The sequence below is a fragment of the Jeotgalibacillus aurantiacus genome (assembly GCF_020595125.1).
Taxonomy (GTDB): Bacteria; Bacillota; Bacilli; order Bacillales; family Jeotgalibacillaceae; genus Jeotgalibacillus; species Jeotgalibacillus aurantiacus.
In genome coordinates this window covers 1-57,335 of the sequence record NZ_JACNMS010000007.1, presented here as the reverse complement: position 1 = coordinate 57,335, position 57,335 = coordinate 1, and the positions used below count along the sequence as shown (strand labels likewise).

Here is a 57,335-nt window from a genome sequence, read left to right as displayed (position 1 = left end):
GCTTGTCCGTTCTTCGTATCATGCAGATGAGCAGGTTAATGCTGCATCGCGTGAACGCCAGGCACAGGGAGAATTACAGGATAACGAGTAAGTTTGATAAAGAGTGTAACAGAACTCTGATGGCAGAGGGATGTTTCACTCTTTTTTTGTATCTGCTATCTTTGGGACGTTTCCCCGGATTCGTGATCCGTTTCAGGTGCAGCAGGCGCAAGGTGCATGGTTTCGGTTGCTTGTGGTTTTATATTTTCTGCTGCTTCAGGTGGTTCAGGCTGGGAGCAGGCTGCAAGTATTAAAGCTGTCAGGAATAGGATGGCGGTTTTACTCATTTTAAGCACCTCTGTTTTTAATGGTTAGTATGTACAAAGCGTGAGATTTTACTTAGGAAAAGATGGTTTTGTCATGTATAATGGAGGAAGAGACAAATTCAGGAGTGGTGGATAATGATTACGATTTATAATCATCAGTATGAGATTATTGAGGAGTACCGCGAAGGCTTTAATGAGGAAGCGTTTGAGGGCAGATATAGTGAGATTCTTCATAAGTATGATTACATAGTAGGCGACTGGGGATATGGACAGCTCCGGTTGAAGGGTTTTTTTGATGATCAGAACCAGAAGTCGTCGTTTGATACGAAGATTTCGACGGTGAAGGATTATTTGTATGAGCATTGTAATTTTGGTTGTCCTTATTTTATTGTGAAAAAGGTTGCGGTTAAGAAGTAGTTTACAAACCGGGCCGGACTCATCCTTCGCTTTCCGCGGCCGCGCGGTGAGCCAGCTAGTGCTACGCACTACGCTGTCTCACCTGTCGCTTCACTGCCGCAGGAGTCTACGGATGAGTCCGGCCCTTCGTGTGATATAAAACTTCATTCCTGTTGTTTTTATAGAGAGTAAAAAACCGGGCTCGACTCACCTGTCGCTTTCAGCCACAGGAGTCTACGGATGATTCGAGCCCTCTAATCTATGATCAAAATTTACCGGTTTAAGGCTTATGAGCTCCGGGATCTAGGCGTGGTATGTGTTTGTGGAGCCCTTTGTTTTCGTAGTTGAAGGCGCTGTAGTAGCGCTGTCCGGGTAGCCATGGGCCGCTTTTATTTTTGACGATGGAATATTTGCCGCGTGGTGCGCCGTATGGGCCTTCGGGCAGTGTTTCGACGGTCAGGTATTCACGCTGGACTTCGACGTTTGAAAAGTCGCTGTATTGTTTCATATAAAAACCTCCTCTGCATCTAGTGTGGAGGAGGTTGTGTGTTTTTATTCAGCGGATGACTTCCTGGAGAAAGTCGCGCATTTCTGATGCATCTTCTTCTGAGATCTGATAGGCATGTTCGAGGTAGCCGGGTTCATCAAGGTCGTCCTGACCCAGAATGGCGAATCGACTTCCCTGAATATCAAAGACGACTGCTTTTCCGTAGTAGCGGTCTGAATACATAATGGCAAGATCAAAGCGCTGGTTTTCGCCCATAAAGCTGACAAATCGCGTTTTGGTTTCTTCTGTATCATCATAAAGGTAAAAACGTTCGTTCATAATAAAACCTCCAGTGGCAGAATTCTGTTTCCATTATACCGATTAACAGTCCGCATGCCAAAGTTCGCCGTTTTATATGGTACACTAGGAGTATAAGTTGTAAAATGGAGCGTGAGAAAAATGTATTTTGTTGACCGCGAGACGATTCATGCGACGCTTTCTTATATGGAGGAACAGATTGCTTTTTTTGAGGCACAGACATCCTGGTCGACCCGTCTTTCAGAGCTTGCGCTTGAGCGCTGTACCCACGTAATTATTGAATCCATCATTGATGTTGGGAATTCGATGATTGACGGGTTTATTATGAGAGATCCGGGCAGTTATGAGGATATTATTGAGATTTTAGAGGATGAGAAAGTCATCACACCTGACATGAAGCCTCCACTTGTAAAGGTCATTCAGCTGAGGAAGCTGCTCGTACAGGAGTTTACAACCCTGTCACACAGTCACCTTGAGGAGACCTTGAGAAATCATCTATCTGAACTTCAGGCGTTTGCACCAGCTGTACGCGATTATCTGACAAATGAGCTTGGCCCCGTTTCAGCATTTAGAAATTAAGCTAAAAAGGGCTCTATTCCGACTGGGATAGGTTCTTTTTTATGGATTGAAAGGAAGTAGACAATGAAGCAGTATAAAGGATATTTAATTGATCTTGATGGAACAATGTACAGAGGGACGGAAGCGATTCCGGAAGCTGTTGATTTTGTGAAAAAATTGAAGGATAAAGGCATTCCTTATTTATTTGTAACGAATAATTCTTCAAAAACACAGGAGCAGGTTGCAGCTCACTTAAAAGGTTTTGATGTACCCGCTGAGCCGGAGCAGGTATTTACGACATCATTAGCTACAGCCTCCGTTATTTCCCGGGAAAAGTCGGATGCATCTGTCTATGTGATTGGCGGAGACGGTATTCGCCAAGCGCTGACAGACAAGGGTTTGACGATTAAAGACGAAAATCCTGATTACGTTGTAGTCGGGCTTGACCGGGAAATTACGTATGAAAAACTGGCGCTCGGCTGCCTGGCTGTCAGAGGCGGCGCGAAATTTATTTCTACAAATGGAGATATTGCGATCCCGACTGAACGCGGTCTCCTTCCAGGTAACGGATCACTGACTTCGGTGATTGCTGTTTCTACTCAAACGGAACCGATGTTTATCGGTAAGCCTGAAGCTGTCATTATGGAACAGGCACTTCATGTACTTGGACTGCCTAAAGAAGAAGTCGTGATGGTGGGAGACAATTATGATACAGACATTCAGGCAGGCTTCAATACCGGCATGGACACATTGATGGTTCATACAGGCGTTTCACCTAAAAGCCTGCTGGAAACGAAAGAACTTCAGCCTACTTACTCAATCAACTCATTAGCAGAATGGAACATCATCTGACTTAACAGCGAGGAGTGTATGACATGAAAAAGATTTATATTACCCGTAAAATTGATGATCAGGTGATTGATCAATTAAAGGAGCGATTTGATGTACAGGTTTGGAACAAGGAAGATACGGCTGTACCGAAAGATGAATTACTTCACCAGGTAAAAGACAGTCATGCACTTCTCACGATGTTATCTGACAAAATTGATCAGGAGATTTTTGATGCGGCTCCACATTTGGAAGTAGTGGCAAACCTTGCAGTCGGATATGACAACATCGATCTCGATGCTGCAAAAAAGGCAGGCGTCATTGTTACGAATACACCTGATGTTCTGACGGATACAACAGCGGATCTGACATTTTCACTGATCATGGCTGTCGGCAGGAGAATCACGGAGGCTGCTGAGTATGTAAAGCAGGGAAAGTGGACGTCATGGTCCCCTTATCTGCTTGCGGGAACTGATATTCATCATAAGACGATCGGGATTATCGGAATGGGAAGTATTGGACAAGCCGTCGCGCAACGGGCCAAAGGATTTAATATGGATGTGCTTTATCATACGCGGTCCAGAAAATCTGAGGCGGAACAACGATTTAACGCTAAACACGTTTCTCTTGAAGAACTGCTGAAGGAATCTGATTATGTTGTGATGCTTGCTCCTTTTACAGAAGAAACAAAGCAGATGATGGGTAAGAAGGAATTTGCCTTAATGAAGAAGTCTGCGTTTTTTGTTAATGCAGGCCGTGGTACAACAGTGGACGAACAGGCGTTGATCGAAGCACTGCAAACCGGTGAAATTGCCGGAGCAGCACTTGATGTGTTTGAAAAAGAACCAATCAGTGCTGACCATCCGCTTCTCAGCATGAAAAATGTAGTCGCCATCCCGCATATCGGCAGCGCCTCCAGAGAAACACGCCTGACGATGATGAAGCTTGCATCGGATAACATTGCAGCAGTGCTTCAGGGGAAAAAGGCTTTAACTGAAGTGAAATAATAAAAGGTGGTGAACCGGGAAATTGGTTCACCACCTTTTTAAGTTTCAGTGAAAATTAAAAAGTACCCGATCAATTCCACGATTTCACTGAAAGCGCAGGAATGATCAGGCACGGTGTATTAAAATACTTGTTCTACTTCTACAACGCCAGGTACTTCTTCTAATAGAGCACGCTCAATACCAGCCTTCAGCGTGATCGTTGAACTTGGGCATGTACCACATGCGCCAAGAAGTCTCAATTTAACGATTCCATCTTCCACATCAACGAGTTCACAGTCCCCGCCATCACGAAGAAGGAATGGACGAAGTTTATCAAGTACCTCTTGAACTGAATCTTTCATTTCTACTTCTGTCATTCGAATCGACTCCCTTCCTGTCTTCTATTATAATAAGGATAACAAAAAAAATCCATTGATCTTTATCAATTGATTCTCAATGAAATGAAAGGGCTGATTTGAATGTCACAACAACCCGTTACGATCACTGTATATGGTGCTGAAACCATCTGCGCAAGCTGCGTTGGCGCACCGTCATCAAAAGAAACTTATGAGTGGCTTGAAGCCGCGATCGGGAGAAAATTCCCGGGACAAACATTTAAAATGGATTACGTCGATTTAAATACAGAGCATGAGGATCCAAAAAAAGCAGCCTTTGTCCAAAAAGTCTGGGAAGAGGATTTATTCTACCCTGTTGTACTGGTGGAGGATGAGATTGTTGGAGAAGGAAATCCAAGGTTGAAAGCGGTCTATAAAGAACTTGAGAAATATGGATTTGAAGCGGCTCCACAAGTGAAATAAAAAATCCTTACCCGCAGACCGGCGGGTAAGGATTTTTTGATTAAAGCTCTTTAAAATTCAGTCCCTTTAAAATATCCACGTCTTTCTTTTCGCATAAATAACACGTATTATGCTCATCGCGCATGACGATATGGTCATCACTCGTATTTTCATAATCCTCTGGAACCTCAACCAGGTTATATCGTTCATGGAAAGGAAGTAAAGACATATTCACCACCACCTGTAAATTAAGATGGTTTCAGTATACTGGCTTTCCAGTATTTATTAAGAAATAGTCGGCTGTGAATGTGCGATGTTCAGGAAAGGTGCTCTTTGATTGCAGATAAATGGAGACTTGCCATTTCATAATTCAAATCAATATTCGTTAATAGCTCAAAGGTAGGATCATAACTCATACTTTTTTTCAGCAGATAGAAGGTTGAAGGCCTTTCATGCTGAATTACAGACATAATTTCTGAGGTCGGGAGGGTCAGATTCTTCGTTTTTACACGCAGGAATGAGGTGATAAACTGTTTGTAAGCAAGGACATTCTCGTTTCGATCGGGACACGTTCGTAACAGTTTGTCAAAACGGATAAGCGCTTCTTTTAACTCAGGCTCAGTATAATTCATCTTTTTCACCATCCTATTTAGGGTATATAGTTTTAATTTTATTTTTATTTTAGGTCAATATACTTAATTTTAATTCCCTCAGTTTGTTAAAATAAAACTCATTTTGTATATTTATTCTCTATTAATGATAAAAACTTTTACGGGAAGTGATTTTTAAAACCGGTCCGGACTCATCCTACGCTTTCAGTGACTATTTGATGAGCTTATTAAAAATATCGTGAGCTTAGAGACAAATAAAAACACGCTCAAAAGGAGTGAGCGTGTTTTGTTATAATTAACCATTATGATATTTATACATCCACAGCACGCCTGATTTTAAGAGGCGGGCGATGCGGCCTGTGATGGTCCGGTCGGCAAGATAGGCAAAGCCTTGTTTCTTTCCGAGAGATCCCATAAAGCCTTTGAGTTTGATCTTTGGCATTTCTGCTGGCAATGTGCCGCCTTTCCAGCGTGTGAGAAGAACGTCTACAATTTGTTCAGCTTGTTCTTCCGCAAGCTGAGCACTTGGGGCAAACGGAAGGCTTGCGCAGTCTCCTACAACATAGACGTGTTCATTGTCAGGAAGGTTGTGGTATTGGGATAATACGACGCGATTCGATGAATCTTTTTCACCAGGCAGGTTACGTACTACTTCAACAGGCTGGATACCGGCTGTCCATACACACACATCAACAGGAATCGATTCTTCGTGATTGTGCAGCATGGTTGGTTCTACTTTCGTGATGTTGGATTTGCTGACAACTTCTACATTGTTGGCATCAAACCATTTTTGTACATAGTTACTCAGTCGCTGAGGGAACGCGGGCAGAATCCGTTCACCACGATCGAACAGTTTAATGGTCAGATCTGAACGGCTTTCGCGCAATTCACTTGCCAGTTCAATTCCACTCAGTCCTGCTCCAACAACACCAACCACTGATCCGGATGGAAGGTTGGAGAGCTTTTCATAGGTAGCTCTTGATTGCTGGATCGATTGAATACTGTACGTGAATTCATCTGCTCCCGGAACGTTGTGATACTTATCTTCACAGCCAAGTCCGACTATCAGATCATCGTATTCAACCTCAGATCCATCTCCAAGAATAACCTTACTGTCAACTGTGTTGATCTCAGTTACTTTTCCGTATTTTAAATGAAGGCGCTCATGCTCTGGAAAGCCAACCCGGATTTCAGTATCTGAAACGGTTCCCGCAGCAAGCGCATAATATTCTGTTTTCAGACAGTGATAAGGTGTCCGGTCGATTAATGTAATCGTTACGTCTTCTGGAAGCTTATCAGGTAACAGACGGAGTAAAACCCGCATGTTCCCATAGCCTCCACCCAATAATACTAAGTGTTTCATGAATAGCCCTCTCTTTGCAATAAACGTATAGTAAGCACTTTCAATAGGATGATTAATTCGCACATTACGTTTTATCATAACGTTTTCATTCACTAAAAAGTATAGCGGAATAGAGAACAATGTACAATCATTATAAGAGAATTCTTTCACAAACTTGTCAAAATGACAGAAGAATGGACAAGCACCAATCGTTGACGTTTTTTGAGAAAAAAGTTACATTTGACTACAGGTAGAGGTGAATATAATGAAACCAATAATAGAATTTTGTATCAGTAATCTTGCAAGTGGTTCTCAGGAGGCACTGGAGGCGCTTGAGCGGGATCCGAATCTGGATGTGATCGAGTATGGGTGTCTCGGTTATTGCGGAATTTGTGCGGCGTCGCACTTTGCACTGGTGAACGGGGATATTGTGGAGGCTGATTCGCCAAAAGAGCTGGTGGATGAGATTTATACGTATTTGGAAGAGAATCCGATGTTTTAAATGCGTTTTGATGAACGGGCCTGATGAAGGTCCGTTTTTAATTTGAAGCCGGGCTGGACTCACCCTTCGCTTTCCGCGGCCGCGCGGTGAGCCAACTTGCGCTTCGCGCTACGTTGTCTCACCTGTCGCTTCTCTGCCACAGGAGTCTTCGGGTGAGTCCAGCCCTCTAAATATGTATAACCTCTTTATATTAGGAGAGAGATAAATAAAACATCATTGGAATTATCTTCAGTTCGCAGTAGTGTATAGGTTATGGAATAAACCATTAAGTCTTTATTTTTATGTTGATAGACTCCCAAATGGTGTTGATAGCTATTATCAAGTTGTTGATACTAGCATTAAATGAGTCGATAGATGATTGGTTCCTCCTGGACATTCGTTTGCAAACATGAACTGAGAGGTTTTAACATAAAAAAATCCTCCTCCGGAATCATGAAAGAGAAGGATTGTATGCTGCTAAGATTGATATGCAGTCACTTTTAACTCGATTGCATTTGTTTTTGTTCCCGATGCGCCTGCCAGCGGTCTTTAGCCATTTTGACCATTTTCGGTTCGGTTGAGCTGTGCTGTTTTTCAATGATTTTTGAGAAGTAGCGGGTTGCCTGATCTTCTTCGCCAAGACGAAGGGATAGTTCTGCCAGAATGTACAGAATCCGCTCTGTTGACATTTGAGTGCCTGCATAGTCTTCCTTGGAGTAGGAGTCCTGGTAATTTGCATGAGCCAGTCGCTGAAAACGTTTCTCCTGCTCGACATTACCTAATTCACGATACAGCCAGGAAAGCCTCAGGTATAATCCGGCCATGGTAATGCTTTTTTCTTTTTTGAGTGTTCCTGTATACACAGCAAGCTTGTAAGCTTTGATTGCATCCGAAATCGATCGCTCTCCAGAAAAATCCTGACCGCTCCATCGCTTTGTGATTTTGGCATCAATTTCTTCACGCGCACCGGGAGGGAAGTAAGGAGCGGAATCATCTGTAAAAGCGTATCCGCAATCGGGACAGATATGGACGTGATAAAGGCTTGGATTAATTTCAGGGTTTTCGTAGACAGGCATTAAGTCGGTATCGTGTTCCTTTACTCTGACAAAGCGGCCTCTGATTTTGGTCGTTTCAAATTGAGCCGCACATAATCCACATTTTATTTTTTTTGAGTACAAAGGTGTTAATTCCATTTTTGTCACCTCAATTAGTTAAATGATCACTTAAGATTCAATTTGGTAGTTCAAGATACTTATTATTATACCCCTTTAATAGGTCTTTAGAAACCATATTTGCAATTCTTTCGCAAGTTGAAATGGTTGAGGAGAATACCCGGACACGCTATACTTAAATCAGCGATAAACGTAGGAGGTGCTGAAATGGCAAACGTGATTAAATTATCAGAAGCTGCAGCGCTTCAGGTAAAAGATATGATGGAGCAGGCTGAAGAGCAGAATGCCTTTTTAAGAGTTGCCGTTAAAGGCGGCGGTTGCAGTGGATTATCTTATGGCATGGGATTTGAGCATGAAGTAACAGATGAGGATCAGCAGGAAGCTCATCATGGAATCACTGTACTGATCAAGAAAGAAGATGCGCCGATTTTAAATGGAACGGAGATCGATTATAAGCAGTCATTAATGGGTGGAGGATTTACAATTGAGAATCCGAACGCCATTGCATCATGCGGCTGCGGATCATCTTTCAGAACCGCAACCAAGGCAGGAACGCCTGAAAACTGTTAAACAAAAACCCTATCCTTGCTGAGGATGGGTTTTTCTTTTGAATATCATTAGTCTAATGAATGATCATATCATTTGTTGGAACCTGCTTATTAATAAATGAAATTTATTATTTATGGCATTCTAAAATACTTTCAGTCCGACTTAAAATGAACTACTTATGAATTTACATAATTAGTGCCGGGTCATTCCGTAGACTCCTGCGGCAGAGAAGCGACAGGTGAGACAGCGTAATGCGGAGCATTAGCTGGCTCACCGCGCGGCCTTGGAAAAGCGGAGGCGACTCGTCCAGCCCCGACAAGCATAAGGCGAAGATGAAAAGAGGGTTGCCTTATACCCTCGTTCAGCTTTGACTTATGACCTCGAGGGGCTAGTCGCCGGAGCTAGACAAAGGAAAGCGAAGGAATGACCCGGCACGGTTAATATATAGTAAAACCCTATCCAAATCCAAAATCCGAATAGGGTTTTACTTTTAAATAGAAGAAAGTGCTTGATCAATCGGATGTTCACCATTCACCATCTCAAATGATTTATTATGAAGGTTCTCATATAAAATCGCTTCAACCAATACTGTTGCCACATCTTCACGCGTAATGTCTCCGTCGTGCGAATCGAGTTTTGCGGCCGCAGTAATCGTTCCCTTAGCGCTGTCATCCGTTAATGCGCCTGGACGTACGATTGTATAATTTAAACCGCTCGCCTTCAGATGTTCATCAGCATTGTGCTTAGCTTTTAAATAATGGTGGAAGGTTTCATTATCCGCTGCGACTGAAGGGTCGTCTGCGCCGACGGAACTGAGCATAATAAATCGTTCGATTCCTTTAGCTTTGGCATAATCCACTGCTTTTTTAGCGCCTTCTTCATCTACTGACGTTGTTTTATCCATGCCTGTATTGGGACCGGATCCCGCAGCAAAAATCACTGCGTTAACATCCTCAAGTGCATAATCAAAATCCTTTTCCAGATCCGCAATGATCGGACGTGCGCCGAGCTCTTCCATTTTTGGTGCCTGCTCGGTTTTACGCACCATTGCTTTGACAAGATGCTGGTCACTTTCAGCCAGTTTTTGAACAACCATTTGTCCTGTTGTACCATTTGCTCCAATTACTAATACATGCATCGTAATCACTCTCCCAATTATTGTAGGTCCTATGTGTAACGTACCCGGATTGGGAGGGAATAAACGGATCAGCTGAACATAGACGTACTATGCATAGGCTGGACACGTGCTTTCGGATCTATGGATGCCTTGGCATTGTTAACGGCAGTTGGCGCTTCGCCAAAGCCTGCGGCAATCAGTCTGACCTTGCCATCATACGTGCAAATATCGCCCGCAGCATAAATGCCCGGTATATTAGTTTCCATTCTTGAATTGACGACAATGGAATTTTTCTCAATATCGAGATTCCACGTTTTGATCGGACCAAGACTTGAAATGAAGCCGTAATTAACAACAAGGTGATCAAGGTCAATCGTCATAGTATCCTCTTCGCGTACCTTTTGTATTGTCAGCGACTGAAGATAATCGTTCATCGTCTGATAGCCGACCGGCACATATGGCGTGACGACATTGACCGAAGAATTTTTGAGCTGCTCAACACTGTGTTCGTGTGCACGGAACGAATCCCGACGGTGAACAAGTGTTACCGTATCTGCTACAGGTTCGAGCATCAGCGCCCAATCAACTGCGGAATCCCCGCCACCAAGTAACACCACGTTTTTCCCTTTAAATTGGTCAAGGTTATCGATATAATAATGAAGATTTTTTTCTTCAAAATCATGTAATCCATCGAGGTCGAGCTTTCTTGGCTGAAACGCACCATTTCCAGCTGTAATAATGATCGTGCGTGAATAGTGAACTTCCTCATTTGTTGTTAAAATAAAGACGCCATCCTCACGCTTTTCAACATTTACAACCTCCTGACTTAAACGGATCTCCGTATCAAACCGGCTCATCTGCTCAGTCAGATTATCAACGAGCTCCTGAGCTCTTACTTTTGGAAACCCGGCTACATCATAAATATATTTATCCGGATAGAGAGCTGTCAGCTGACCACCCAGGTGCGGAAGACTTTCGATCAGTTTTACACTTGCCTGGCGCATCCCTCCGTAAAAAGCTGTGAACAACCCGACAGGACCGCCGCCGATGACCGTAATATCGTAAACAACAGTATCTTCTTTCATCACCATAATCCCTCCAAACAATCTCTCAACTTGCCTGTAGTGTATCACACACAGGCTTTTGACATGTATTCCGGTACTCCGTTCAAACATATTTCAGACTTTTGGATGAAACAGTATTGACAAAGTTTTCTGATTTCCGTTGAATAACTTGAAAATGTGACAAAAAAAGAATATGATAGTGAAAGACAAGAATTGTTACTACACGTATGATGTTCTCTTTCGTGAAGAATTTCACAATCTTTATGTTCAGGCATGCGTTGCTGCCTTAATCGCATCGTAATCTCAAATTAAAAAGGTGGAAGTGATCCAATTGAAAAGACCAACAGTGGTTGTTTTAGGAGCAGGATATGGCGGTTTATCCGTTGTCACGAAACTTCAGAAGCTAGTTAATCCGGATGATATGGATATCATTCTTGTAAACAAGAATGACTACCATTACGAAACAACATGGTTACACGAAGCATCTGCTGGTACGATGCACCATGACAAAGTACGCTACGACATCGACGGCGTTATTAACAAAGGTAAAGTAAACTTTGTAAAAGCAACAGTTGAAAACATTGATACAAAAGCACAAAAGGTTATTACTGACCGCTCTGAAATTGCGTATGACTACCTTGTAGTCGGCTTAGGATTCGAAGGCGAAACATTCGGCATTCCTGGTCTGAAGGAGCACGCATTCTCTATTGCCAACATTAAGGCAGCCCGTCAGATCCGTGACCACATCGAATATCAATTCTCAACATACAGCCTTGAAGAAACAAAAGATCCTTCAAGACTGACGATCGTAGTCGGTGGTGCTGGATTTACAGGCATCGAGTTCCTTGGTGAGCTTGCTGACCGTGTCCCTGAGCTTTGTGAAGAATATGATATCGATCCGAAAGCCGTTCGCGTTCTTTGCGTAGAGGCTGCGCCAATGGTACTGCCAGGCTTCGATAAAGAGCTTGTTGATTACGCTGTTTCTTACCTTGAAAGCAAAGGAATTGAATTCTCAATCGGCACGCCGGTTGTAGAAGCAACTCCAGAAGGCGTTAAAATCAAAAAAGGCGAAGATACTTTCGAAGAAATTAAAGCACAAACAGTTGTTTGGGCAGCGGGTGTCCGCGGAAACCCAATCATCGAAAAAGCAGGCTTTGACAACATGCGTGCACGTATCAAGGTTGATGCAGACCTTCGTGCGCCAGGTCACAACAACGTATTCATCGTTGGAGACTGCGCACTCATGATCAATCCTGAGAACGACCGTCCATACCCACCAACAGCTCAAATCGCCATGCAGCAGGGTGCTCACACAGCACACAACCTTGTCGCATTAGCAAAAGGTGACGAGCTTGAGCCATTCTCACCAGACCTTAAAGGAACAGTATGTTCTCTTGGTGAAAAAGAAGCGATTGGTGAAGTATTCGGCCGCAAAATCACAGGTAAACAGGCTGCATTCATGAAAAAGGTCATCGATAACCGTGCCCTTTACATCATCGGCGGACCTGGACTTGTATTCAAAAAAGGTAAACTTAACGTACTATAATAGATAGATCAAAAAGGGACAGCCGATCGGCTGTCCCTTTTTTGGGGGTTGCGCAGAACTGTCGATCGGACAGAAAAATTTGTCGGAACAGGCTCAATTATTGTTGTTAGCAGGATTAAATCTGTTGATTGCATTCTTAGGTTGGATCTTAATGTCGCTATCCTGACGAGAAATGTTGATAGGAGCGATGAAAATGTGAATAGCCGCTGTGTTTCTGTCGTTAGAGGCAATCTTTCCGTCGATTTGCCACTCCACCACCAGTTAACAGAAGTTCCTCCCAAAAACATTCTGTAATCCTGATTGAAATTCAACCAAAAGCATGTAAGATTGATTGTATGACCAATTCATCTTATAAAGAGGACCGGCCACACCCGGAGACTCCTGTGGCGGAAAGGGACAGGTGAAACCGACGGCGCGAAGCGCAGGCGGGTTCACCGCCCGGCCACGGAAAGCGCAGGGTGTGGCCGGTCCGGCTTCACCCATTTAAAGAGGAGGATCCCCATGAAAAGAGGCAACGTATGGCTCGGCGCAGCCGGACTCATAGAAAACAGTAAAGGCGAATGGCTCGTTGTTAAAAAGAAATACGGCGGATTAAAAGGAAAATGGTCCATCCCGGCCGGTTTTGTGGACCAGGGGGAAACAGCTGACCAGGCTGCCGTGCGGGAAGTCAGAGAAGAAACGGGCATTATCGCAGACGTGATCAAGGTAGGTGGATTCCGCAGTGGTGTTCTGAAAGAAACCATCAGTGATAACATGATCATTTTCATCATGAAAGCCCGCGACGAAAATCAGTCTTTGCAGGTCCCGGCTGAAGAAATTGAGGAAGCCGCCTGGATCCCCAAAAAAGATCTCAGAAACCATCCGGACGTCTCTTCCATGATCCCCGTCATGATTGATCATGAAGAAGCCGCTACACTCGAAATCAATCGCAATTCAGATCCTGGCGCGCAATTCGGCTACACCACGTATCATCTATTTTTCTGATACTCACTTAAACGTGTAAAAGCTTATGAGATATATAGCGGTTGTTTCCTTATTCGTTTATGAATGATTTTTGACATTGAATGTGAACATTCCATGAAATTTATACAACCTTCTAAATTTTCTGATAATTAAAGAAAAAGGGCGTTTGGAGGTTATGTATTCGCTTACATGGGCTTTTTTCGCTGATTTTGCTGCTTTTCAGTCATGAACAGCCCGTGCTATAGTACTCTCAACACAACACAAGAGAGGGTGCTTCCCATGAAAAAACGTTCAAATAAAACGTGCGACTACTGTTCAGGTCAAGGTTATTTTCAGCTTCGTCTCGGCGGATCTGAAACTTGCCCGAGCTGTGGCGGTAACGGTAAAAAATAAAGAAAAGTGGATGCATCGCGCATCCGCTTTTTATTTTGAATATGTTTTCTAAAACATCATTGGATTTTTAATATAACCGATTAGTCAAAGTAAACTTCATTAGTGCCTGGTCATTCCGTAGTCGCCTCAGCTAGACAAAGTAAAGCGAAGAAATGACACGGCACGATTTTCAACATATGCAAACTAAAGAGAAGTAACTCCATTCATTTGTGTCATCTAATCGAACCTTCCACATGCAGCATTGCACCCGTGTAGGAAATAAGGTACACTGTTTTAGTGAATGTGGAGGTGTCTCTTTTTGGAATCATTTGGATTGGCTGAATTATTAATTTCAATGCTGTTGTTTCTGGTCCTGTTTTTCGGGATTGGATTTCTTTTAAATATGCTTCTGCGCATGACCTGGATCATGGCAGTGATTTATCCGGTTATTACCATTTTAATTGTCGATGAAGTTCGCTTTATCGAATATTTCCGTGCGCCTGGAGAATCTTTTACAGCACTTGGTGACCGATTTACCTCGCTGGCAACAGCGGACATTTTAATATTATCAAGCGGTATGGCTGGAGCGATCATTGCAGGACTTGTGATGATGTGGCTTCGTAAGCAGGGTTACCGAATGTTCTAAAAGCTCCCCGGGATACGAGGAGCTTTTTTAATTGTCAGTCAATTTGGATTTTTCTTGATGAGCTCACTTCTGTCAGATCTTTTTCCAGGCATATATCATGTTTCCAAAAAATAAAATGATTAAAGTGTGGAAACGTGGGGAAAAGGACACATTGGAAGGAGTGGAAGTAGTGAAAGTTAATATAAATCTGTTTAGAAGCGCTGCTTTTGTATTATTAGCAGGGGTAATCTCCTTGTTATTTGTGAATGATACAAAGGCAGCCTATGAATCTTCCTGGAGGATTGAACCTCCGGAATATATTGCAGAGGCACAGCTGCCGCTTGTTGAAGATCTGCGTCTTTTGGAAAACCGGACGGTATCACTTGAGTCAAAAAGGCTGGTTCAGAATGATACAGCTTCAACGTTTATCGCGTCAAAGCTTGCTTCATCTGAGGACAAGGTGATCCCGCGACACGTAAAGGACAACCCTAAAAAGGTTGTTACTGCAACGGGTTATACAGCCGGTGAGGAATCTACGGGTAAAAATCCCGGAGATCCGCTTTATGGTATTACGTTTTCAGGTGTTGAGGTAACACGAGATCACTATTCTACCATTGCAGCTGACCCGAAAGTATTCCCGATTGGATCGATTTTATATATTCCCGGCTATGGCTATGGCGTTGTAGCGGATACAGGCAGCGCAATTAAAGGTAATATTATTGATCTGTATTATGATACTGTAGATGAAGTATTTAATGAGTGGGGTAAGCAGAAGGTTGAAGTCTATGTGTTAAAAGAAGGCGATGGAACCTTTACCGAAGAGGAACTTCATAAATTGAATCAGGGTGCCTGACTGAAAAGAGCCGGAAACCGTTCAAATATTGAAAGGTTTCCGGCTCTTTTATTTTTTAATAAGGAGATTCTAGATGGTCGTAAGCTTCCGGATGTAACAGCTTACCCAGTTTAATTAAACCTTCTATCAAACGTGGTGATGGCCGGCAGTATAATTCTTCTTCAAGAATATGAATGCGGTTCTCTTTTACCGCATCCAGTTCTGATGAACCGGGGCGTTTTTTGATAACGGCAGGATTTACACGGCTTGTCTGAACACCTACCCATGCCAGGCAGATATGGTCAGGGTTGCGAAGACACACGTCATTCCAGTCGGTCTGCACACTTGCCAGCCCCACATCCTGAAACACATTACTGGCACCTGCCAGCTCACTGATCTCGGTCAGCCAGTTGACGCTGCCTGGTGTGAAAATCGGATTTGGCCACCACTCCCAATAAAGTGAGGGCTTTTCAGTAAGCTGTGCGCTGATCCTTTTACATTCGGTTAATACATCTTCTATATCCTGACACACCTTCAATGCACGCTCCTCTGCTCCGGTCAGCTTGCCCAGTGTCAGAAGGTCTTCTTTCATATCAGCTATGCTCTGAGGGTTGAAAATCGTATGGGGAATCCCCCTGCGATCAAGCTCCTCAATATTCTTTTCCATGCCCGGGACACTCAGCGAAGATAATACGAGATCAGGCTGAAGCGATTCTACCAGATCAATATTGATAGACAGATCCGGTCCAAGCTTCGGGAGCGTTCGAACCGATTCCGGAAAATCAGAATAGTCATCGACTGCGATTAATGATTCTGTCAGTCCAAGTGCTTCCACCAGTTCAGTATTACTCGGACAAAGTGAAACGATTTTCATGAGCCAGGCACGTCCTTTTTACAGTGATAATAAATAATGAAGCAGCAGTGTCAGAAGAATTCCCGTTAAACCCCCGAAGAAAACCTCAATCGGCTTATGTCCAAGAAGTGTTTTTAATTCTTTTCTCTTTTCCTCTTCATCTTTTTTCTGCCAGCCTTTTGCCTCTGATACGAGCTTGTTGAAATCTCTCATCAGCTGGTTAATCACGGCTGCCTGCTCTCCAGCCTGAAAGCGCACACCGGTTGCATCAAACATCGTGATAATTGCAAAAACAGTGGCCAGGGCGAAGATAGGCGAAGCAAGACCTGATTCAAGTGCAATTCCAGTCGCAAGTGCGGTAACGGCAGCAGAGTGAGAGCTCGGCATACCGCCAGTTGATGTGACAAGTGACCAGTCCACCTTGCGTGAAGCAATGAATTGGATCGGCACCTTGACGACCTGGGCAAATATAATAGCGAATAAGGATGCCCAGAGGGGGAAGTTAGTGAAGATTTCCATGAAGTGTTTCATTCCTCTCTAGCGGCCGGAATCGACAGTTTTGTTGAAATTATAACACATTTTAAAGCTTTGCCGGACAATGGTTCACACGTTATTCGAAATAAACAGATATTTAACGTATACTTAACAATGGAGGTGTTTTTTAATGAAATGGACAATACATAATACAGAAGAAGTTTTAAACACACAGCACGATTATCTGCTGACTGCGGTCTGGAACCGCCCGACGGTTGAGGGATTTACAAAAGAGCTTGATCAGGCTCTTGAAGGTAAATTAACTGACCTCATTAAAGAAGGGGACATCGAGACAAAAAAGAAAGCCGTTTCTTTTCTCCCGACACTTGGTTCGCTTGAATCTAAACGGGTTGTGTTTTTAGGTCTTGGTAAAGAAAATAAGCTGACGTTTGATTTATTACGGGAAGCGTTTGGATCACTTGCGAAAGAGCTGAAAAAGAAAAAGGTCAATACGCTTGCGATCGCACTTGATTCATTTACAACGGATGAAGTGGATGCTACGGATGCAGCTCAGGCTTTATCAGAAGGTCTGATCCTTGGTGGATATGAATTTGAAGGATATAAAAAGAAGCCAAATGTAGCGGATGTAAGGCTTGAAAACATCACGATTTATTCCAATCACGATGCTCAGGAATTACAGGCGGCGCTGGAAGTTGGAGAAGCAATGGCAATCGGGACAAACGAAGCCCGTACACTTGTCAATATGCCGTCCAATCTATTAACCGCAGTCAAAATGGCGGAGTACGCACAGGAGCTTGCGGACCGCCACGGCTTTGAGGCAGAGATTCTTGGCAAAGAGGAAATTGAATCACTTGGAATGGGTGCGCTTTTAGCGGTGAATCAGGGCTCTGAAATCCCGCCGAGAATGATTGTTCTGAAGCATAAAGGAAAAGAAGAGTGGAAAGACGTACTTGCCCTTGTCGGAAAAGGAATTACGTTTGATACAGGCGGCTATTCAATCAAACCGAAGGATGGCATTGTCGGCATGAAGGCAGATATGGGTGGAGCGGCAGCCGTTCTTGGTGCAATGGAGATCATTGGCCGTCTGCAGCCTGAGCAGAACGTGATGGCTGTCATTGCTGCAACAGATAATATGGTCAGCCATACCGCATTTAAACCGGATGATGTCATTACGTCCCTCAGCGGAAAAACGATCGAAATTCTGAATACGGACGCTGAAGGCAGGCTTGTGCTTGCAGATGCCGTCACGTATGCAAAACAGCATGGAGCCGATTATCTCGTTGATGTTGCGACACTTACAGGCGGTGTCATCGTAGCGCTCGGTCTTGATAAGACAGGGGCACTGACCAATAATGAGCCTTTCTTTGAAAAGGTGCTGGAAGCGTCTGCTGAGGCGGGAGAGTTTATCTGGCAGCTGCCGTACACTGAAGGAGATCGCAAGCGTGTTCGCAACAGTCCGGTCGCTGATTTGAATAATTCACCAGGCCGTGATGGGCATGCGTTGTTTGCAGGCGCGTTTATCGGGGAGTTCACAGAAGGAACACCGTGGGTTCACCTTGATATTGCCGGAACAGCAACAACAAAAGCGCCACATTCATTAGGGCCGGCCGGAGCGACGGGTGTCATGGCCAGAACGCTGGCGTTACTGACGGAGCAGTTTTTGTTAGATAACGAATAATCAAGTTGAAAGGCCGGGACACATGTTTTGTGTTCCGGCTTTTTTAATTTGGCGGATCGTAAGCGTGCCGGTCCATTCTTTAAAATTTTCACGCAAATTAGACTTTCTGTTGAAGCGTTGACAGATAAACCTTGAGTTGGTATGGTTTTAAAGGTGTTTTAATACGTTACCTGTTTAGCAGAGTAAAGAACTTATCGTTAGAGGAGATTTTATACATGAATGCTGTTATTATAGCGGTTTTAGTTATGCTTATTTTAAGTCTCCTTCGTGTAAATGTAGTGATTGCGCTGATTGCCGGTGCGGCAGTCGGTGGACTTGCAGGCGGTTTATCCGTTGAAGAGACAGTTGCTGTATTTTCAGAAGGAGTTGGTGGCGGTGCGAATATTGCCCTGAGCTATGCATTACTCGGTGGCTTTGCCGTAGCGATTTCTTATACAGGTTTACCTAAACTGATGGTGGATAAGATTATCAAGATGGTCAGCAGGAAAGGAGAAGCACGTGAACAGGTTCTGCCAAGAGTTTTAATCATTCTGGCGATTCTGTTCATCTCATGTCTATCTCAAAATGTTGTTCCAGTGCATATTGCTTTTATCCCGTTATTAATTCCACCATTATTACTTGTTATGAATGAGTTAGGCATTGACCGCCGACTCATTGCAACAGTGATTACATTCGGATTAACGGCACCATACATTTTGCTGCCATATGGGTTTGGACAAATATTCCATGATACAATTGCTACAAATATGGAACTGAGCGGTCTTGCGATTAATATGAGTGATATTCCTTTTGCGATGCTCATCCCGACTTCAGGCATGGTACTTGGTTTACTGATTGCAATCTTTTTCAGCTACCGGAAGCCTCGTGAATATCGTAACCGCAAAATATCAGCTGCTGATGAAATGTCTAATAAGGTCATTTCCACAAAGGATCTAATCGTTACGATTATCGCAATCATTGCAGCACTTGTGATTCAGTCTATCTTCCAGTCTATGGTCTTCAGTGCAGTGGTCGGGCTTGTGATTCTGTTTATCTCAGGAACAGTTAAATTATCTGATCAGGATCAGCTGATGATTGATGGAATGAAGATGATGGCCTTTATTGGATTTGTCATGATTTCCGCCAACGGTTTTGCCGAAGTAATCGGTGAAACAGGAGCAGTTGACAGCCTTGTAAACAGTACATCTGATGTGATTGGTGACAATAAAGCACTGGCTGCACTATTAATGCTGGTTGTCGGTCTTGTCGTGACGATGGGGATCGGATCCTCGTTTGCGACCGTTCCGATTATTGCTGTTCTATTTGTACCGCTGTCGCTGGAGCTTGGATTCAGCCCGCTCGCTACAATTGCTTTGATCGGAACAGCTGGTGCGCTTGGAGATGCTGGGTCACCGGCCTCAGACAGTACGCTTGGGCCAACAGCAGGTTTGAATGCGGATGGTCAGCACAATCATATTTGGGATACGTGTGTTCCAACCTTTATCCACTACAACATTCCGCTGATTATATTCGGCTGGATTGCAGCAATGGTATTATAAAAATCAAACGGCTTCCTGGAGGATCAGGGAGCCGTTTTTATGTGGAAAACCTGATATTATGAATAGTCATTCATGTTTTTCTTGCGTCACTCACAAAAATACGTCACGATAAGATCAGGAGGCGATGAAATGGATCAGAAAAATTGGGCGCAGCATACGCTGATGGATGCTTTAGGCATCGAAATGAAGGAAGTAGGAAAGGGCAAAGTCATTGCGGAAATGCCGGTAGACGGAAGAACCCATCAGCCGTTTGGATTTTTACACGGTGGAGCATCTGTGGCACTTGCAGAAACAGTAGCGAGTGTCGGTTCAGCCGCGCTTGTGGATCTTGAACATAACCATTGCTTTGGCCTCGAGATTAATGCCAATCATATTAAAGCAAAAAGGGATGGCGTTGTTACGGCAATTGCAGAGGTCATACATAGCGGAAAATCAACGATGGTCTGGAGTATCAGAATTGTGGATGAGGAAGGAGATCTGATCTGCATTTCCAGATGTACGGTTGCAGTCGTACCAAAAAAGAAGTAACGTTTACTTTTTCTGTTTAGTGGAAAATATCCACTAAACGAAAGGGTGGTGCTTGACCAATGCCATGGAATAAAAACGATTATCCTGATTCATGGAAAAATCTTGAGCCGGCTGTACGTAACAAAGCGATTGAGATTGGGAATGCGCTGGTTGAAGAAGAGGGATATGAAGAAGGCCGTGCCATCGCCATTGCAACGGACCGTGCCAAAAAATCCATCCAGCAGGGTGACCAGGATACGTATGAGATCAGACCGCATGAAGATGGATGGCAGCTGATCAAAGAGGGTTCTCATAAAGCGATTTATAAGGAAGAAACAAAGTCTGCGCTTGAAGACAAAGCCAAATCTTATGTGACAGACCATAATGGTATACTCAAAGTATTGAAAGCGGATGGATCCGTTGAACAGACTTTGTATAAAACATAAAAAACATCCCGGGAGCGATCCCGGGATGTTTTTACTTTCTACTTTTCGCTTTTTCATGTTTCTCTTTATCAGCAAGATCATCTACGACGGTTTCGGGTGCCGGTTTTACTCCCATATTATACGCTGCACGGGCAATTAAATGACCGCCAACCGGAGCGGTGATCAGGACAAAGAAAATACCCAGTACAATTCTTGAATTGAACATACCATCCTCTGTCAGAAAGAAGATAAGCGTTCCGATTAAGATACACATGACCCCAAGTGTTGCGCTTTTAGATGCAGCATGCGTTCTTGTATAAAGGTCAGGTAACCTGATCAGCCCGATTGCCGTCACAACTGAAAAAAACGCACCGATCAGGATAAAGCCCGCTACGAAATATTCACTTATGTCGTTCACGGTCCACAATCGCTCCTTTCTCTAGATATTTGGAGAAAGCAACGGTGCCGATAAAGGCAAGAATACCAAGCAGCAAAATGACTTCCAAGAAGACACTTGAATCAAGCAGCATCGAAAACAGACCAGTCATGGCAATCAGACTGATGCCAAGAGAATCCAGTGCAACCACGCGGTCAGCTGCAGAAGGTCCTTTGACTACACGTATTACGATTCCGATCATGCTTGCTGCAACACCAACAAGCGCGATATAAATAGCAATAGTCAGCATCAGCGGCTCACCTCCATGATTGCTTTCTCAAAGCCTTTTTTAATCGATTCAACAGTTCCTTTTATATCGGTTGCATTTAAAGCGTGAATATAGAGTGTACTGTTATCATCACTGACATCAACAACCAGTGTACCTGGGGTTAATGTTATCAGCAGGGAGAGAAGAGTTACTTCCCATTCTCTTTCAAGCTTTGTATCATACTTAAATATACCGGGTTTTAAATCAAGTTTCGGCCTGAGAACGATAACCAGAACCTCAATATTTGCTTTGATCAATTCAATAACAAAAAGGATTGTCAGTTTTATTACTGCCCATACCCTGATCAAATAGACTCTATCCTTAAAGAATCGTCGCATAGCAAGAATCACCAGAATACCTAGGAAGTATCCAATGATAAAGCTGGATAACGTGAAAGAGCTCGTCAGGAACATCCAGAGGAACGCTAAAAAGAAATTTAATAATACTTGAAATGCCATATCACATTACTCCTTTAATACTGCTTCAATATAGATTGCAGGATCGATGAGTGGTTCTACCGCCATGGTAATAAACGGGCGTATTGCTTCTGTTCCGACGCCATAGAAAATGGCGATCAGAACAAGTGCAGCCGCCGGGACCCATAGACGATTTGCCAATTTGGCTTTTGCCCCGTGATACGCTTTTGGTGTTCCCCAGAAGCCATTCATGAAAATCTTCATGGCTGAATATAAAACGAGCAGACTTGAAATGAGGACAAGTAGTGGTCCTACAATATCTCCAGCTTCAAATCCTCCCTGAACAATCAGCAGCTTCCCGATAAATCCGCTTAAAGGAGGTATTCCTGCAAGCGCCAGTGCAGCAACAAAATAGGTCCAGCCGATTCTTGGGTAATCGCGTATCATTCCCCCCATGTCCTTCAGGTGGCTGGATCCTGCGATTGCGATCATAATACCGACAAGCAGGAAGAGTGCGGCTTTAATCACCATATCATGCAGCAGATAGAAGACTGCACCTTCAAGTGAAGCTGGTGTCATGGCTGCTACTCCATAGAGGATGACACCGACTGCCACGACAATGTTGTAAATAATAATCGTTTTGACTTCCCTGTATGCTACAGCACCTATAACGCCAACAACAATACTTAACAGCGCCAGGACTCCTAATATTTCATGCGTATATCCCGTGTCCTGTGTGAAAAACAGCGTATACGTTCTCAGAATAGAGTAGACACCGACTTTTGTTAAAAGAGCACCAAATAAAGCGAGCACCGGAATAGGCGGGGCACTGTAAGAGCCGGGTAGCCAGAAATAAAGTGGTACAATTGCGCCTTTTAGACCAAATACTAAAAGAAAGAAAATCGCAATGACCGTTATAATACCTGAATTTCCAAGTTCGCTGATGCGCTGGGAAATATCAGCCATGTTCAGTGAACCGACAACAGCGTACAAGTATGCTACTGCTGTTACAAATAATGCTGAGGAAATGACGTTGATCAGCACATATTTAATGGATTCACGAAGCTGAGCTTTCTTACCACCTAAAACAATTAAGAGGTAAGAAGAAATCAGAAATACTTCAAAAAATACGAACAGGTTGAAAATATCGCCTGTTGTAAAAGCCCCATTAATTCCTACAAGGAGAAACATCACACCGATATAGAAAAAGAAGCTTTCATACTTATCATCCATATAAATCATTGCATACCAGACAACAAAGAAGGTCAGAATGCTTGACGTTAATACAAGTAATACAGATAGCATATCTGAAACCAGTGTGATCCCATATGGCGCAGGCCAGCTGCCCAGATTTAAGGTTTGGATGCCATTCGCTTTCACCTCAGCAGCTAAAACGATGGATGCAACAATGGTTGCACCGATCGCGGTCAGTGAGATGAATCGCTGTGCTTTAATACGCTTCGGGAAAAACATTAAAATCACAGCGGTTAAAAGCGGAATGAGAATCGGCAATAGCGGTAAGTTAATCATTTGATTCATTCCCTTTCATTTCTTCCATATTGTCAGTACCAAGATCCTGATAAGCACGGTAGGCAAGTACCAGGAAAAATGCTGTTACCCCGAAGCTGATAACAATCGCTGTCAGTACAAGTGCCTGTGGAAGAGGATCTGTATAAGAAGTCACGCCATCCTTTAGCACAGGTGCAGCACCAGTTTTAAGCCCGCTCATTGTAAGGATCAGCAAGTGCGCGCCATGACTGAGCAATCCTGTACCGATAATAACCCGCAATAGACTTTTCGAAAGAATTAAATATACGGCTGATGTGAATAACACACCAATCACAATCGACATTAAAATTTCCATTATTCGCTCTCTCCAATCGTTTGAATAATGGTCATTGTTATACCAATTACAACCAGATACACTCCCGTATCAAACAAAACGGCTGTATGCAGAGACGTTTTCCCTAATAACGGAAGATCAAAGTAATCATATGCATGTGTCAAAAACGGTTCATTGAATAACAATGCCCCTGCACTTGTTAAAACGGCAATCAGTAAACCTGCTGCTGTCATGACCTGATAATTAAAAGGCAGGACTTTATTTAACGTTTTAACATCATAGGCGAGCAATAATAAAACGAGTGCAGCTGCAGTCATCAATCCGCCGATAAAACCTCCTCCGGGCGTGTAATGTCCGGCAAAGAATAAGTTGATGGAGAATAAAATGATGATAAATGAAATGACTGTTGTAACGGTTTGTAAGATGACATCATTTGGTTTCTTCATCCTTTTTGCCTCCTTACTCCACGGAAGTGAACCATTGCATAAATGCCCAGAGCGGCAATTCCAAGTACACAGATTTCGAACAATGTATCAAAGCCCCGGAAGTCAACAAGGATGACGTTAACCATGTTTCCGCCGGCAGCAAGCTTATACACATTATCAATATGATACTGCGAAATAGATTCAAATACAGAGCTGTTACTGTAAGCAGAAATGGCAATCAGGGTGATGGTTACACCGACAAGAATCGAAATGACTGCATTTCCAAGTCGGAAGCCCATACGTTCTTCCTTCCGGCTGATTTCCGGTAAATGATAGAAACACAGCAGGAACAATGCAACTGATACAGTCTCAATCACGAGTTGTGTTAACGCCAGATCCGGTGCTCTGAAGAATACAAAGAATAATGCAACAGAGTAACCGACTGCACCTAACGCAACAATCGACGTCAGTCTGGATTTAGCAAATAGAATCGTAATGGCAGATGCAAGCATCACAACAGCCAAAATGACTTCATAAATCCGGATCTCCGCAAGGTTGGACGTATCAATTGAAAATGCATCGCGCACGACTAGCGTTGATAGCAAAATGGCGACAAAAAATCCGAAAATATAAAGCAGATAGGTTCTCATATAACCTGTCATAACGCCTTCAGTCAGCCTGAAGCTTCCGGACTCCCCTTTTTCAAGCCCGCGGTCATACACACCATTGATTGTAAACTGTTCAGGAATCCGGTTATAAATACCTTGCCATTTGCCAAGCGTGGCGTACAACAGTGTACCGAACAGCACAATCCCGAGCGTCATAAAAAGTTCAGGTGTAAATCCGTGCCAGAAATAAATGTTTACGTATACCTCCTGGCCCGATTCAACAAGGCTTGGCAGAATAGCCTCTACAGCAGGTTTAATCATACTTTTTGACAGCAGATTCGGGAAAAATCCGAATACAACCACCAGTGCGCCAAGGACGATTGGTGAAATGAGCATTCCGATTGGCGCTTCGTGAGGCTTCTTTGGAAGCTTATCAAGCTGAAGTTTGCCAAGGAACGTCTTAAACAGCAACATAATGCTGTAGATAAACGTGAACACACTTGCAATCCAGGCAATAACAGGGAATAAAATGCCCCATGTATCCATGGAGAACAAATTAAATTCAAGAATTTCAAGTGTGGCAAGCAGGAACATTTCCTTACTCAGGAAACCGTTGAACGGCGGTAATCCTGCCATCGAAAATGTGCCAATTAATGCAATGGTAAATGTAATCGGCATCAGATTCACGAGTCCACCGAGATTTCGAATATCACGTGTACCGGTTTCGTGATCCACAATACCTGCCACCATGAACAGGCTTCCTTTAAAGGTTGCGTGATTGATCAGGTGGAATACGGCGGCAATCGTTGCACCCATATAAATATTCTCATCCAGCTGATCAAAATGCAGAGCAGCAGCACCAAGGCCGAGCAGTGACATAATTAAACCGAGCTGTGAAATAGTCGAGAATGCAAGAATTCCTTTTAAGTCTGTCTGTTTAACTGCATTAAAGGAACCCCAGAACAGGGTGAAAAGTCCGAACCCTGCAACAAGCCAGAGCCAGATACCTGACTCTGCAAATACCGGACTCATGCGGGCAACAAGATAAATCCCCGCTTTAACCATCGTTGCAGAGTGAAGATAAGCCGATACAGGTGTAGGTGCTTCCATGGCATCCGGAAGCCACACGTGAAACGGAAATTGTGCTGATTTTGTAAATGCTCCGAGTAAAATCAGAAGCATGGCTGGGATAAACATTGGATCCTGCATGAGTGATCCTGACATACCGATTAATTCCTGGATGCTGAAGGTTCCACTCATAATATAGAGAAGAACAATCCCTCCAAGCATGGAAAGTCCTCCGAAAACGGTGATCAGCATTGATTTTTGAGCCCCGTATCTCGAACGCTCTTTATCGTACCAGTAACCGATCAGGAGGAATGAGGAAATTGAAGTGAACTCCCAGAACATATACAGGACGATCAGGTTGTCAGATAAAACGACACCAAGCATCGCACCCATGAACATGAGTAAATAAACATAAAAATTATGGAGTGCTTCTTTTTCTTTAGCAAGATAATAGATCGAATAGAGAACGACCAATGAGCCGATCCCCGTAATTAGCAGGGCAAACAAAAGCCCCAGACCATCAACATGAGCATTGAAATTGATCCCAAGTGATGGTATCCATTCAAACGTCTTTGAAACGGTCTGCCCCCCACTCGTCACCGGCAGGTACTGAATGAAATAAATAAACAGCGCCAGCGGCACAAGCAGAACGAACCATCCGGTATGAATATTCCGGAATCCCTTAAACAAAAAAGGGATGAAGACTGCCGCAATAAATGGCAGTACGATGGCAATATGAAGCAGCGACAAAGAAAATCCCTCCCTTGAACATTTATCACAATCACAATTGGCATTTAAATAAGGACTGTATTTGTATACATCCAGCCGTGCATACCCAGTCCTTTGTGACATGATCATTTTTTATACGTATAGCAAAAGTATAACGTAAAATGACGGTCTGTGCATAATGTAACACTTACGGTTACAGGCTTTATCAAAAACTATATATAGGTAGAAACGGGTATAAATAACCGAAAAAATTTTATAAGTGGTGTCGAAATTTGTTGCCTGATGAAAAGAATTTCAAGCTTTTATCGGGAGGACCTTCCAAAAAAATCATGAAAGGATTATGATTAAAAGAGAAATTTGGCTGGGAGCGTAATAAATGAAAAATACATATCTTACTGGATATTTACCGTTATTTTCAATCTTACTGTTCAGTCTCTCTTTCTCTGTTTATGGAGTGGGAGTGCTGACGGAATTATTTAAAGGGATCGGCATTTACGCAGGAATGAGGGAGTTCCTGTCAGAACTTGAACTGAAGCTGTTTGTCCTGATTCTTTTAATGATTATTTGTTTTATGATTTTAGCAGCGTTAAAACTGATAGCTGAAACCATCAATGAAGTGTCGCTGCTGTTTTTCTCCCGTGATAAAGAAGGGGAGGCATTGACGAAGGTTCGTGCGGGTTCACTCATTTATTTTTTCGGATCACTGGCGACGATCGTCAGCCTGCAGTCAATCGTGGGCCTGCTGATCATCTTCGCCCTGACTTCCGTCGTGTATTTCATGTATTTTGTGATTAAAGTCAGCTCAACCTTAAGCGCCGGCGGGACGATCGGAGTTATCCTATTCGAGATCGTCACATGGTCAGCGCTTGTGTCAGCAGTATTTTACGTAGTCTTAAGTCTTTACAACGGACTGCTCGGCAGCTTACCGATCCTGGAGCAGATATAAAAAAGGCGTTACACAAATTGTGTAACGCCTTTTTTGTTAGAATAAGGAAGTGGATAAGTCAGCGTATACACGGATTTTTCATTGCTATCAACAGGACTTTCTAGCCTACCGATAACACTACCTACTCTATCAACGTTTTAATTTCCCGTTACAATTGTTAAAAATGCTAATAGTGCCTGGTCATTCCGTAGACTCCTGCGGCAGTGAAGCGACAGGTGAGACAGCGTAGTGCGGAGCACTAGCTGGCTCACCGCGCGGCCGCGGAAAAGCGCGGAGGCGACTCGTCCAGCCCCGACAAGCATAAGGCGAAGATGAAAAGAGGACTGACCTTCGTCCTCGTTCATCTTTGACTTATGACCTCGAGGGGCTAGTCGCCGCAGCTAGACAATGGAAAGCGAAGGAATGGCCAGGCACGGTTTCTGAAATCCAAGTTTATTACACATAAACTAAGCGGAGATCATCGATTAATATCCTTCCAAATCAAATGGGCAGGGCGGTCGAGTTCGATGGACTGCATGTTTTTCGGTAAATCATGACCCACCCATACACCACTTGTGTACTCATTCGTTAACCCGACGGTCCAATAATCAAAGTATTCATTGGTTGTGCCTGTCTTGATCCCGATATATGGCTTCTCCAGATAGGCAGGGGACCCGGTTCCGGATCTGGCAGCTGTTGCGAGGAGCTCACGCATTTTAGCTGTTGTCTGCCCGGACCAGACAGGAATATAGTCCTTTGGCCATTCATAAAGCACGTTCCCCTGAAAATCAGTGACTTTTCTGATTGCGTGTGCCTGTCTGTAATTTCCATCAATAAAGCTTGTGTAGGCATCTGTCAGCTCAAGAGGGGAGACACCGTATGTGAATCCACCAGCAGCGGCTGCGAGCGTCTGATCACTCGGACCAACCTGATTAAAATCAAAAGCACTTAAATAGGCAAAGGATTGTTCCACACCTGTTTCTTCCATCATCCGTATCGCAGGGGTGTTAAGGGAAAGCAGAAAAGCGCGTGAAATAGACACGTCCCCGTATTCAACTCCACCGTAATTCTCCGGACAATAGTTCTGAAAGCAGTATGCATCCGAATTTACTGTTTGCGTGAGATAAGGCTGAAATGTCTCAATATAAGGCCCGTAAACGAGCAGCGGTTTGATGGCTGAACCCGGCTGACGGACAGCCTGATAAGCCCGGTTGAAATTGTATTTCTGATAGTTTTTGCCGCCGGAAAGACTGACAATTTCACGTGTCTGATTTTCGATCACCACTGCTGCACCTTCCACACCATCATATGGGAGGTTTGCCTTGACTGCTGCCACAGTCTGATTTTGCATTGCAGGGTCAAGCGCGGTATGGATATTGACGCCTGATTTTAAAACCTGCTGAACACGCTCATCAAGCCGTGCTTCAATCGAAGCTTTTTCAGACGTTTTCTTCGCCTTATTAAGCTGTTCTTTAAAACCTTCCTGGTAAGCAATCAGCTGACGCAGCTCATATTCCACATAAAACGTATAGTCGGGATGCAGATCATTGGATTCTGTCACACTAATTTTGATCGGCTCGGCTTTGAAGGCTGCCGCTTCTTCAGCAGTGATTTTCTGTTCCGTTACCATCAGGTCAATCAGGCGTTCCTGACGTTCCTTTGCCTGATCAAAGTTTGATAAAGGGTCGTATTTTCTCGGGTTATTCGGGATGGCGGCCAGAAAAGCCAGCTCAGCTTTTGTGAGTTCACTTAAATCCTTCTGAAAATAGTATTTCGATGCGGCCTTTATTCCGTATACACCATTGTTGTAGTAAATAATATTTAAATAGGCTGTTAAAATCTCATCCTTTGACCATTGGCTTTCAATTTCACTTGCATAAAACAGCTCCGTCATTTTGCGGTTATACGTTTTCTCCTGGGTCAAATACAGATTTCTTGCGAGCTGCTGGGTAATCGTACTGCCACCCTGCTCGATATGAGTGAAAACCAGGTTTTTGACAACTGCCCGAATGATCGCCCCTGCATCAAAACCGATATGGTCATAAAAATTCCGGTCCTCTGAATAAACCGTTACATCCTTTAAAAATTGAGGTAACTCTTCTGAGGTGGCGTGCATTCTCATGCCGGGTTCGCTTTTTGATATTTGTGCACCATTGCGGTCATAAATAAAGCTTGTCTGCTGAACAGTCTGTTCATCAAGCTGAACTTTTTCATCAAGTGCCCGCTGAAAATCAGACTGCGCCTGGATTTCTTTATTCGTTTGAAGCCAGAAGAAAATACATAACGGGATGAGGAGAAACACACCCATAAACCCCATGGTCATTCTCATCGCAGGAGTCTCCATTCTAAAGTTAGTTCACGGACGTTTGCTGTGCGCTTATTTGCCTGCGGCTCCACCATAAGAGGCTAAAGGCTCCCAGAAATAAAGCGCCTGTCACATAAAAGACGGAAGAAATTCCGATAAATCCGGAGATCACACCGCCAAAAACAGGGCCTGCCACATTGCCGAGAAAACGGAAGCTCTGATTATAACCAAGCACTTCACCCTGCATGGATACAGGTGCAGCGTGCCTGATAAAAGCTGTCACGCTCGGAATAATTCCGCCAATCGCGATCCCAAATAAGAATCGCAGAATCACAAGCTGCCATAATTCGGTTACGAGTGCCTGTGGAATGATGAAGAGGGCTGACAATACGAGAAGTATCACAAGAACTTTCTCATAGCCGATCGCGTCACCAAGTCTGCCCCAGCTTCGTGTAGCAATGAGATTGCCAAAGCCTGTTGCAGAAAAAGCCATCCCTGAAAGAAAGGCAATATTGGCTGCGCTCGTCAGTCCATCCACATACAGCGCTAAAAGTGGCTGAATACTGAAATTCGCCATCTGAACAAGAAAGGATAAGACCATCACAGTCATCAGCATGCGGTGACTCGTAATATGTCTGAACACTTCTTTTCTTGTATACGTCCGTTCTTTCTTTTTATCGGCATCTTTTTTCTTTTCTGAAATACCAAACATCACAACGGTTGCTGCAACTGAGATCGAAATCGCGGTGATCATAAAGGTGTAGCTGAAACCGAATGTATCTGCCATCAGCCCCCCAAGGAGTGGGCCGAATAATCCGCCGGTCACGGTTCCCATTTGAAGGGTGCCGAGTGTGCGGCCGGCAATATGCTTTGGTGTCTGTGAAGAGATAAGGGCAAGAGAAGTAGGAATAAAGCCGGTTACAACGCCCATCACCATTCGTAAGATAAACAGTCCTTCAACAGACTGAATGAATCCCATGAGAAAGATGCTGAAGGCAATGCCATAGCCGGTGATCATCAGAATCGGCTTATAGCCAAACCGGTCACCGAAACGTCCCCAGATCGGAGAGACAAAAAATGCAGTCAGAAACGTTACACCGAATACAAGACCGGACCATCTCTGAACATACTCGTCAGAAAAGTCACCCATTGTTTCTATATAAAGAGAGAGAAATGGAAGGATCATAGTAGCACTCGCTGCCACGAGGAAATTGGCGATCCACATAATAATTAAATTCTTTTTTTCGACTTTGATAACAAACACCTTCTAACATTCATCTGAATTATTTCGAGAGTCGTAACAAGTATAACGTAATAAAAAAACGATGCAACTTGAAATCTCTCACATTATGTCGTAAGAAAATTCAGACATTTATATGTGGATTACCCAACTGCATGGTATAATTAATCACATGAGAAAGGAGGAAAGAAAATGGCCGGCGCTGATCAGACAATTATTTTTCTGGACTTTGAATTTTCCATGCCGGATGGACGGGGACCAAAAGGTTTTTATCCTGAAATTATTGAAGTAGGTCTCGTAGCCGTCAGAAATGGAGAAAAAGAACAATTTTCAAGCTATGTGAAACCGAAAAAATTTAAGAGGCTGTCCAGGAGGTGTAAATCCTTCCTGAATATCAGTCAGGAGCAGGTCGACAGCGGCATCTCTGTTCATTCCCTTGTCAAAAAGTTAGCAGAGCTGAACCACGATGGCTTTTGTAAAGTTGTGACCTGGGGCAACATGGACATGAAGGTGCTGAGACAGAATTGTGAAAAGGCCGGGCTGATCTTTCCGTTTACCGGTGAATTTGTCGATTTATCCATGGAGTACAAACGCTTTTTTGGAGACCGGAATCAGACAGGATTATGGAAAGCCGTTCAGGAATATGGAAAGGATGGGACGGGTAAACACCATAAGGCCCTCGATGATGCGATGACAACCTACCATATTTATCAGCTGGTAGAAAAGGATAAGCGCTATTTAAACAAGAGCGAACCAACTACGATTGGGGACAGAGTGGATTTTTCCGCTTTACGCCAGTTTCTGGTTCAATAAAAAAGAGCCCTCCTGAGAAGGGCTTTTATTTTTGGTCAGGAAAAATTCATGTTATACATGAGTTCATATTCTTTTTTGACACCTGCAAGTGCCTCGAGGCTTTTCTGATTAAAAGCTGAATCCTCTTCCTTTAATCTCCATTCAAGCTCCATGACAGCTTCAGCCAGGTGCTCATAATAATCACCCGGTTTCCCGTCAAACGGTTTTACCATTGTTGCGGGAATATTTGCGCGTTCATTAAACGCTAATGCTTTTCTTTCATGAAAGAGCGGAACATCTGTCTGATTCGGATTGTGCAGATCACCCTGAATCGGATGCTTCAATACGTCTTTAATCTGGACGACCTTTACACTGTCTTTATCCTCTGTCACCACGCCTATATAAGCGCCTGTTTTATAAAATGCTTTTACATATTCAGTCAATCTTAACGCCTCCTGTACATGTGATGCCATCACCAGTTTTTGTTATTCTTCATTATTTAGTTTAACGTAACTTAATGATTTTTTCTGTAAATTAGGCTAAAGTATAAGGTGGAGGCGAGAAAATGAAAATGAAATGGATGTTGTCATTGTTATTTGTATTGTTATTAGCAGCCTGCGGAGGAAATGCTGACAGTGGCTCAGATACTGAAAATACAGAGCCTGCTGAAGAAACGGCAGAAGACACGGCAGAAGACACGTATGCTGAAGCGGAACCGGTTGAAGAATTGCCGGTAGTGGAAGGATATCCACAAACAAATCCTGAACCAGGTGAAAACGAGCCGGTTGCAACTATTAAAACCAATTATGGGGACATCACAGTGAAATTTTTCCCTGAACAGGCTCCTCTAGCTGTCGAAAACTTTTTAACACACGCTGAAGAAGGGTATTATGATGGTGTAATTTTTCATAGAGTGATCGAGGACTTCATGATTCAGGGTGGCGATCCAGAGGGAACAGGTGCCGGCGGTGAAAGTATTTTCGGAGAACCGTTTGAGGATGAATTTTCACCTGAACTTGTTCATATCAGAGGCGCATTATCAATGGCCAATTCCGGTCCTGCTACAAACGGCAGCCAGTTTTTCATCGTGCAAAACCAGACTATGACAGAGGACCTCGTTGCCCAAATGGAGTCAGCCGGTTTTCCTGAAGAGCTTATTGCGATGTATCAGGAAAGAGGCGGCACGCCATATCTTGATAACCGTCATACCGTTTTCGGACAGGTGATTAAAGGTATGAATATCGTGGATAATATCGCAGCGGTTGAAACAGGCAGTGATGATCGTCCGGTAGAGGAAGTTGTCATTGAATCCATTGAGGTTCAGGAGTAACAGATTTAAAGTTTATCAATTTCGAGTAGAGGCTGGAACAGTCAGTTGTTCCAGCTTTTTTCATACAATCTTGACCTGATCATTTTTTACATACATGGAGGAAGTAATATGAATGAACTTTTATTGAAATACGCAAAACTTGCTGTTAGAACAGGGGTCAATATTCAGGAAGGACAATTCCTTTGGATTGCCGCTTCAGTTGACAGTGCCGCATTTACAAGACTCGTAGTCGAAGAGGCGTATCGCGCAGGAGCGGGTAATGTGCATGTTCAATGGCACGATGATCGTGTGACCAGACTTTTTTATGAAAAGGCGCTAAACGAAGAGTTCGACTATTACCCGGAATGGCTGACAACGGCGCATGAAGAAACCGTTGAGCGCGAAGGGGCATTCCTTGTCATCGAATCAGATAATCCCGATCTGTTAAAGGGAATTTCCTCTGACCGGATTGCCGCTTTTGCAAAAGCAAGGGGAGAAGCGCTCGGTGCTTTTTATGAAGCGATAGAAACAGACCGCATCAGCTGGTCCATTGTGGCAGTGCCTTCTGCTGACTGGGCGCTGAAGCTGTTCCCGGAGAATTCTGAAGAGGAAGCAGTGGAGAAGCTGTGGGAATCCATCTTCTCTGTGACAAGAATTCTTAAAGATGACCCGGTGCTTGAATGGGAACATCATATGGAGAACCTGAAAGAAAAAGCATCGTCATTGACTGAAAGGCAATACGCGGCCCTCCATTATCAGGGGCCTGGGACAGACATCACGATTGAGCTTCCCGCTCAACACAAATGGCTCACAGGGGGCTCGAAAAACAAAAAAGGGTATAACTTTATCGCCAATCTGCCGACAGAAGAAGTGTATACGGTTCCTCACAGACTTGGTGTAAACGGCTATGTGACAAATACAAAACCGCTTGCTTATCAGGGGAATATCATCGACGGATTCACACTTACATTTAAAGAGGGAAAAGTCGTTGATTTCAAAGCCGATGTTGGACAGGAGCTTCTTGAGAAAATCCTGACAATGGATGAGGGGGCACCGTACCTTGGCGAGATTGCACTCGTGCCACATCGTTCGCCGATTTCTGATTCAGGCATTCTGTTTTTTAATACGCTGTTTGATGAAAATGCATCAAACCATTTTGCGCTAGGCTCGTGTTATCCGACCTGTATTGAGGGTGGAACAGAGATGAACGATGAAGAGCGGATTGAGGCAGGGTTAAATGACAGCATTGTCCATGAAGATTTTATGATGGGATCTGCCCAGATGAACATTGATGGGATCAGGTCTGATGGAACGCGTGAACCGGTCTTTCGCAATGGGAACTGGGCAACTGAATAGGCTGTACACGAATTGTTCACGTGATGTATGAGGGAAGCGTTGTTATAATAAAGAAAATTGTGTAAGTGAGGAGGCTGCGCCGTGATCTTTGACTTGTTTGTCTTGCAGCTCTTTTTATATTTTCCGGAAGATAAGTCCGAATACCTTCCAGCTGCATTATGGCTCTTATTGTTTGTAATTATGACGTATATTACGTTTCGCTGGATTATCCGTGTGTCTAAAAGGCAGGCGGAGGAAACGAAGAAGCTTGAAGAGAAAATGTTGAATGAACGTAATCATTCATCTAAATAAAAAAAGGCCGGGATGAATCCCGGTCTTTTTTGAGTTTAATGAATATGAAAAACCGTGCCGGGTCATTCCTGCGCTTTCCTTTGTGTCTAGCTGCGGCGACTAGCCCCTCGAGGTCATAAGTCAAAGATGAACGAGGGCAAAGGGCAGCCCTCTTTTCATCTTCGCCTTATGCTTGTCGGGGCTGGACGAGTCGCCTCCACTTTTCTGTGGCCGCGCGGTGAGCCAGCTAGTGCTACGCACTACGCTGTCTCACTTGTCGCTTCACTGCCGCAGGAGTCTCCGGAATGACCCGGCACTTATCATGAATTCTTCAACTGATATGTGAGACGGTGATGTTGATCATCAACTTAAATCTGTCGATAGCTCAACTCACTATGTTGAAAGTGAACCCTGTTCTGTTAACGAAATGGAGAAATCCGCATATAGGACCCAGTGATTTCCTTATTGCCATTCAGACAAGGTATGATGTCATTACAACTAACTCACCCCAAAAATTATTTAAACACCATCTGCAACCTTCTTAATCCTTCTTCGACCATGGATCTTGGGCAGGCGATGTTCATTCTGATGAATCCTTCTCCACCTTTTCCGTATTTATCACCCGGTTCAAGTGCGAGTCCGGCCTCATCGACGAGTTTCTTTTTGATTTCCTCGTCAGATAAGCCGGTTTTTCGTGCGTCCAGCCAGAGAAGGTAGGTGCTGTCAGGTTCCATGAGATCAATCTGATCCATTTCCGAGACCGTATTTCTGACAAGCTTAAGGTTTCCGGTCAAATAATCAATCAGTGATTCAAGCCATTTCTCTCCTTCAGAATAAGCGGCTTCCATCGCGGTAATGCCAAATGTGGAGAGGGTGAAAAATCCCTGACGGCCCTGTTCTTCCTTGATTTTCTCGCGGATTTCTTCATCGGAACAAATGATAGCCGACGCCTGCAACCCTGCAAGATTAAAGGTTTTGGATGGTGCAACAAGCGTAATAATATGACTGTGTTTATCACCGGCTGCTTTTGCTGTAGGGACGTGGCGCGCATGTCTGTAAATTAAATCTGAATGAATTTCATCTGAGACTAGCACGACATTATGCTCTGCACATAAATCGGATAGTTTCTTCAACTCATCACTACTCCATACTCTTCCTGATGGATTGTGTGGGCTGCATAGCAGAAACATCTTTACATCAGACAGTTTCTGACTGAGGTCTTCCCAGTCTATTTCGTAGCGGCCATCTTGTTCGATTAACTGAGTCGTCACAACGTTCCGTCCATTTTGTTCAATCATGCCGAAAAACGGGGTATAGACAGGAGTCATGGTTAAAATGTGATCTCCGGGAGCTGTTAACGCTCTGATGGCGGTTGCGATTGAAGGGACTACGCCGATTGAGTATAAATACCATGATGCATTGGTTTTAAAACCGTGCCGTTTTTCAAGCCAGTCCGCAATCGTTCTGGCAGTTGAAGGTGGTACAAAGGTATAGCCGTATGGAGGCTGTTCGAGCCGTTTCGTTAAGGAAGTCATGACGCTTTCGGGCGGAGCAAAATCCATATCCGCCACCCACATCGGAAGCAAGTCATTCTTTCCGAACAGTTCATTCATCATGTCCCACTTCACGGAATGTGATCCGGTTCTTTGCGTTTCGCGGTCAAAATCAATCATGCAAACACTTCCTTTCTATTTCTCTATTCTATGGTATGATAGATGAAGCATTTTTCAAAATGATTAGGTGGTACAAATGAATATAAGTGAAATGGATTTAAAACTCATGTCCATTCTGCAGGAGTGGGACCCGTTTGGTAAAGGGGAAGAGGGGTATGATCATGAAATTGCTGAAGTCATTCAAGCTGTTCATGAGCTGCATCACCCGACGGATCTGGCCAGACACATCCAGGCAATCTATGAATCCGGCTTTGGCCAGTGGATCCCGCTGCAGGATTGTACAAAAGTTTCCTATAAGCTGCTTGCAGTGAAAATGGATGCTGTATATGAGGAATAATGAAGTGAAACCGTACTGATCGCAGTGCGGTTTTTTATGTAGGGTTTGGTAACTTCAGATACAAAGGACTTTCCATGCGCGAAGACGACCAGTATCCTGTCATTAGCTGAATACGCGTATGGAGAGTCGTGATCACTAAAAATGCTGTAGTCCAAATGTCACTGAACTCACGAATTTTTAATTAAGCTCACGAACTTTCCCGTTAAACTCACGAACCTGAGAGGGGAACTCACAAACTCTGCCCGCAACCTTACAAATTAACGCCCTAACCTCACATTCCTCACAAAAAAGGAACGGGCAGCAGCCCGTTCCTTTCCGTAAAGTTATAATAGTTCTCTCATTTTGTCCAAGAAGATTAAAATAATCCCAACCGGTGCGACCACCTTGATCAGTGTATACCAGACTGTCATCCAGCCGTATGTGCCGCCAGCCCCTTTAGAGAGCTCCCCGAACACATCTTCTTTTTTCAGCTTATAGCCTACAAACAGACTGATCAGTAATGCGCCGAGCGGCAGTCCGAAGCTGCTTGTAATATAATCTGCAAAATCGAACATGATATAGCCAGCAATCGTTACATCTGAGAAGACGCCAAATGACAAGGCACTTGGAAGTCCCACGATAAAGATAATGATTCCGGAGATCCAGGCATACTTTTTACGTTTATCATCCTGACCGCGGGAAAAGGTAGCTGTTACGATTTCGAGAATCGAAAACGCAGACGTTAGTGTTGCAAACAAAAGCAGGACAAGGAAGACAAACATAAACACGCCACCGAACGCCAGCTCGTTAAAGATCGCAGGCAGCACAACAAATACAAGTCCCGGTCCTTCTCCCGGTTCAAATCCTAAAGCAAACACGGCAGGGAAAATCACAATCCCTGCTAAAAGTGAAATGACGATATTCAGGATCGCAACGGATGCAGTAGAGCGCCCGAGGTTATCCTGATCCTTTAAATACGAAGCGTACGTAATCATCACGGAAACACCGACACTCAGTGCGAAAAATGACTGCCCTAGTGCAAGCAGCATTGTATTACTGTCAAAATAACTCCAGTCCGGTACGAATAGATATTCAAGTCCCTCCATAGCGCCATCCAATGTGAGAGAACGAATGGCTAGCACAATGAACATGATGAAAAGTGCCGGCATCATGATTTTGCTGGCGCGTTCGATTCCGTTTTGAATCCCGCTCTGGACAACCCAGATCGTGATAATCATAAACAGGGCCTGTGCAACCAGTACTTCAACAGGGTTAGCAATAATAGATTCAAATAATCCGCCATATTCCTCCTGTGTCAGTCCGGTCAAACCACCAGTCATACTTCTCCATAAATAAGATAAAATCCAGCCGCCGACCACACTGTAGAAAGATAAGATAATTATGGCGATAATCGTTCCGATAATCCCGATAAACGGCCAGGCTGTTCCCGGCGCAAGCTTTTTGAACGTTGTCACAGCATCCGCTTTTCCTCTGCGGCCAATGACAAATTCAGCAAGCAGGATCGGTCCTGCGATTAAAACAGTGAACAGAATAAACAAAAGAAGAAAAATACTTCCTCCATTTGAGCCTGCCATATAAGGAAACTTCCAGATTGCCCCCAGACCGATTGCAGAACCGGCTGCAGCAAGGACAAACCCGAGTTTTGAAGACCATTGCTGATTACTCATTTCATTCACCTCTTCAATTCATGATTTGTATATGCTACTACATACCGGGATCATAAGAAAAGACTTTTTTGAAAATTTAACGAATCCGTTAATCGGGAGGGGGCCAACCGCATACAAACCTGTTAGATACTGGACGTTTTACTAAAATAAGAATAAAACAGATCATCTTCTGTCTTTTTTGAAACATTCTGATAACATAGTACGTATAAGAGGTATGTGTAGCAAATATAAAGGCAGGTGGAACAATTGAGAGAGAAATCCAAAGAGCAGCCTCAGGAACAGCCTGAGTTTTTATATGAAGTGGACCAAATCAAAGAGGCAGAGCTCTTTTCCATTATGATGGGTTATAGTGAAGCAGAAAAATCAGAAGCAGTAGGTCAGGTGCTGGACAAGTCAGGTCAGGAGCGCGATGTAATCGGGACATTTGTCCGTTATGGCGAGACCAATCCTCCCGAGGGCCCTTCTGTGAAAGTTTCTGCTTTTGCAGAGGATCAGGAGCTTCATGAATCCATTCAATCATTGTCCTACAAACAGAAAGTGCTTATTTTACTAACTTCATTTTACTCCATTTCAGATGCTGATGCGGCTGCTTCTCTAGGTATTTTTGAAGAACAGGCGAAGGTTGAAAAGCAGGAAGCGTATCATACCCTGGCTAAAAGCACGAACACAGAGCAGGATCAGATACCGGCTATGCTGACATTTTTAAATAAAGCCTATAATAAAGTGCCTTTGACCTTACAGCAGCAGGATTTCACCATAGCTGAACAACCGCACAGCTCAGTTGATAAAAAAGCAAAGAGTAAAAACTGGCCCGCTGTCACGACTGCAGCTGTCATTCTGCTGGCTGGAGGACTTGCATTTGCGCTGAATGATCCGATTCCGGAAGATACAGAGAGAACTGCTTCGGCAACTGAAGAGCAGGAAGAAGAGAAAGAGCCGATTATTCCTGAGGAAGAAATTGATGCAGTCAGTCAGGAATTTGATAAAAAGAAAGAGGAATTGCTAGTTCAGTTAGGACTTTCCCCTGAAGAAATGAACCGGCTACCAGTAATTGAAATGGCTAAGAGTCAGCTGGCTCATTTAAAGTGGATTAACGAAGAGAATGATCCTTATTATTCAAGTTTAAGTGAAGAGGACTTAAAGCATGAGATAGACATGGTAAAGGAATCAGCATTACTGTCAATTGCACCTCCACTCTCGTTTTTAAATCCTGACCTACCCATGTATAACCAGTGGTTTCCTGAAAAAGATCTTTATACTAAATCGGATGCTGCCTCGGCCTTTTTCAGTGATTATGCCCAGGCTCTCCGTCAGATTTATGAAGAGAAACTGAATGCCCAAAGGGAAGAGATGGCCCCTTGGAGCCGATCCTACTATAAAGAAAGCGAGTTACCCGAAGATGAGAAAGTGCTGAGAGAAAAAATCAGGGAAAATGGATTTGATTATGAATATGACTTCGATCAGAACCGTTTTCATGTAAAAATCGGCGGTGAAAAATTTGAGGAAGCAATTTTACCACTTGAACCTGTATTCCAGGACGTGCTGAAGAACATGCCTGAACTGGATGTGGGGGTTTACGGTCAAGCTGTTCCGGATGATACACAATCGCCTGACGAAACACTGCAGGTATTATTGAAGCTCGATGAAAATATTTCAATGCTGACAGCGTCACAGCCCAACGAATCAGATCCGTATGCAAGGTCAAATCTGTTAAATAATCAACTACATCACTTTGAAAATCTTTTTGCTAAATACATTTCCGGAAACTATGAACAAACTCTATTTGAAGATGGTGTCTTAAAACAGGACGTAAAAGAGTCGTGGGAAAAGGTGCTTTCTGATCACGTCTTGAAAGAAACGGAAATCTACGAAGCGGTTCAATTTCAATATGAATTACTAAAAGCTAATCAGTTTGAACTGCTAAGAGGAATCGAGAATTCAGACTTTCTTTTATATCCAGATATCAGGTACTGGTACCATTTCGACGGCCATTCTACTTTCTCTGATTTCCCTCTTGATCATTATCTAGGGAAAGTATACGAAGTTTACACAACACCGGAGAATCGTAATAAGTTATCTTTATTGCCGCCTGAAGAAATTGCTGTACTTTATCTGAACAGTATCAAGCTGCAGGATACGGAAGTGCTGTACTCATTTTTAGAACCAGGTGATAAACTGCCTTCATTGAAAGAATTTCAGGCCCTGGTTACACCTGACGTTCTTGGAAAGATCAATCTCGAGCAAGTAAACAATGTATTTGTGAATTCAGATAGTATGAATGATAACCTGTCTGTAAATGTAGAAAAAGGCGATGGCACGATGTTGATCATGACAATGGTCAAAACCGATGAAGGATATAAAGTAAAATACACTAGTGATCAAATGTTTGATCGTTATTAATTGAGCAGGAGGAGGTCACTTCGATTGAATATGAAGTGACCTCTTATCTTTACAGGGAGTGATTGGGTGTTTACACCTCAAAAAGAACTGAATGATTTTTTGTTTGCAATGGGGATTTCCTTTGAAGATCGCGGTCGGCTGTTATGTGAGATGGATCAGAATGAGTCCGATACCGCTAAGGGTAAATGGCTTCTGAATCAGATATATGATGTGCCTGTTTCACAAGAGGGAAAAGATGAGTTTATCCATTATGAAGATCAGGAGCTGTGGCTTGAGATCATCACGCTGCCCACTAAAGCGAGAGCGGCGATTGTTTTATTTTACTTAGCTGATCTAGATGACTTCAGCGAAATGCCGGCAGATAAAGATGAAGCTTTATCGTTGCTGATGGATCAGCTCCGTGTGAACAGGGGTTATGAAGTTACTGTTGACCAGGTAGAAAAAATGCTGCTCCTTTTAGCAAAAGGTATAAAGAATCGAGAGGCAGAGACGTTTGAAGTTAATCAACTCAGGACAGATTCTCCACAGGAGAAAAAATCAAAGAAACTGGTTTACTTCACGGGAGCGGCGATATTGCTGTTTTCAATCGTCATCGCGTTGCTGACGAATCAGCCTGGTGGACAAACGATACAACTGGCAACGTTGCGTGTGCCTGATTCAATGGAAAGCGAAATGCAGGAGATGACGAGGTTAAAAGAATCTGTTTTACAATCTCATATGACGAAAACAGGGCTGAATGAGGCAGAGTTGCAATCCATTGATTTTTTTGCCCCTTTTTACAACGAATATGAAAGTATCGTCAACGCGATCGGGCAGGCAGAGGAAGAGTTTGAGCTTGAAGGGGTCAGGATGCAGATGGAGCGTCTGATGACAATTGGTGATTATGTGTACAACACACCAATTGAAAGGTTTGACCAAAATATAACTGACATACAAGGGGAATCTGATTTTGAAAGGGAGAAGCAGGCGGGGGATGCCCTCAATATTTTTATCGATGCAACTAAAGGAATGCGGGCATTATATCAGGAGAAAATAGACGGATACACTTATGAGCTGGACCAGCTTTCAGGCGGTAATCTGTCCGAGTATTCCCCTTCACGGGAAACTCAGGATTTGATTGATGTCATTACTCAAAATGGTTTTGAAGTTGTTATACTTCCGGAAGAAAAAGAGTACAAAGTAGAGTATGGCGGGGAAAAATTCATGGAGGCTGCCGGTGGTCAATTAAATGATGCATCTATTTCCTTACTTTATGAACAGACATCTCTTCCTTATGTTGAAGAAAGAGAGACGGACTTGAGTTATGAACAAATGGCTCAAAAACTGCTCGGCTCAGAGGCCATCATATCAGGACTGGCGGGCAGAAATAAATTAGCGGATGACTATTTGCTGCAGCATACACAGCTTTTTTACGCGTTTTTGCGTGAACTGAGTGATGACGAAAATCGGCTTTCGTCAGAGGTTCGTGCTGTCTGGGAAAGTATGATCACGACTGAAAATCTTAAAAAATCAACAACGGCCAGATATATAGCCGCCATTTATGAAGAGCTTGAGGCGCAAAATTTTGTTATTAATCCGGAGACGAGTGAGATTATTCACCGGTATACACAGGCGCCGGCCGTTTATCGCGTGAGGGAAAATGAAGCGTACTTCCCGCTGGATCAGCAGCCCATGTATGAAAAAGCCAACATGATTGCTACTTTCCAGGATGAATTCGATGTCAAACCCTTGCTTCCGGATCAGGTTATCCAGGTATACATACAAATGATCCTGACTTCGGAGAAAGAAGCCGCATATTTTGTCGCTGACACTTCTCTGTCGTATGATGAATTTGAAAATCTTAATTGGCAGATTCCGAGCTTTCATGCGGATGGCATCATTCAATTTAAAACAGATTATGATTCTGACAATGCTGCAAGAGTAACGGCAGTTCACACTGATGGTTCTGAATATCCGTTCGAACTCGTGCAGGAAGGGGGTCGCTGGAAACCCGTTTTCGATCCGGCGCATTTGACATGGTTTTGATTTAATCTCCCAACTATGATATAATCAATAATTGCGTGAAAACGATAAAAAATAATCGGTTATAGGAGAGATTTCCATGTCTACAAAATTCGAAGCAGGACAAGAACTAAAAGGTAAAGTAACAGGCATTCAGGCATACGGTGCGTTCGTTGCACTTGATGAAGATACACAAGGTCTGGTTCACATTTCAGAAATTACTCACGGTTACGTAAACGACATCAATGACCACCTTTCTGTTGGTCAGGAAGTAAACGTAAAAGTTCTTTCTGTTGACGAGAAAGCTGGAAAGTACAGCCTTTCAATCCGTGCAACTGAAGAAGCACCTGAAAAGCCACAGCGTAAAGAACGCCGTGCACCACAGGCTTCAAAAGCTGTATCTCACACAGAAGATACAACTGGCTTCAACAGCCTGAAAGACAAGCTTCAAGAGTGGATCGATCAGTCTGACATGAAGCGCTAATATTTTTTCTGAAAAACCGGGGCTCTGCTCCGGTTTTTTTGTTTGTTGTCAGATGATCCTTATCGTCTATCTATTGACACTTTCAAAGGCGCTAACAACAAATATCGAAAAATGATCGACAAAAATCAATCGTCTAACAACATATTTGATTGTGCTATCAACAAATCAAGCCCACTAAATCAGTCTAACGACATAAATAGCTTGCCTACCGACAGAAATTGCGATGCTATCGACATCTTGAAAAGCGGGGGACGGAGCGCCTGTTCTTTTTTCCAAAAAGGAACGGGCGCTCCGTCCCCCTATTTCTTGAGACGCAGCAGCCCGTTCTTTTTCATCCTGTATTGCAGGTTCTGCCGGCTCATGCCGAGCGCGTCTGCTGTTTTGGTGATGTTGTGGTCATGATATTGCAGTGATTTCTGAATATAGTAGGATTCGGCTTCCTGCAGGAAAGCATCGAGTGTTTGTGATGCTTTGCCTTCTTTGACCATAAAAGCTGAGCTGTCCAGGACCGGAGCGGGACTTGCCGGGTCATCAAATTTCAGCCTGAAGTAGTGGGGAAGGTGCGTAAATTCAATCCGCTGGTCATTCCCGAGTGCGAACATGGAGGCTTCCATGACATGCTCAAGTTCGCGGACATTCCCCGGCCAATCGTAGGAAGAAAAGAGATGAAGCACTTCTTCACTGACGTCCCTGACAGATGTCTGGAATCTGGCGTTGAAATCCTCAATAAAATAATCCGTCAGTTCTTTTATATCCTCTATCCGTTCTCTGAGCGAAGGAACAAAAATCGTCCGTTCGCTTACGGTGTAATAAAGGTCCTTCTTCAGCAACCCATCTTGTACAGCATCAATGGGATCCTGACTCAGCGTCAAAATATAATACTGTTTCAGGCTGTCTCTGCCACGTTTTTGTTTCTCAGCCACAAGATGCTGATTCAGCAGCTCCTGCCATTTAAGCTCCAGATATTCAACATGCCCCATAAAATAAGTAACCGGATCATTCGATGGTTCATTCATTTCGCTGAAGAAACGGTCAATGCTTTCTGCGGAAGCGGTTCTGAAATCAATCGCATGAAACGCATCATGCTGATAGCCGCGTTCGAGATGAATGCTTTGCGCCAGCAGCTCCTTGCCGCTCCCTGCTTCCCCGCACAGCAGCAGAAAATCATTAGAGTGTGCAGCTTTTTTTCCTTCAAAAATCATTTGTGCAACTAAAGGCGAGCTCCCGGTCCAGTGGTCAAAGGAAGAAAGCGTCGGCGGTTTCGTATCTTTTGTCTGGTCCACCGGCCTCAGCTCTCTTGCTACCTCGATCGCGCCAGCAATGTCCCCATTGACGATGATGGGGAATGTATCATTCAGCGTCATAATTTCATGCCCATTTACATTAAAGTAGGACTGTCTGACGTTCAAAATTGGTTTTTTGGATGCAAGAGCCTGCAAAAGCGTGCTCCGCTCATCCGGGTGAAACTGAAAAATATCCTGCAGCCGTTTATCGAGAAGATCGATATCATTCATCGCTTCCATTTCACGCATTTTCTGATTGTAAAAGATTGTTCGTCCGTTCGGATCTACCACGTGGATGCCGCGATCAATCTGATCCATCATGGCAGAAACAAAATCGGTGCTGATCACGGTCCCTCTGTGTGATTTCATCTAACCACCCCTTGTTAAATCATTGATCATGTATTCATCTATATAAAATTAAGAATTTTTAAATGACTGAAAAGAAAAAATACTTGAAAAATGCAATCATCTTTTGCATTATTATATATGTAAGGGTTTTCTAACTGCAAATATTTTTTGCATAGCACCCAATCACATTTATATATAGGAGGTTTACTTATGATTCCTTACAAGCATGAGCCATTCGTTGATTTTTCCGTAAAGGAAAACAGAAAAGCATTTGAAGAGGGTCTTAAAACGGTTGAAGGTTACTTAGGTCAGGATTATCCACTGGTGATTGATGGCCAGAGAGTCGTGACTGAAGATAAAATTGTCTCTTATAACCCGGCAAAGAAAGATGAAGTCGTTGGACGGGTATCCAAAGCGAATCAGGAGCTTGCTGAAAAAGCGATGCAGGCTGCTGAAGAAGCGTTCAAATCATGGAGAAAAGTAAAACCTGAAATCCGTGCAGATATTCTGTTCCGTGCTGCTGCCATTGTGCGCCGCCGCAAACATGAATTCTCAGCATTGCTTGTAAAGGAAGCGGGTAAGCCTTGGAATGAAGCGGATGCTGACACAGCAGAAGCCATCGATTTCCTTGAATATTATGGCCGCGAAATGCGCGCAATGAAAGACGGTAAGAAAGTGGAAAGTCGTCCAGGTGAGTTTAACCGTTATGATTACATTCCTTTAGGTGTAGGTGTTGTCATCTCTCCATGGAACTTCGCATTTGCGATTATGGCTGGAACAGCTGTGGCTGCAATCGTAACAGGTAACACTGTTCTTCTTAAGCCGGCTTCAACGACACCGGTTGTCGCTGCAAAATTTGTTGAAGTCATGGAGGAAGCAGGTCTTCCTAAAGGCGTTTTAAATTACATTCCTGGAAGCGGAAAAGAAGTGGGAGACTATCTTGTTGACCACCCGAAAACTCGCTTCATCTCTTTCACAGGATCTCGCGATGTTGGAACGCGTATTTATGAGCGCGCTGCAAAAGTACACCCTGGCCAGATCTGGCTGAAGCGTGTGATTGCTGAAATGGGTGGAAAAGATACGATCGTTGTAGATAAGGATGCGGATCTTGAACTGGCGGCTCAATCAATCGTGAAGTCAGCATTCGGTTTCAGCGGTCAGAAATGTTCAGCATGTTCCCGTGCCGTTGTGTTGGAAGAAGTATATGACCAGGTGCTTGAGCGCGTAGTTGAACTGACGAAAGAACTTTCTGTTGGTGAAACGAAGACGCCGGATACATTCATGGGGCCGGTAATTGATCAGGCTGCATTTGATAAAATCATGAGCTATATTGAAATCGGGAAAGAAGAAGGCCGCCTTGTTGCAGGTGGGGAAGGCGATGACAAGAAGGGCTATTTCGTAAAGCCGACTGTATTCGCTGATCTTGCACCGGACGCACGTCTGATGCAGGAAGAAATCTTCGGACCGGTTGTTGGATTTACAAAGGCGAAGGATTTTGATCATGCCCTTGAAATCGCAAATAACACAGAATACGGCCTGACAGGTGCTGTGATTACAAATAACCGCATGAATCAGGAAAAAGCACGTGAAGATTTCCACGTTGGAAACCTTTATTTCAACCGCGGATGTACAGGTGCGATTGTTGGCTACCAGCCATTTGGCGGATTCAACATGTCAGGAACAGACTCAAAAGCAGGTGGTCCTGATTATCTGACGCTTCACATGCAGGCAAAAACAACTTCAGAAATGCTGTAATGGATGATGCCGGCCGGCAAGAGACGACGATGCGGGAGCGATCCCGTAAAAGGGAAACTGCCTTTTTACTCTCTTCCAGCCGGTTTTTCTCATATTCAGGAAAGAATGGCTTTGTTATATAATGAGTAAAGAACAACAAAAGGAGTGTGCAACATGGTGACATCTACATCAACGTCAATTATTGAAAAAACAGAACGCTTCGGCGCAAACAATTATCATCCGCTGCCAATCGTCATCTCAGAGGCGGAAGGCGTCTGGGTAAAGGACCCGGAAGGCAATAAATATATGGATATGCTGAGTGCCTACTCGGCTGTTAACCAGGGGCACAGACACCCGAAAATCATCCAGGCGCTGAAGGATCAGGCGGACAAAGTGACGCTTACATCCCGCGCATTCCATAATGATCAGCTTGCACCATGGTATGAACTCATCTGTGAATTGTCAGGAAAAGAAATGGCACTTCCAATGAATACCGGAGCAGAAGCGGTGGAAACAGCTGTTAAAACAGCAAGACGCTGGGCATATGAAGTCAAGGGTGTAGAAAAGGATCGTGCAGAAATCATTGCCTGCCACGGTAATTTCCATGGCCGGACGATGACAGCCGTTTCCCTTTCATCAGAAGCAGAGTACCAGCGCGGATTCGGTCCGATGCTTCCAGGAATCAAGCTTGTACCATATGGTGATCTTGATGCTTTAAAAGAAGCGATTACACCAAACACAGCAGCCTTTTTAATTGAGCCGATCCAGGGAGAAGCTGGAATTGTATTTCCGCCAAAAGGTTTCCTGAAAGCAGCGCGTGAGCTGTGTAAAGAGCACAACGTTTTATTTATTGCAGACGAAATCCAGGCAGGCCTTTGCCGTTCAGGAAAAATGTTTGCCTGCGAATGGGAAGATGTTGATCCTGACATGTACATTCTCGGAAAAGCACTTGGAGGCGGGGTATTCCCGATTTCTTGTGTTGTTGCGGATAAAGAAGTACTTGGCGTATTTAATCCGGGATCACACGGCTCGACATTTGGCGGAAATCCAATGGCGTGTGCTGTATCTATCGCATCACTGAATGTCCTGCGTGAGGAGAATCTTGCAGATCGTTCACTGGAGCTTGGAAATTACTTTATGGAAGCTCTTCGTAAAATTGATAACCCGGTTATTAAGGAAGTACGTGGAAGCGGACTGTTTATCGGGATGGAATTGAATGAGCCTGCACGTAAATACTGTGAGGAATTAAAGCAGCAGGGACTGCTCTGCAAAGAGACGCATGAGACTGTTATCCGCTTTGCACCGCCACTTGTGATCTCTAAAGAAGAACTGGATTGGGCGATCGAAAAAATCACGGCTGTTCTTTCCTAACTTTCTTCTTAAAATCATCGTCTAATGAGTTGGGTTATGTTACAATTATGCCGATTCACACTAATTGAAATAAAAGAGGCGAACAATAATCATGGCAGAAAATTTGAATCTCTTTACGTCTACGCAAGAGGTTATTCACGAAGCACTGACTAAAATGGGGTATGATGACGCTGTTTACGAATTAATGAAAGAACCGATGCGTCTTCTGACTGTACGTATGCCTGTCAGAATGGACGACGGAAGCACACGTGTTTTCACGGGTTACCGTGCACAGCACAACGATTCTGTCGGACCGACTAAAGGTGGGGTGCGATTTCATCCGGATGTGGATGAAGAAGAAGTAAAAGCACTTTCAATGTGGATGACATTAAAATGTGGAATCGTTGACCTTCCGTATGGTGGAGGAAAAGGCGGTATCATTTGTGATCCGAGAACGATGTCTATGGGAGAGCTTGAGCGCCTGAGCCGTGCCTACGTGCGCGCGATCAGTCAGATTGTAGGACCTACAAAGGACATTCCTGCACCTGATGTGTATACAAACTCTCAGATTATGGCTTGGATGATGGATGAATACAGCCGTATTGATGAATTTAACAACCCTGGATTTATCACAGGGAAGCCGATCGTACTTGGTGGATCACAGGGGCGCGAAAAAGCGACTGCCCAGGGTGTAACCATCTGTATTGAGCAGGCTGCTAAAAAACGCGGAATTGATATTAAAGGCGCGCGTGTTGTTGTGCAGGGGTTTGGTAATGCAGGAAGCTTCCTCGCGAAATTCATGCATGATGCAGGCGCAAAAGTCATTGCGATTTCAGATGCACACGGCGCCATTCATGATCCGGACGGTCTTGATATTGACTATCTTCTTGACCGCCGCGACAGCTTTGGAACCGTCACAACACTGTTTGAAAACACGCTGACAAACAACGAACTGCTTGAAATTGAATGTGATATTCTCGTTCCTGCAGCCGTATCTAACCAGATCACGTCTCAAAACGTTGATAACATCAAAGCAAGCATCATTGTAGAAGCAGCAAATGGACCAACAACCATCGAAGCAACAAACCGCCTAAACGAGCGCGGAGTCCTGCTTGTACCTGACGTTCTGGCAAGTGCCGGCGGTGTAACCGTATCCTACTTCGAATGGGTACAAAACAACCAGGGTTACTACTGGACTGAAGAAGAAGTGAACGAAAAGCTCGAAAAGAAACTCGTTGACTCCTTCAACCAGGTATACGACCTCGCCCAAAGCAGACGCGTCAACATGCGCCTTGCAGCCTACATGGTCGGCGTAAGAAAATCAGCCGAAGCCAGCCGATTCAGAGGCTGGGTATAAAGAAAAGCGGAGGCGAGCGTTCAGCGGCGTATGCGGTGGACTGAAGCGATTAAGATAAAGGAAACACAGCGAACGAAGTGAGCTGATGTTGACTTATCGAAATGAGCTGAGGGAAGCGCACTAGCCGTTGCGAGCCGGAGCTGGACATAAGAAAAGCGGAGGCGCCTTGCTCAGCCCCGACAAGCTTAAGGCGAAGATGAAAAGAGGGCTGACCTTCGCCCTCGTTCAGCTTTGACTTATGACCTCGAGGGGCTAGGCGACGGAGCTGGATAAAGAAAAGCGGAGGCGAGCGTTCAGCGGCGTATGCGGTGGACTGTCTTCAACAATTCAAAACACCTCAAAATCGATTTCGATTTTGAGGTGTTTTTTTGTGCAGTGTGACTGACTGATTATCTTACAGGTTCCGGTTCGCGTTCTGTACGGATCACACGTTCATCATCCGTTTTGAACAGAAGGCCAAGGTTGATCAGACCGGCGATTCCGACCAGGCCGTAAATAACCCGTGAAATAGCTGAGTCCTGTCCCCCGAAAAGGGCCGCTACTGCATCAAATTGGAAGAATCCGATAAGTCCCCAGTTTAAAGCACCGATAATCGTCAACACTAATGCAATTCGCTGAATGGCACTCATTTTAACGCCTCCTTTTTATCAGGGTCGTTTGTAGTTTATCCAGAGCGGGTAAGAATATACGCGAGCATCTTCTTTGCATTCATCGTATGAATGGATGATAATATTGGATGGAAAAAGGAAATGTGACGAACAGTCATACTGTTTGCACAAATGTTTTAGGAGGCGGAATTGATGGAAACATTTACGTTTTATAACCCGACAAAACTGATCTTTGGTAAAGACCAGGTGGAGCAATTAAAAGAACAGGTTCCGCAATACGGAAATAAAGTGCTACTCGTTTATGGTGGAGGAAGCATTAAGAGAAACGGATTATATGATCAGGTTACTGGCCTGCTTAAGGAAATTGGGGCTGAGGTTCATGAATTATCAGGCGTTGAACCAAACCCGCGCTTAACGACAGCTGAAAAAGGAATCAAGATTTGTAAAGAAGAAGGAATTGAATTCATTTTAGCGGTAGGAGGCGGAAGTGTTATTGACTGCACGAAGCTGATTGCTGCCGGTGCTAAGTATGATGGAGAAGCGTGGGATCTTGTGACGAAAAAAGCGTTCGCTAAAGAAGCACTGCCATTTGGTACGGTCTTAACGCTTGCGGCAACTGGTTCTGAAATGAATGCAGGATCCGTTATTACGAATGCCGAAACACAGGAAAAATACGGCTGGGGAAGCCCTGTAACATTCCCGAAATTCTCTATTCTTGATCCTCAAAATACATTTACTGTACCACAGGATCAGACGATTTACGGGATTGTGGATATGATGTCCCACTTGTTCGAGCAATATTACCACAACACAAAAAATACACCTGTGCAGGATCAGCTGATCGAGGGTGTACTTCGTACAGTCATTGAAACAGCACCAAAGCTTGTTAATGACCTTGAAAATTACGAGCTGCGTGAAACGATCCTTTACAGTGGTACACTTGCACTGAATGGAATGCTTCAGATGGGCTACAGAGGAGACTGGGCATCTCATAACATTGAGCATGCGGTATCTGCTGTGTATGATATTCCTCATGCCGGGGGCCTTGCGATCCTGTTCCCGAACTGGATGAAGCACAACCTTGAAGTTAACGAAGCGCGTTTTGCTCAAATGGCAGTTCGTGTATTCGGCGTTGACCCTGAAGGTAAATCTGACCGTCAGATCGGTGAAGAAGGGATCGAGCGTCTGCGTCAGTTCTGGACTGAAATCGGTGCACCATCAACACTTGCTGATTACGAAATCGGAGATGACAAAATCGACGTCATGGCTGACAAAGCAATGATAAACGGGGAATTCGGTAACTTCAAAAAGCTGAACAAAGATGACGTTGTTCAGATTCTGACAGCATCACTATAAAACCAACGTAATGATTAAGCTGGTGAAGATAGAAAATCTCACCGTGTGTTTTAAGAAAGAGGGTATTTCACTTTTTAAGTGATACCCTCTTTTTGTGTGTGTAGAAATTTTTTAAATAAGTAATGATTTTATCATGTCTAAAGCAATTTGTGTTTTTGACTGATTTATAAAAAGTAGTGAAAAAAATTTAAATCAAGAGTGCCAGGTCATTCCGTAGACTCCTGCGGCGGAAAAGCGACAGGTGAGACAGCGTAATGCGGAGCATTAGCTGGCTCACCGCGCGGCCGCGGAAAAGCGGAGGCGACTCGTCCAGCCCCGACAAGCATAAGGCGAAGATGAAAAGAGGGTTGCCTTATACCCTCGTTCAGCTTTGACTTATGACCTCGAGGGGCTAGTCGCCGGAGCTAGACAAAGGAAAGCGAAGGGATGACCTGGCACGGTTTCAAAACCAATCAATATTGATGATTTTCAATTGTATCCGTTTACATACAGGACCTTTCTTGATAATCAAAACAACATCATATAAAGTGTAAACAGATAACTACAAAAAACGGAGGATAAACGATATGACTTCAATTCGTTTTGATTACTCAAACGCGCTGGATTTTTTCGGCGAACATGAATTAACGTATTTACAGGATACAGTGAAACAGGCTCACCACACCCTTCATGAAGGTACGGGTGCAGGAAGTGACTTTTTAGGATGGATTGATCTTCCAGTTGATTATGATAAAGAAGAATTTGCCCGCATTCAAAAGTCTGCTGAAAAAATCCGCAATGACTCTGATGTTCTTTTAGTGGTTGGAATCGGCGGTTCATACCTTGGAGCGCGTGCTGCACTTGAAATGCTGAACCACAGCTTTTACAATGCACTGTCTAAAAAGCAGCGTAAATCTCCACAGGTGCTGTTTGTTGGAAACAATATCAGCTCCACTTATATGAGAGATCTGATGGACCTGCTTGAAGGCAAGGATTTCTCCATTAACGTCATTTCAAAATCAGGAACAACGACAGAACCTGCGATCGCCTTCCGTATCTTCAGAAAGCTGCTTGAAGAAAAGTACGGAAAAGAAGAAGCGAAGTCACGCATTTATGCAACAACGGATAAAGCAAAAGGCGCACTGAAAACATTAGCTTCTGAAGAAGGCTTTGAAACATTTGTAGTACCTGATGATGTGGGTGGACGTTACTCTGTCCTGACTGCAGTAGGTCTTCTGCCAATTGCAGCAGCCGGCATCGATATCGAAGCGATGATGAAAGGTGCTGCAGATGCACGTGAAGAATACAGTTCTTCCGAGCTTTCTGAGAACGGTGCTTATCAGTACGCGGCAATCCGTAATATCCTTTACAACAAAGGAAAAACAATTGAGATGCTCATTAACTATGAGCCGGGTCTCCAATATTTCAATGAGTGGTGGAAGCAGCTGTTTGGCGAAAGTGAAGGGAAGGACCTGAAAGGAATTTTCCCTGCATCAGCCAACTTCTCAACAGACCTGCACTCTCTTGGACAGTACGTTCAGGAAGGCAGACGTGATCTGTTCGAAACCGTTGTAAAAGTTGCGAAGCCTCGTCATGAGTTAACCATTGAAGAAGCAGACAGCGATCTTGACGGCCTGAACTATCTGGCTGGTGAGACGGTTGATTTTGTAAACAATAAAGCATTCCAGGGAACATTGCTTGCGCATAATGACGGGGGCGTACCGAACCTGATTGTGGAAATCAATGAAATGGATGCCTACAATTTTGGTTACCTTGTGTATTTCTTTGAAAAAGCATGTGCGATGAGCGGTTATCTGCTTGGCGTAAATCCATTCGATCAGCCGGGAGTTGAAGCTTACAAAGTCAATATGTTTGCGCTTCTTGGTAAGCCTGGTTTTGAAGAGAAGAAAGCTGAGCTGGAGAAACGTTTGAAATAATGTAAGCTATAAAACCGTGCCGGTTCATTCCTTCGTTTTCCTTGTCTAGCTGCGGCGACTAGCACCTCGAGGTCATAAGTCAAAGCTGAACGAGGGCAAAGGTCAGCCCTCTTTTCATCTTCGCCTTATGCTTGTCGGGGCTGGACGAGTCGCCTCCGCTTTTCCAAGGCCGGGCGGTGAACCCGCCTGAGCTTCGCCCAGTCGGTTTCACCTGACCCTTTCCGCCACAGGAGTCTCCGGATGTGCCCGGCACTTTTAAATTTTTAAGGAACGCAATCAAATGTAATTAAGATAGAATGAACACCCTGACAAAAAGCTGACTTCGGTCAGTTTTTTTGTTTTTTCAAGAGGAAGTACTTAGGCTGATGGTGTTACATGAATTGGGGGATGCGGGGTAAGCTAGGTGAAAAAGGAGTGGTTGCTGTGCATGCTTATTCATCTGATCTTGAAGGGAAAGTGTTTCCGTTATATTTACTTGAAGAAAAATTGAAGCCTGAGGGGTTCGCCATCGGAGGCGGCTGGGATTATGACCACGGAAGCTTTGATTATCCATTGGCGCTTGAAGGCACTTATGTTCATTTAAGGCTTCCTTTTAAGCCTGTTTCAGGAGAGCTGGACAGACAGGAGGCGTATGTGGAATTCAGACAGCCTTTTCTGCTTGCCCACCAATACCAGGATGATGTTGATATTGAGGGTTCTTCGGGAAATATCCAGGCTTCATTTAATCAGTTTCAGTCACCGGTGGATGAAGATGCAACGCTCTCTTCTGCTTATGTGGCTGAAGGAGAGCGTATTTTGAGAAAAGTGGAGGATATACTTTCTTAAGTATCCCTTACTTCCATGACCAATGCGTTCCCTAGCACTTGTTTTGATTCAATCAGTTTATCAGCTCCTGCTGCCAGGGCGTGATCTGATAAATGGCCGGAAACAAGCTCGGCGATGCACAAGACGGATGGGTTCATCCTTTTTGCTGATAATATCGTCAAAATTGTCTGTGCATCAGCCGCTTCCTCATTTAAATACTGGTCAGCCGTAATGACAACTGATCTCGCGAGTGGCATTCCTGCCCGTTCCAATACGCCGGGTGAATGAGGGACGCCATGGATAAATCTCACATGTGGGAGATGAAGCAAAGGATGTACGGATAATGAAAAGTCAATTAACACAACGGGCTGATTGCCTAATTGTTCAATTAAATAATAGGACCTTGCATTCCACCCTATGACGATCGTATGGTCTGTGCAGTTTGTTTTCAGTGAACCTGATTCTACCTTTGTCTGCCTGTTCAGCATAAAGGAAGCGGCAGTAAAGAAATAGGCAGAGATCAGTCCTGCCCCTATCAGCATCGTAAAGACAGCAAGCATTCTTCCGGGTGCAGAGGAAGGGACCAGGTCTCCATAACCAACCGTTGAAATGGTAATGAAAACCCACCAGAATCCGTCCGTAACCGTTGGAAATGTTTCGGGCTCGATTAAATGAATAATGGAACCTGAAGCTGCCACGAGCAGGATGACGGATGTCAGTAAGAATAACCATCTTGGCATTCTGCCGATCTCAGGAATGTGCAACTTAATCACCTCACGTTCAGTATTGCCTGGAAGGTGAAAAAACTTTCAATTAATACTTGAAAGGCAGGTGGCAGAGCGGTAAAATAAAAAATGTCGCGGGGCTATAGTTCAGCGGGAGAATGCTTCGCTGGCAGCGAAGAGGTCAGGGGTTCGAATCCCCTTAGCTCCATACCTGACTCAGCATTGATGTCTGAGGATTTTCAATACAAAAAAGGCTTCAGGGAATCCCCTGAAGCCTTTTTTGTATGCGATGTTTGTATTTGCTTATCTGGTCTCAATCTCAGCACCTGCTACATGCTCCAGTGCAACGATGTATTCATATAATTCAGTAACTGTACTTTTACTCGAAATAGCAGCGTGCAATTCAATCATGTGAAGGTGATCGCGCGTATCCTTCAGTCTGATCTGATCAATTTTAACGTGATGCTGTCTTAACGCTTCAAGAATTTGTTTTCCTTTAGAAGCATCATTGAGCATGACTTTCAGATAGATTTCTCTTTCCCTGAATCTAGCTGGACCTGTCCATTTGAAGATGACGGGAAGAAATTCAACGCTGATGATAATCAGGATCACACCGAGAATCGCCTCGATGAAAAATCCGGCACCAACGGCAATCCCTACTCCGGCAGCACCCCAGATAATCGCAGCAGTCGTAAGACCGGAAATCGTATCATTACCTTTGTGGAGAATAACGCCAGCTCCGAGAAAACCGATACCTGAGACGATCTGCGCTGCAAGTCTCAGAGGATCCATTGTTATATTTACGTCAGGGTCACCACTAAATGTATAGGCGGATTCGATGGAAACAATCGTCAGTAAACAGCTTACGATTGATATAACCAACGATGTTTTCATGCCGACCGGTTTTCTTTTTAATTCCCGTTCAATTCCGATTACAAGCCCAAGTATAGCGGTGAGTCCAAGCTTTACGAAGATCAGTTCATCATATACCACAGGACATTCCTCCTTTTCTAATAGAAACGGGAATGAAATCAGCGTAATATAAGTTATATCTTACTCTTATTATAACTCGTCAAAGGAGATTTCACTATGCCGCCCAAAGCAGGTCTTGCATCACTGGCAATCATCGTCGGTGTCATAACCGTTTCATTTTCAGCCATTCTCGTAAAACTGTCTGCCGGTGAGCCGGGCGTTATTGCTTTTTACCGGATGTTTTTCAGCGCTTTAATTTTGATGCCATTTTTCCTTGTTAAAGAAGCCGCAAAACTTAAGGATCTCACCAGAAAAGACTGGGTGCTGACATGCATCGCCGGAATCTTTTTGGCTTTCCATTTTATTTTATGGTTCGAATCTCTTCAATATACATCTGTTGCAAGCTCTACCGTCCTTGTTACGATGCAGCCTCTGTTTGCCTTTGTCGGTGCTTATTTTTTCTTTGGAGAACGGTTCACACCTGGTGCTGTCGTGGCAGCTGTCATTGCAATCTCCGGCAGTGTGGTGATCGGGTTTGGTGATTTTAGAGTAAGTGGACTTGCGTTGTGGGGGGATGTATTAGCTCTTGTTTCATGTGCGCTTGTTACTGCGTATTTACTTTTCGGACAAAGTGTAAGGAAGAGGTTGTCTCTGCTTACATATACATTTATTCTCTACAGCATCAGTTCTATGGTCTTATTCGTTTACGTTCTTTTAAAGGGTGAATCTCTCGGACCTTTCCCGCAACAGGAATGGATATTGTTTATCTCTTTAGCCATATTACCGACACTTCTCGGTCATTCATTATTCAACTGGTCGATCAAGTGGGTGAGCACAACGGTCATTTCAATGGCCATCCTATTTGAACCTGTGGGAGCAACCATCTTTGCCTACCTGATATTAAACGAAGGGGTTAGTCTGTCCCAGGCAGTTGGTGGTTCAATCATTTTAGCCGGTCTTGGTTCGTTTATTCTATCAATGAGGAAAACAAAAAAGCCGATAGAAAATTAGTATGGTGTTATCGTCATGTTCGTTTTATAATTAAACTCTTCTAAAATGAGACCTAACAGTGGATCTATTCAAAGTTTTGATCGGGATAAAAGTTTTTTTAAAAAAGTATAATAAAAGTATTGCATGATAAAAAAATGCGTGATATATTATTACCTGTCCTTAAGAAAGCCGGACAACATCAACACTGAAAAACACAACTTGAAAAGTTGAAAAAAGTGTTGACACGAAAGGCTTCAGGATGTAAGATGATAAAGTCGCTTGATTGAAAAAAACAAGCACTTTTGCAAGATTGAACCTTGAAAACTAAACAACCAAACGTCAACGTTTAAGATTTTAAGTCTTTTTCGAATAAAAAAGACAATGAGCTTTTCAAACACTTTACGGAGAGTTTGATCCTGGCTCAGGACGAACGCTGGCGGCGTGCCTAATACATGCAAGTCGAGCGAACGGAAGAGAAGCTTGCTTCTCGGATGT

Annotated in this window: 60 protein-coding genes, 1 tRNA gene, 1 rRNA gene and 1 pseudogene (1 of these 63 running past the window's edge); 35 read left to right on the top strand and 28 right to left on the bottom strand. The window is 43.9% G+C overall.

Translation table 11 applies throughout. The features are described 5' to 3' along the window. A protein-coding gene (lipA, locus tag H7968_RS16420; protein WP_227397158.1) for a lipoyl synthase crosses the window boundary here: on the top strand, positions 1-91 show its final stretch. The gene continues 830 nt to the left of window position 1, outside the view; 91 of the gene's 921 nt are visible here — the last part of the coding sequence; its start codon lies off the left edge, out of view; it ends in the stop codon at positions 89-91. A gap of 64 nt (positions 92-155) precedes the next feature. On the opposite strand, the gene H7968_RS16415 is transcribed toward lipA, so the two are convergent. Next, positions 156-326 carry a hypothetical protein gene (locus H7968_RS16415; protein ID WP_227397157.1) on the bottom strand — a complete coding sequence of 57 codons (171 nt, stop codon included), beginning with the start codon at positions 324-326 and terminating at the stop codon, positions 156-158. A 114-nt stretch (positions 327-440) separates the two neighbouring features. Here H7968_RS16415 and H7968_RS16410 point away from each other — a divergent pair, with 114 nt between their 5' ends. Next, the gene (locus tag H7968_RS16410) at positions 441-722 is read left to right on the top strand and encodes a YutD family protein (RefSeq protein WP_227397156.1); all 282 of its coding nucleotides are present in this window, start codon (positions 441-443) and stop codon (positions 720-722) included. 259 nt (positions 723-981) lie between these two features. On the opposite strand, the gene H7968_RS16405 is transcribed toward H7968_RS16410, so the two are convergent. Both H7968_RS16405 and H7968_RS16400 read right to left on the bottom strand, forming a co-directional pair. Beyond that, entirely contained in the window at positions 982-1,209 is a 228-nt protein-coding gene (locus H7968_RS16405; RefSeq protein ID WP_227397155.1) for a cytosolic protein, read from the bottom strand. A gap of 48 nt (positions 1,210-1,257) precedes the next feature. Beyond that, positions 1,258-1,527, bottom strand: coding sequence for a DUF3055 domain-containing protein (locus tag H7968_RS16400; protein WP_227397154.1), 270 nt, complete (start codon positions 1,525-1,527; stop codon positions 1,258-1,260). A 120-nt stretch (positions 1,528-1,647) separates the two neighbouring features. Here H7968_RS16400 and H7968_RS16395 point away from each other — a divergent pair, with 120 nt between their 5' ends. The 3 genes from H7968_RS16395 (at position 1,648) to H7968_RS16385 (ending at position 3,899) form a co-directional block, all read left to right on the top strand. Next, entirely contained in the window at positions 1,648-2,085 is a 438-nt protein-coding gene (locus H7968_RS16395; protein ID WP_227397153.1) for a DUF86 domain-containing protein, read from the top strand. A 63-nt stretch (positions 2,086-2,148) separates the two neighbouring features. Beyond that, on the top strand, positions 2,149-2,916 hold the full coding sequence (locus H7968_RS16390) for a TIGR01457 family HAD-type hydrolase (protein ID WP_227397152.1): 768 nt from the start codon (positions 2,149-2,151) through the stop codon (positions 2,914-2,916). Positions 2,917-2,939: 23 nt separating this feature from the next. Next, positions 2,940-3,899, top strand: coding sequence for a 2-hydroxyacid dehydrogenase (locus H7968_RS16385; RefSeq protein ID WP_227397151.1), 960 nt, complete (start codon positions 2,940-2,942; stop codon positions 3,897-3,899). A gap of 119 nt (positions 3,900-4,018) precedes the next feature. Here H7968_RS16385 and H7968_RS16380 read toward each other — a convergent pair. Continuing rightward, positions 4,019-4,311, bottom strand: a pseudogene (locus H7968_RS16380) (NifU family protein). 46 nt (positions 4,312-4,357) lie between these two features. On the opposite strand from H7968_RS16380, the gene H7968_RS16375 reads away from it, so the two are divergent. Next, on the top strand, positions 4,358-4,696 hold the full coding sequence (locus H7968_RS16375; RefSeq protein ID WP_227397150.1) for a YuzD family protein: 339 nt from the start codon (positions 4,358-4,360) through the stop codon (positions 4,694-4,696). A gap of 40 nt (positions 4,697-4,736) precedes the next feature. Here the strand turns inward: H7968_RS16375 and H7968_RS16370 are convergent, their stop codons facing one another. The 3 genes from H7968_RS16370 to H7968_RS16360 all read right to left on the bottom strand — a co-directional run bounded on the left by H7968_RS16370 (position 4,737) and on the right by H7968_RS16360 (position 6,649). Beyond that, positions 4,737-4,904, bottom strand: a complete 168-nt coding sequence (locus H7968_RS16370; RefSeq protein ID WP_227397149.1) for a hypothetical protein — start codon at positions 4,902-4,904, stop codon at positions 4,737-4,739. An 88-nt stretch (positions 4,905-4,992) separates the two neighbouring features. Continuing rightward, positions 4,993-5,307 carry a hypothetical protein gene (locus tag H7968_RS16365; protein WP_227397148.1) on the bottom strand — a complete coding sequence of 105 codons (315 nt, stop codon included), beginning with the start codon at positions 5,305-5,307 and terminating at the stop codon, positions 4,993-4,995. Positions 5,308-5,581: 274 nt separating this feature from the next. Further along, on the bottom strand, positions 5,582-6,649 hold the full coding sequence (locus H7968_RS16360; RefSeq protein ID WP_227397147.1) for an NAD(P)/FAD-dependent oxidoreductase: 1,068 nt from the start codon (positions 6,647-6,649) through the stop codon (positions 5,582-5,584). 241 nt (positions 6,650-6,890) lie between these two features. Here H7968_RS16360 and H7968_RS16355 point away from each other — a divergent pair, with 241 nt between their 5' ends. Then, entirely contained in the window at positions 6,891-7,130 is a 240-nt protein-coding gene (locus H7968_RS16355) for a YuzB family protein (protein WP_455023090.1), read from the top strand. Between the two features lie 479 nt (positions 7,131-7,609). Here H7968_RS16355 and H7968_RS16350 read toward each other — a convergent pair whose 3' ends face one another. Then, positions 7,610-8,302 (bottom strand): DUF2225 domain-containing protein, encoded by a 693-nt coding sequence (locus H7968_RS16350; protein ID WP_227397145.1) that lies wholly within the window; start codon positions 8,300-8,302, stop codon positions 7,610-7,612. 186 nt (positions 8,303-8,488) lie between these two features. On the opposite strand from H7968_RS16350, the gene H7968_RS16345 reads away from it, so the two are divergent. Next, a complete protein-coding gene (locus H7968_RS16345) occupies positions 8,489-8,851 on the top strand; it encodes a HesB/IscA family protein (RefSeq protein ID WP_227397144.1) in 363 nt (120 codons plus the stop codon). Between the two features lie 469 nt (positions 8,852-9,320). Here H7968_RS16345 and H7968_RS16340 read toward each other — a convergent pair whose 3' ends face one another. Both H7968_RS16340 and H7968_RS16335 read right to left on the bottom strand, forming a co-directional pair. Beyond that, on the bottom strand, positions 9,321-9,968 hold the full coding sequence (locus H7968_RS16340; RefSeq protein ID WP_227397143.1) for an SDR family oxidoreductase: 648 nt from the start codon (positions 9,966-9,968) through the stop codon (positions 9,321-9,323). Between the two features lie 68 nt (positions 9,969-10,036). Beyond that, positions 10,037-11,032, bottom strand: a complete 996-nt coding sequence (locus H7968_RS16335) for an NAD(P)/FAD-dependent oxidoreductase (RefSeq protein ID WP_227397213.1) — start codon at positions 11,030-11,032, stop codon at positions 10,037-10,039. A 310-nt stretch (positions 11,033-11,342) separates the two neighbouring features. Between H7968_RS16335 and H7968_RS16330 the strand changes: the two genes are divergently transcribed. From H7968_RS16330 to H7968_RS18125, 5 genes are all read left to right on the top strand, one after another. After that, positions 11,343-12,557 (top strand): NAD(P)/FAD-dependent oxidoreductase, encoded by a 1,215-nt coding sequence (locus H7968_RS16330; protein WP_227397142.1) that lies wholly within the window; start codon positions 11,343-11,345, stop codon positions 12,555-12,557. Positions 12,558-13,058: 501 nt separating this feature from the next. After that, on the top strand, positions 13,059-13,541 hold the full coding sequence (locus H7968_RS16325; RefSeq protein ID WP_227397141.1) for an NUDIX domain-containing protein: 483 nt from the start codon (positions 13,059-13,061) through the stop codon (positions 13,539-13,541). 258 nt (positions 13,542-13,799) lie between these two features. Next, entirely contained in the window at positions 13,800-13,913 is a 114-nt protein-coding gene (locus H7968_RS16320) for a YuiA family protein (RefSeq protein ID WP_227397140.1), read from the top strand. Between the two features lie 334 nt (positions 13,914-14,247). Next, on the top strand, positions 14,248-14,538 hold the full coding sequence (locus tag H7968_RS16315) for a YuiB family protein (RefSeq protein ID WP_227397212.1): 291 nt from the start codon (positions 14,248-14,250) through the stop codon (positions 14,536-14,538). Between the two features lie 169 nt (positions 14,539-14,707). Further along, positions 14,708-15,370 (top strand): 3D domain-containing protein, encoded by a 663-nt coding sequence (locus H7968_RS18125; protein ID WP_319799514.1) that lies wholly within the window; start codon positions 14,708-14,710, stop codon positions 15,368-15,370. Positions 15,371-15,425: 55 nt separating this feature from the next. On the opposite strand, the gene H7968_RS16305 is transcribed toward H7968_RS18125, so the two are convergent. Beyond that, positions 15,426-16,223, bottom strand: a complete 798-nt coding sequence (locus tag H7968_RS16305) for an ABC transporter substrate-binding protein (protein ID WP_227397139.1) — start codon at positions 16,221-16,223, stop codon at positions 15,426-15,428. 18 nt (positions 16,224-16,241) lie between these two features. Next, positions 16,242-16,721 (bottom strand): divergent PAP2 family protein, encoded by a 480-nt coding sequence (locus tag H7968_RS16300; protein WP_227397138.1) that lies wholly within the window; start codon positions 16,719-16,721, stop codon positions 16,242-16,244. 145 nt (positions 16,722-16,866) lie between these two features. Between H7968_RS16300 and H7968_RS16295 the strand changes: the two genes are divergently transcribed. From H7968_RS16295 to H7968_RS16280, 4 genes are all read left to right on the top strand, one after another. Beyond that, complete coding sequence (locus H7968_RS16295; protein ID WP_227397137.1) at positions 16,867-18,375, top strand: leucyl aminopeptidase; 1,509 nt, start codon at positions 16,867-16,869, stop codon at positions 18,373-18,375. A 215-nt stretch (positions 18,376-18,590) separates the two neighbouring features. Continuing rightward, complete coding sequence (locus H7968_RS16290) at positions 18,591-19,913, top strand: Na+/H+ antiporter family protein (RefSeq protein ID WP_227397136.1); 1,323 nt, start codon at positions 18,591-18,593, stop codon at positions 19,911-19,913. Positions 19,914-20,042: 129 nt separating this feature from the next. Further along, positions 20,043-20,441, top strand: coding sequence for a PaaI family thioesterase (locus H7968_RS16285; RefSeq protein WP_227397135.1), 399 nt, complete (start codon positions 20,043-20,045; stop codon positions 20,439-20,441). Positions 20,442-20,500: 59 nt separating this feature from the next. Next, positions 20,501-20,866: a DUF2188 domain-containing protein gene (locus H7968_RS16280; protein WP_227397134.1), complete on the top strand. Its 366-nt coding sequence runs from the start codon at positions 20,501-20,503 to the stop codon at positions 20,864-20,866. 31 nt (positions 20,867-20,897) lie between these two features. Here H7968_RS16280 and mnhG read toward each other — a convergent pair whose 3' ends face one another. Genes mnhG through H7968_RS16245 form a run of 7 tightly spaced genes read right to left on the bottom strand, consistent with a single transcriptional unit; the run spans position 20,898 to position 26,659 of the window. Then, positions 20,898-21,263 carry a monovalent cation/H(+) antiporter subunit G gene (gene mnhG, locus H7968_RS16275; RefSeq protein ID WP_227397133.1) on the bottom strand — a complete coding sequence of 122 codons (366 nt, stop codon included), beginning with the start codon at positions 21,261-21,263 and terminating at the stop codon, positions 20,898-20,900. Next, entirely contained in the window at positions 21,247-21,531 is a 285-nt protein-coding gene (locus H7968_RS16270; RefSeq protein WP_227397132.1) for a Na(+)/H(+) antiporter subunit F1, read from the bottom strand. The genes mnhG and H7968_RS16270 overlap by 17 nt, the downstream gene beginning before the upstream one ends. Continuing rightward, complete coding sequence (locus H7968_RS16265; protein WP_227397131.1) at positions 21,531-22,007, bottom strand: Na+/H+ antiporter subunit E; 477 nt, start codon at positions 22,005-22,007, stop codon at positions 21,531-21,533. The genes H7968_RS16270 and H7968_RS16265 overlap by 1 nt, the downstream gene beginning before the upstream one ends. A gap of 6 nt (positions 22,008-22,013) precedes the next feature. Further along, complete coding sequence (locus H7968_RS16260) at positions 22,014-23,495, bottom strand: Na+/H+ antiporter subunit D (protein WP_227397130.1); 1,482 nt, start codon at positions 23,493-23,495, stop codon at positions 22,014-22,016. Beyond that, on the bottom strand, positions 23,488-23,829 hold the full coding sequence (locus H7968_RS16255) for a Na(+)/H(+) antiporter subunit C (protein WP_227397129.1): 342 nt from the start codon (positions 23,827-23,829) through the stop codon (positions 23,488-23,490). The genes H7968_RS16260 and H7968_RS16255 overlap by 8 nt, the downstream gene beginning before the upstream one ends. Then, the gene (locus H7968_RS16250; protein ID WP_227397128.1) at positions 23,829-24,254 is read right to left on the bottom strand and encodes a Na(+)/H(+) antiporter subunit B; all 426 of its coding nucleotides are present in this window, start codon (positions 24,252-24,254) and stop codon (positions 23,829-23,831) included. The genes H7968_RS16255 and H7968_RS16250 overlap by 1 nt, the downstream gene beginning before the upstream one ends. Beyond that, positions 24,251-26,659 carry a Na+/H+ antiporter subunit A gene (locus tag H7968_RS16245; protein ID WP_227397127.1) on the bottom strand — a complete coding sequence of 803 codons (2,409 nt, stop codon included), beginning with the start codon at positions 26,657-26,659 and terminating at the stop codon, positions 24,251-24,253. The genes H7968_RS16250 and H7968_RS16245 overlap by 4 nt, the downstream gene beginning before the upstream one ends. A 355-nt stretch (positions 26,660-27,014) precedes the next feature. Between H7968_RS16245 and H7968_RS16240 the strand changes: the two genes are divergently transcribed. Continuing rightward, positions 27,015-27,584 (top strand): DUF5366 family protein, encoded by a 570-nt coding sequence (locus H7968_RS16240; RefSeq protein ID WP_227397126.1) that lies wholly within the window; start codon positions 27,015-27,017, stop codon positions 27,582-27,584. Positions 27,585-28,041: 457 nt separating this feature from the next. On the opposite strand, the gene H7968_RS16235 is transcribed toward H7968_RS16240, so the two are convergent. After that, positions 28,042-29,892, bottom strand: a complete 1,851-nt coding sequence (locus H7968_RS16235; protein WP_227397125.1) for a transglycosylase domain-containing protein — start codon at positions 29,890-29,892, stop codon at positions 28,042-28,044. Between the two features lie 22 nt (positions 29,893-29,914). Next, positions 29,915-31,123, bottom strand: coding sequence for an MFS transporter (locus tag H7968_RS16230; protein WP_319799516.1), 1,209 nt, complete (start codon positions 31,121-31,123; stop codon positions 29,915-29,917). A gap of 177 nt (positions 31,124-31,300) precedes the next feature. Between H7968_RS16230 and kapD the strand changes: the two genes are divergently transcribed. After that, positions 31,301-31,921, top strand: a complete 621-nt coding sequence (kapD, locus tag H7968_RS16225) for a 3'-5' exonuclease KapD (RefSeq protein ID WP_227397124.1) — start codon at positions 31,301-31,303, stop codon at positions 31,919-31,921. Positions 31,922-31,956: 35 nt separating this feature from the next. Here kapD and kapB read toward each other — a convergent pair whose 3' ends face one another. Then, a complete protein-coding gene (gene kapB, locus H7968_RS16220; RefSeq protein WP_227397123.1) occupies positions 31,957-32,373 on the bottom strand; it encodes a kinase-associated lipoprotein B in 417 nt (138 codons plus the stop codon). A gap of 92 nt (positions 32,374-32,465) precedes the next feature. Between kapB and H7968_RS16215 the strand changes: the two genes are divergently transcribed. From H7968_RS16215 to H7968_RS16205, 3 genes are all read left to right on the top strand, one after another. Beyond that, a complete protein-coding gene (locus H7968_RS16215; protein ID WP_319799513.1) occupies positions 32,466-33,230 on the top strand; it encodes a peptidylprolyl isomerase in 765 nt (254 codons plus the stop codon). 108 nt (positions 33,231-33,338) lie between these two features. After that, positions 33,339-34,565 carry an aminopeptidase gene (locus tag H7968_RS16210; protein ID WP_227397122.1) on the top strand — a complete coding sequence of 409 codons (1,227 nt, stop codon included), beginning with the start codon at positions 33,339-33,341 and terminating at the stop codon, positions 34,563-34,565. Between the two features lie 81 nt (positions 34,566-34,646). Further along, positions 34,647-34,856, top strand: coding sequence for a hypothetical protein (locus tag H7968_RS16205; protein WP_319799512.1), 210 nt, complete (start codon positions 34,647-34,649; stop codon positions 34,854-34,856). Positions 34,857-35,350: 494 nt separating this feature from the next. Here H7968_RS16205 and H7968_RS16200 read toward each other — a convergent pair whose 3' ends face one another. Then, positions 35,351-36,508 carry a MalY/PatB family protein gene (locus H7968_RS16200; RefSeq protein ID WP_227397121.1) on the bottom strand — a complete coding sequence of 386 codons (1,158 nt, stop codon included), beginning with the start codon at positions 36,506-36,508 and terminating at the stop codon, positions 35,351-35,353. A 76-nt stretch (positions 36,509-36,584) separates the two neighbouring features. Between H7968_RS16200 and H7968_RS16195 the strand changes: the two genes are divergently transcribed. Next, complete coding sequence (locus tag H7968_RS16195) at positions 36,585-36,845, top strand: DUF1871 family protein (protein WP_227397120.1); 261 nt, start codon at positions 36,585-36,587, stop codon at positions 36,843-36,845. 323 nt (positions 36,846-37,168) lie between these two features. Here H7968_RS16195 and H7968_RS16190 read toward each other — a convergent pair whose 3' ends face one another. Then, complete coding sequence (locus tag H7968_RS16190) at positions 37,169-38,512, bottom strand: sodium-dependent transporter (protein WP_227397119.1); 1,344 nt, start codon at positions 38,510-38,512, stop codon at positions 37,169-37,171. A gap of 246 nt (positions 38,513-38,758) precedes the next feature. Between H7968_RS16190 and H7968_RS16185 the strand changes: the two genes are divergently transcribed. From H7968_RS16185 to yugI, 3 genes are all read left to right on the top strand, one after another. After that, positions 38,759-40,912 (top strand): hypothetical protein, encoded by a 2,154-nt coding sequence (locus tag H7968_RS16185; protein ID WP_227397118.1) that lies wholly within the window; start codon positions 38,759-38,761, stop codon positions 40,910-40,912. Positions 40,913-40,978: 66 nt separating this feature from the next. Continuing rightward, entirely contained in the window at positions 40,979-42,937 is a 1,959-nt protein-coding gene (locus tag H7968_RS16180) for a hypothetical protein (RefSeq protein ID WP_227397117.1), read from the top strand. A 76-nt stretch (positions 42,938-43,013) separates the two neighbouring features. Then, positions 43,014-43,397 carry a S1 domain-containing post-transcriptional regulator GSP13 gene (gene yugI / locus H7968_RS16175; protein WP_134375948.1) on the top strand — a complete coding sequence of 128 codons (384 nt, stop codon included), beginning with the start codon at positions 43,014-43,016 and terminating at the stop codon, positions 43,395-43,397. Positions 43,398-43,696: 299 nt separating this feature from the next. Here yugI and H7968_RS16170 read toward each other — a convergent pair whose 3' ends face one another. Further along, a complete protein-coding gene (locus H7968_RS16170; RefSeq protein ID WP_227397116.1) occupies positions 43,697-45,049 on the bottom strand; it encodes a helix-turn-helix domain-containing protein in 1,353 nt (450 codons plus the stop codon). A 189-nt stretch (positions 45,050-45,238) separates the two neighbouring features. On the opposite strand from H7968_RS16170, the gene pruA reads away from it, so the two are divergent. From pruA to H7968_RS16155, 3 genes are all read left to right on the top strand, one after another. Then, positions 45,239-46,783: an L-glutamate gamma-semialdehyde dehydrogenase gene (gene pruA / locus H7968_RS16165; protein WP_227397115.1), complete on the top strand. Its 1,545-nt coding sequence runs from the start codon at positions 45,239-45,241 to the stop codon at positions 46,781-46,783. Positions 46,784-46,936: 153 nt separating this feature from the next. Beyond that, entirely contained in the window at positions 46,937-48,133 is a 1,197-nt protein-coding gene (locus H7968_RS16160; RefSeq protein ID WP_227397114.1) for an ornithine--oxo-acid transaminase, read from the top strand. 91 nt (positions 48,134-48,224) lie between these two features. Next, positions 48,225-49,469 carry a Glu/Leu/Phe/Val family dehydrogenase gene (locus H7968_RS16155; RefSeq protein ID WP_227397113.1) on the top strand — a complete coding sequence of 415 codons (1,245 nt, stop codon included), beginning with the start codon at positions 48,225-48,227 and terminating at the stop codon, positions 49,467-49,469. A 389-nt stretch (positions 49,470-49,858) separates the two neighbouring features. On the opposite strand, the gene H7968_RS16150 is transcribed toward H7968_RS16155, so the two are convergent. Then, the gene (locus H7968_RS16150) at positions 49,859-50,098 is read right to left on the bottom strand and encodes a DUF378 domain-containing protein (protein ID WP_134375953.1); all 240 of its coding nucleotides are present in this window, start codon (positions 50,096-50,098) and stop codon (positions 49,859-49,861) included. A gap of 171 nt (positions 50,099-50,269) precedes the next feature. On the opposite strand from H7968_RS16150, the gene H7968_RS16145 reads away from it, so the two are divergent. The 3 genes from H7968_RS16145 to H7968_RS16135 all read left to right on the top strand — a co-directional run bounded on the left by H7968_RS16145 (position 50,270) and on the right by H7968_RS16135 (position 54,174). Continuing rightward, positions 50,270-51,433 (top strand): iron-containing alcohol dehydrogenase, encoded by a 1,164-nt coding sequence (locus H7968_RS16145; protein ID WP_227397112.1) that lies wholly within the window; start codon positions 50,270-50,272, stop codon positions 51,431-51,433. Positions 51,434-51,999: 566 nt separating this feature from the next. Beyond that, complete coding sequence (locus tag H7968_RS16140) at positions 52,000-53,349, top strand: glucose-6-phosphate isomerase (RefSeq protein WP_227397111.1); 1,350 nt, start codon at positions 52,000-52,002, stop codon at positions 53,347-53,349. 423 nt (positions 53,350-53,772) lie between these two features. Then, on the top strand, positions 53,773-54,174 hold the full coding sequence (locus H7968_RS16135; RefSeq protein ID WP_227397110.1) for a YugN family protein: 402 nt from the start codon (positions 53,773-53,775) through the stop codon (positions 54,172-54,174). Here the strand turns inward: H7968_RS16135 and H7968_RS16130 are convergent. After that, positions 54,171-54,917 carry a potassium channel family protein gene (locus H7968_RS16130; protein WP_227397109.1) on the bottom strand — a complete coding sequence of 249 codons (747 nt, stop codon included), beginning with the start codon at positions 54,915-54,917 and terminating at the stop codon, positions 54,171-54,173. The two genes, H7968_RS16135 and H7968_RS16130, sit on opposite strands and share 4 nt — an antisense overlap. A gap of 97 nt (positions 54,918-55,014) precedes the next feature. Between H7968_RS16130 and H7968_RS16125 the strand changes: the two genes are divergently transcribed. Beyond that, positions 55,015-55,086: transfer RNA gene (locus H7968_RS16125), tRNA-Ala, on the top strand. 95 nt (positions 55,087-55,181) lie between these two features. Here the strand turns inward: H7968_RS16125 and H7968_RS16120 are convergent. Next, positions 55,182-55,871, bottom strand: a complete 690-nt coding sequence (locus tag H7968_RS16120; RefSeq protein WP_134375958.1) for an MgtC/SapB family protein — start codon at positions 55,869-55,871, stop codon at positions 55,182-55,184. 96 nt (positions 55,872-55,967) lie between these two features. Here H7968_RS16120 and H7968_RS16115 point away from each other — a divergent pair, with 96 nt between their 5' ends. Both H7968_RS16115 and H7968_RS16110 read left to right on the top strand, forming a co-directional pair. After that, positions 55,968-56,861 (top strand): DMT family transporter, encoded by an 894-nt coding sequence (locus H7968_RS16115; RefSeq protein WP_227397108.1) that lies wholly within the window; start codon positions 55,968-55,970, stop codon positions 56,859-56,861. 377 nt (positions 56,862-57,238) lie between these two features. Continuing rightward, a 16S ribosomal RNA gene (locus tag H7968_RS16110) occupies positions 57,239-57,335 on the top strand; the annotation flags it as partial.

Bases quoted from the DNA above. Each gene is read 5' to 3' on its own strand.
- H7968_RS16415 (WP_227397157.1), bottom strand. From the start codon at position 326: ATGAGTAAAACCGCCATCCTATTCCTGACAGCTTTAATACTTGCAGCC.
- H7968_RS16410 (WP_227397156.1), top strand. From the start codon at position 441: ATGATTACGATTTATAATCATCAGTATGAGATTATTGAGGAGTACCGC.
- H7968_RS16405 (WP_227397155.1), bottom strand. From the start codon at position 1,209: ATGAAACAATACAGCGACTTTTCAAACGTCGAAGTCCAGCGTGAATAC.
- H7968_RS16400 (WP_227397154.1), bottom strand. From the start codon at position 1,527: ATGAACGAACGTTTTTACCTTTATGATGATACAGAAGAAACCAAAACG.
- H7968_RS16395 (WP_227397153.1), top strand. From the start codon at position 1,648: ATGTATTTTGTTGACCGCGAGACGATTCATGCGACGCTTTCTTATATG.
- H7968_RS16390 (WP_227397152.1), top strand. From the start codon at position 2,149: ATGAAGCAGTATAAAGGATATTTAATTGATCTTGATGGAACAATGTAC.
- H7968_RS16385 (WP_227397151.1), top strand. From the start codon at position 2,940: ATGAAAAAGATTTATATTACCCGTAAAATTGATGATCAGGTGATTGAT.
- H7968_RS16375 (WP_227397150.1), top strand. From the start codon at position 4,358: ATGTCACAACAACCCGTTACGATCACTGTATATGGTGCTGAAACCATC.
- H7968_RS16370 (WP_227397149.1), bottom strand. From the start codon at position 4,904: ATGTCTTTACTTCCTTTCCATGAACGATATAACCTGGTTGAGGTTCCA.
- H7968_RS16365 (WP_227397148.1), bottom strand. From the start codon at position 5,307: ATGAATTATACTGAGCCTGAGTTAAAAGAAGCGCTTATCCGTTTTGAC.
- H7968_RS16360 (WP_227397147.1), bottom strand. From the start codon at position 6,649: ATGAAACACTTAGTATTATTGGGTGGAGGCTATGGGAACATGCGGGTT.
- H7968_RS16350 (WP_227397145.1), bottom strand. From the start codon at position 8,302: ATGGAATTAACACCTTTGTACTCAAAAAAAATAAAATGTGGATTATGT.
- H7968_RS16345 (WP_227397144.1), top strand. From the start codon at position 8,489: ATGGCAAACGTGATTAAATTATCAGAAGCTGCAGCGCTTCAGGTAAAA.
- H7968_RS16340 (WP_227397143.1), bottom strand. From the start codon at position 9,968: ATGCATGTATTAGTAATTGGAGCAAATGGTACAACAGGACAAATGGTT.
- H7968_RS16335 (WP_227397213.1), bottom strand. From the start codon at position 11,032: ATGAAAGAAGATACTGTTGTTTACGATATTACGGTCATCGGCGGCGGT.
- H7968_RS16325 (WP_227397141.1), top strand. From the start codon at position 13,059: ATGAAAAGAGGCAACGTATGGCTCGGCGCAGCCGGACTCATAGAAAAC.
- H7968_RS16320 (WP_227397140.1), top strand. From the start codon at position 13,800: ATGAAAAAACGTTCAAATAAAACGTGCGACTACTGTTCAGGTCAAGGT.
- H7968_RS16315 (WP_227397212.1), top strand. From the start codon at position 14,248: ATGCTGTTGTTTCTGGTCCTGTTTTTCGGGATTGGATTTCTTTTAAAT.
- H7968_RS16305 (WP_227397139.1), bottom strand. From the start codon at position 16,223: ATGAAAATCGTTTCACTTTGTCCGAGTAATACTGAACTGGTGGAAGCA.
- H7968_RS16300 (WP_227397138.1), bottom strand. From the start codon at position 16,721: ATGGAAATCTTCACTAACTTCCCCCTCTGGGCATCCTTATTCGCTATT.
- H7968_RS16295 (WP_227397137.1), top strand. From the start codon at position 16,867: ATGAAATGGACAATACATAATACAGAAGAAGTTTTAAACACACAGCAC.
- H7968_RS16290 (WP_227397136.1), top strand. From the start codon at position 18,591: ATGAATGCTGTTATTATAGCGGTTTTAGTTATGCTTATTTTAAGTCTC.
- H7968_RS16285 (WP_227397135.1), top strand. From the start codon at position 20,043: ATGGATCAGAAAAATTGGGCGCAGCATACGCTGATGGATGCTTTAGGC.
- H7968_RS16280 (WP_227397134.1), top strand. From the start codon at position 20,501: ATGCCATGGAATAAAAACGATTATCCTGATTCATGGAAAAATCTTGAG.
- H7968_RS16270 (WP_227397132.1), bottom strand. From the start codon at position 21,531: ATGCTGACTATTGCTATTTATATCGCGCTTGTTGGTGTTGCAGCAAGC.
- H7968_RS16265 (WP_227397131.1), bottom strand. From the start codon at position 22,007: ATGGCATTTCAAGTATTATTAAATTTCTTTTTAGCGTTCCTCTGGATG.
- H7968_RS16260 (WP_227397130.1), bottom strand. From the start codon at position 23,495: ATGATTAACTTACCGCTATTGCCGATTCTCATTCCGCTTTTAACCGCT.
- H7968_RS16255 (WP_227397129.1), bottom strand. From the start codon at position 23,829: ATGGAAATTTTAATGTCGATTGTGATTGGTGTGTTATTCACATCAGCC.
- H7968_RS16250 (WP_227397128.1), bottom strand. From the start codon at position 24,254: ATGAAGAAACCAAATGATGTCATCTTACAAACCGTTACAACAGTCATT.
- H7968_RS16240 (WP_227397126.1), top strand. From the start codon at position 27,015: ATGAAAAATACATATCTTACTGGATATTTACCGTTATTTTCAATCTTA.
- H7968_RS16235 (WP_227397125.1), bottom strand. From the start codon at position 29,892: ATGAGAATGACCATGGGGTTTATGGGTGTGTTTCTCCTCATCCCGTTA.
- kapD (WP_227397124.1), top strand. From the start codon at position 31,301: ATGGCCGGCGCTGATCAGACAATTATTTTTCTGGACTTTGAATTTTCC.
- kapB (WP_227397123.1), bottom strand. From the start codon at position 32,373: ATGGCATCACATGTACAGGAGGCGTTAAGATTGACTGAATATGTAAAA.
- H7968_RS16215 (WP_319799513.1), top strand. From the start codon at position 32,466: ATGAAAATGAAATGGATGTTGTCATTGTTATTTGTATTGTTATTAGCA.
- H7968_RS16210 (WP_227397122.1), top strand. From the start codon at position 33,339: ATGAATGAACTTTTATTGAAATACGCAAAACTTGCTGTTAGAACAGGG.
- H7968_RS16200 (WP_227397121.1), bottom strand. From the start codon at position 36,508: ATGATTGATTTTGACCGCGAAACGCAAAGAACCGGATCACATTCCGTG.
- H7968_RS16195 (WP_227397120.1), top strand. From the start codon at position 36,585: ATGAATATAAGTGAAATGGATTTAAAACTCATGTCCATTCTGCAGGAG.
- H7968_RS16190 (WP_227397119.1), bottom strand. From the start codon at position 38,512: ATGAGTAATCAGCAATGGTCTTCAAAACTCGGGTTTGTCCTTGCTGCA.
- yugI (WP_134375948.1), top strand. From the start codon at position 43,014: ATGTCTACAAAATTCGAAGCAGGACAAGAACTAAAAGGTAAAGTAACA.
- H7968_RS16170 (WP_227397116.1), bottom strand. From the start codon at position 45,049: ATGAAATCACACAGAGGGACCGTGATCAGCACCGATTTTGTTTCTGCC.
- pruA (WP_227397115.1), top strand. From the start codon at position 45,239: ATGATTCCTTACAAGCATGAGCCATTCGTTGATTTTTCCGTAAAGGAA.
- H7968_RS16160 (WP_227397114.1), top strand. From the start codon at position 46,937: ATGGTGACATCTACATCAACGTCAATTATTGAAAAAACAGAACGCTTC.
- H7968_RS16155 (WP_227397113.1), top strand. From the start codon at position 48,225: ATGGCAGAAAATTTGAATCTCTTTACGTCTACGCAAGAGGTTATTCAC.
- H7968_RS16150 (WP_134375953.1), bottom strand. From the start codon at position 50,098: ATGAGTGCCATTCAGCGAATTGCATTAGTGTTGACGATTATCGGTGCT.
- H7968_RS16145 (WP_227397112.1), top strand. From the start codon at position 50,270: ATGGAAACATTTACGTTTTATAACCCGACAAAACTGATCTTTGGTAAA.
- H7968_RS16140 (WP_227397111.1), top strand. From the start codon at position 52,000: ATGACTTCAATTCGTTTTGATTACTCAAACGCGCTGGATTTTTTCGGC.
- H7968_RS16115 (WP_227397108.1), top strand. From the start codon at position 55,968: ATGCCGCCCAAAGCAGGTCTTGCATCACTGGCAATCATCGTCGGTGTC.